Here is a 57,671-nt window from a genome sequence, read left to right as displayed (position 1 = left end):
TCTCGCCGGCGATGATCTCGTACATCCGTGCGAGCCGGTCGCTGCGCACCCCGTTGACCAGCGCCCAGTGGAAGTCGATGTCGTGCTGGACCTGGCCGCGGAAGTCGCCGCGCTCCGCGGCGTGGCTCATCGCCGACTGGGCGGTGGTGAGCTCCTCGGTGAGGTCCTTCTCCCGCGCGAGGTGCGCGGCGGCCGCGGATTCGAAGGTCTCGCGGCTGAAGAACAGGTCGTCGATCTCGGCGGCATCCAGCAGCGGCACCGAGGCCGAGCGGTGCGCGGTGCGGCGCAGCAGGCCGAGGGAGGTGAGCCGCTCGAGGCAGGCCTTCGCCGTCGGCCGGGCCACCCCGTACTCATCCGCCACCCGCTGCTCGGTGACCTTCTCGCCGGGGGAGATGTCGCCGTTGATGATGCGCTCGCGCAGCGAGGCGAACAGCGCCTCCGTCAGCGAGGCGGGTCCGAGCTTGTACTGGCCTGTCGCGGTCGCCACGGCGGCTCCTTCCGTTCACGCCGCCACCCCTGGCGACACTGTCAGCGGGGGTACATGTCCAACATGTAGCCCGGACTTACATCATGCCAGCGCGTCGGCGCCCTTCGCGTGCGAAAGCCATCCCAGCGTGCTCCGCGTCTCCCCGGTGGGCTTGTACTCCGCGGCGACCGTGCCGCGATATCCCGCGGCGATCAGGGCCTCCCCGATCGCGTCGAGGGCAGTCGCGCCGGTGCCGGGCTCTCCGCGCCCAGGGGCGTCGGCGAGCTGCACGTGACCGATCCGCTCGGCACCGCCCCCGATCAGGGCGAGGAGGTCCACTCCGTTGCTGGCCAGGTGGAACGTGTCCAGCAGGAGAGCGAGGTGCGCAGCTCCCACCTCCTCGATCAGGGCGAGGGCGTCCCTCGCGGTCTCGAGGGGGTAGTCGCCGTTCAGTCCGCGGGCCAGCGGCTCGACGAGCACGGTGCCGGGGGAGCCCGGAAGGTCTCCGAGCACCTCTGCGGCGCGGCGGTAGGCCTGCACGGCCGCCGGGCGCGCCGTGTCCTGCGCCCCGTGGGGCACCTGGCCGTGCAGCAGGTTGAAGCCCCGGCAGCCGGTGCGCTCGGCGATCCATCGCAGCGCCGCCAGCGAGGTCTCGAGCTCTGCGGCCCGCTCCGGCAGGCAGGCGATGCCGCGCTCACCGGCCGCCATGTCCCCGGCGAACACATTCATCCCGGTGAGGGCGAGCCCGGACTCCTCGATCGCGCCCGCCAGCTCCTCGAGCTCCGCCCGTGAGGGGTCCGCCGTCGGGAACGGCCACCACGTCTCGACCGCGGTGAACCCTGCCGCCGCGGCGGCGGCGAAGCGCTCGAGGTAGGGCACCTCGGTGAACAGGAGCGAGACGTTCGCGCTCACTCGGTATCCGTGCCAGGTGAATCCATGAGAGTCCATGCCGACATCTTGCCACGAGACGCTAGACATGTCAGCATGTATGACAATTCATCTCTGGGAGGAGATCAGTGACGATCGACGACACCCTGCTGGCCCCGGCCGCCGGCGCCCGCAGCCCCGAATGGTTCCTCAGCGCCACCCGCTGGACCCAGCTCACCTTCACCGAGGACGATCCGCCCGCCCTCGACGTCGACTTCTGGGTGGACGTCATGAAGCGCACGCGCTCGAACGCGCTGTGCCTCAGCGCGGGCGGCTACATGGCCTTCTACCCCACGCAGATCCCCTTCCACCACCGCAGCGACCAGCTGGGGGACAGGGACTCCTTCGGCGAGCTCGTCGAGCAGGCGCGGCGCCTGGGCATGCATGTCATGGCTCGTGTGGACCCGCACGCCGTCCACGCCGACGCCGCCCACGCCCACCCCGAATGGCTCGACCACGGCCCCGACGGCACGCCCGTGGAGCACGAGTCGATGCCGGGGCTGTGGTGGACCGATCCCATGAGCCCCTCCCACTGGGACTTCACCACCCGCATCGCCGAGGAGATCGTGCGCGAGTACGACGTCGACGCCGTCTTCGCCAACCGGTGGGAAGGGCGCCGGCGCGTCAGCTACAACCCCGGCACCCGCGCGGCCTTCCAGGCCGACACCGGCCAGGACCTGCCGGACGAGACCGACCCGCACGACCCCGCCTGGCCCGCCTTCACCGCCTGGCGGCGGCGACGGCTCAGCGAGCTGGTGGTGCACTGGGACGACGCCGTCCGCGCGATCAAGCCCCACGTCCGCTTCCTCCCCAACCGCGGCGCGGCCCTGACCCGTGACCTCGATCGTGACCTGGTCGAGGACCGCTACCCGATGTTCTTCGTGGACAAGCAGGGTCGCTCCGGCATCGAACCCTCCTGGACCTCTGGACGGATCGGCAAGCGCGCCCGCGGCCTGTACCCGGACCGCCCCGTCGCCCTGATCACCTCCGTCGGTCCCGAGGACCACGAGCTGCGCTGGAAGGACTCCGTCGCCGATCCCCACGAGACCCGGGGCCTCGTGGTGGACGGCTTCGCTCAGGGCGCCCTGCCCTGGTTCACCAAGTTCAAGGCGGAGAACTTCGATGACCGCTGGGTCGCGCCGATGGCCGAGGCGTTCCAGCTCCACGCCCGGGTCGAGGAGGCGACCGGACACCTCCGCCACACGGCCGACGTCGCCCTGCTGGACTGCGTGGACCGCACCGCCTCCACCCCCTTCGGCCACGGCCACGGGGGAGGGGCGCACGAGGACGGCGTCTACCAGGCGCTCATCGAGGCCCGCATCCCCTTCGAGTACATCGCCGAGGAGGCACTCGCTCCGGAGCGCCTCGACGGCGTGGCGGTGCTGGTCATCCCCACCGGCGCGGACCTCGACCCCGCGACCGTCACCACGATCGAGGCCTACGTGGCGCGCGGCGGCGGGCTCGTCACCGCCTTCGACGCCGGTCTCACCACCGGGCCGGGCGCGCCGTCCCTCGCCCTCGGAGATCTGCAGGGCGTGAAGCTCGCCGGCGGACTGCGCGGACCGCTGAAGAACAAGTACATGACGCTGGCGCGACCCCATCCGCTGACCGCCGGCTACGACGGCGCCCAGCGCATCATCGCCGGCGCGCACGTGCTCGACATCGAGGCGCTCCCCGGTACCGACATCGCCTTCTGCTTCGTGCCCGACTATCCCGACCTCCCGATGGAGGAGGTCTACCCCCGCCCCGGCGAGGCCCTGCCCGCGGTCGTCACGCGCGAGCATCCCGGCGGCGGCCGCACCGCCTACCTCGCCTTCGACATCGGCGACGTCTACTGGCGCTCCCTGCAGTCCGACCACGGCCGCCTGATCGCCGCCGCCGTCACCTGGGCCCGCGGCGAGGGGCCCTCCCGCGTGGAGGTCCGGGGGCAGGGTCTCGTCGACCTCGCCGTGCGCGAGGCCGACGGCGAGATCGCCGTGACCGTCGTGAACCTCACCGACCCGATGGCCATGCGCGGCCAGCGCCACGACGCTCTGCCACTGCACGGCCAGGAGGTCGTGCTCACCGTCCCCGACGGCAGCGAGCTGGGCAGCGCCGACCTCGTCGTCGCTGGCACCCCGGCGCGCACCGAGCTGCGTGGCCGGCAGCTCCACATCCCCCTGGACCGGATCGACGACCTCGAGGTCGTCCACGTGACCTGGACCCCCACCACCGCCCCCGCGGCGCACCACGGAGGAGAAGCATGAGAATCGGATTCATCGGACTCGGCGTCATGGGCGCCCCCATGGCGAAGAATCTGCTGGACGCCGGCCACGAGCTGCGGATCCACCGAGAGAACGCCCGCTCGCAGGGCCTCGTCGACGCCGGAGCGACGCTCGCCCCCACCCCGTCGGCCGCCGCCGAGGGCGCCGAGGTGGTGCTGCTCATGCTGCCCGACACCCCGGACGTGGAGGCGGTGCTGCAGGGGCCGGACGGCGTGCTCTCCGCGCTCGCCGACGGCACGCTCGTGATCGACATGAGCTCGATCTCCCCGGTCGTGACCGAGCGGCTCGCCGCCGAGGTCGCCGACGCGGGCGGCCAGTACGTCGACGCCCCCGTCTCCGGAGGGGAGGTCGGTGCGCAGGAAGGCACCCTCACGATCTTCGTCGGCGGGCAGGAGGCTGCCGTCGAGCGTGCCCGCCCGCTGCTGGGGATCCTCGGGGGGCGCATCACCCACCTCGGCCCGGCCGGCGCCGGACAGGCGGCGAAGGTCGTCAACCAGATCATCGTGGGCCTGACGATCGAGGCCGTCGCCGAGGGGCTCGCCCTGGCCGAGGCCTCGGGCCTGGACCCGGAGCAGGTGCGCTCCGCCCTCGATGGCGGCTTCGCCACCTCCCGCATCCTCGAGATCCATGGCAGGCGGATGGCCGATCGCACCTTCGAGCCCGGATTCCGGGTGCGGCTGCATCGCAAGGACCTGCGCCTCGCCCAGGACGCCGCCGCGCACCGCGGCCTCGCCCTGCCGGGCCTCGAGACGGTCGCCGGACAGATGGACGAGGCCCTCTCCCGCCAGTGGGAGGACCTCGACCACTCCGCCCTGTTCCGCCTGCTGGTGGAGGAGGGCTGATGAGCACGCAGAGCACGCAGGCCCCCGCCCGCGCCGACGAGACGGCGACCACGCCCTGGTGGCATTCCCCGTTCCGCACCTTCCAGACCAATCTGCGCGAGATCGACGCCGGTCTCGACGTCGAGGCGGTGCTCGACGCGATCGAGGACCACGGCGCGGACACCTGGCTGCTGAGCGTCGGCGGCATCATCGCCAACCACCCCAGCCGGCTCGCCTCCCAGACCGTGAACCCGTACCTGGCCGAGCGCCCCTCCGGTGATCTGGTCGGCGATGCCACCCGCGCGGCGACGGCCCGCGGCCTCCGGGTGCTGGCCCGGATGGACTTCTCCAAGATCGACGCCGCCCGCGCGGAGCGGCATCCCGAGTGGTGCTTCGTCTCCCCCCAGGGTGAGCCGCAGCTCTACAACGGCTACCGCAGCGTGTGCCCGAGCGGCGAGTACTACCAGCGCGAGATGTTCGCGATCGTCGCCGAGGTGCTGGAGAAGTACCCGGTCGCCGGGTTCTTCTTCAACTGGATGTCCTTCAACGAGGTCGACTACAGCCGCCGCTACCAGGGCGTCTGCCACTGCGAGGCCTGCCGGCGCGGCTTCGCGGCCGCCGCCCCGGGCACGCCCCTGCCCGCGGGTCCCGACGACCCGGGCTACCCGCGCTGGAAGCAGTACTCCGACGGAGTGCTGGAGGACCTTCACGAACGGATGCGGGAGCATGTGCGACACCTCGCCCCGCAGTCCGCGCTCATCCAGGGCGACCGCGCGGACATCACCTTCCACGAAGCGAACAACGCCGTCGGCCGCCCCCTGTGGCACCAGGCCACCGCCGACGCCGTCGACGCCGCTCGGTCGGCGGACCCGTCCCGGCCCGTCTTCGTCAATGCCGTCGCCTTCGTGGACATGCCCTACCGCTGGGCCGGCGAGGACCCCCGCCACCTCGAGCAGTACGCCGTGCAGTCCCTCGCCCACGGCGCCCAGCCCTCCACCTACATTATGGGCACCCCGGCCGACAGCCCCTTCCCGGGCCTCGCCGCGAGCGCGCGGATCAGCCGCTTCCACCGTGATCACCAGGAGCACTACACCGGTCTCGTCTCGACCGCGCGCACCGCGCTGGTGCGGCCGGCGGGCAGCGCTCGTGCTCGCACCGAGTTCGAGGGGTGGCACACCGCTCTCTCGGAGGCGCACATCCCGGCCTCCGTGCTCCGCGCAGCGGCGCTCGCCGACCTCGACCGCGGCCGCTTCGATCTCGTGATCCTGCCCGACGTCGGCGCGCTGCCGGAAGTGGCCCTTGCCGCCGTGCGTGCCTTCGCGGAGATGGGCGGCGCCGTGATCACCACCGGCAGCACCGCTTGGGCCGACGGCACCCACCAACTCGACCTCGACCGGTCGCACCTGCATCAGATGGCCGTGTTCGACACCGAGGAGTCCCTGCGCTCGCTGCACCTGGACCTCGCCGCCGACCTCGGCGGAGCAGGGAGCCCGGTGCACGTGCCTGCGCTGGGAGAGTTCCGTGCCCTGGGCGCCAAGGGCGGAGTCGGTCAGGGCGCTGCCGGGAGGGGCGGCTGGCCGGTGCTCGGTCGCGCCCTGTACGGCCCGCCAGAGAAGTGTCACGGCAACGAGGTCACCGGCCATCCCGGCCGGGTGGGCTGGCGGCTCGAAGCCGGCGGCACGGTCACCGTGATCCCGTGGCTGCCCGGCCTCGTGCTGCGCGAGGTGGGTGCCTCCGTCGTGGGCCGCGCCCTCGCCGCGCTGGTCGCGGAGGTGGGCGGTGCCCACCTGCGATGGGGTACGACACTGCCCGACCACGTGCGCATCGTCCCCGGTCGCGGAGCGCGCGGACCGATGATCCACCTCCTCAACCGCAGCGGCGAACGGCCCCAGCGGTTCGTGGATCCCGCCCCGACCGCCCCGGCCGACCTCGAGATCACCTGTCCCGAGGAGCCACGCGGAGTGCGTGCGCTCGTCACCGGCGATGAGCTCGACTGGACCTGGTCCGAAGGCGTGCTCCGACTGTGCACGCCAGGGATCGACGTCTTTGAGGTCATCTGCGTCAACCCGTGAGATTCGGGCCCCGAGCCTGAGACCTGGCGCGGGCCGGGTCGGGGGCGGCGCGTTTCGCGTCCGGACGACTACCGCGCACTCCGATGTAACAAATAGGCATGTGTTCTTGACAGACAATCTTACAGTGGCGAAGATTGTTCCATGCGGGGCCACGGGGCCTCCGCACCTTCCAACGACGGGAGTACAGCAATGCGCCACCTGAGTCGACGCGGTCTCTCGAAGAGTGTCGGAGCAGCGGGCGGGGCCTGTGATTCGGCCGCCAGCAGTGGTGTGACCGGAGGTGGCGGTGATGCTGCCTGTGGCCTCCATTGACCTTTCGGGGCAACAACTTCCGGCAAGGGTGAGGGCTTTCAGTGAAGCCACCCCCGCAAACGACGGCACGTAGCGCTGTAGGCGGGCGCGTGCGGAGCCCCGGAAGATCTACAGATGATGACCTGCAGTTTCTATCTCTTGGAGGACGACATGACTAAAGCACCGAATGCAACCGAATTGACTCTTGGGCGACGGAACTTCTTCGTTCTGGCTTCAGGGCTGGCCGCTACGAGTGTCCTCGCTGGCTGCGGTGGAGGCGCTTCGTCGGGATCCGCGGCGGGGACCGAATTCACCGGCTCCATCCAAGAGCTCCTCCCGAACCTCATTCCGCACGACGTCGCGATGCCGGATATCGAGGGCGTCGACGGATCCGTTCCCGGGTTCACCTCGATCCCGGAGGAGTTTGTGCCGTCAGTGGCGGAGACTCCGGGCCGCGGAAGCTCCTTCACGGCCATGACGCCTTTGTGGTCGAATGTTCCGCCCGGGAAAGACAGCAATGAGTACATGCAGGAAGTCGATGCGGCGATCGGGGCTGACTTCCAGTTCAACATCACGGACGGCAACACCTACAACGAGAAGCTCCAGGCGGTGCTGGCGTCGCCACAGAACATCCCCGACTTTGTGACGGTGCAGTCCGGCGGCATGCCCAATCGATTCGAAGAGGCGCTCGAGGCGAACTTCGAGGACCTCACGCCCCACCTGGCCGGTGACGCGGTCGCGAAGTACCCGAACCTTGCGGCGCTGCCCACCGAGATGTGGAGCTGCTGCGTGTTCGGTGGACGCCTCTATGGCCTGCCATATGCGAGCGACATCATCGGCAACACCGTCTACTACCGCAGTGACATCGCTGATGAGCTGGGGGTCTCCATGGAGTTCTCGGACGCGGCGGAGTTTCTGGAGGTGCTCAAAGAGGTCACGGACCCCGGGGCGAACAGGTGGGCAGTCAACGATCTCGCCAATGGAGCAGCAGTGCACACGATCTTCGGAACGCCCCCGGATTGGGTGAAGCGGGACGGGGCTCTGGTGCATCGCTATGAGACTGAGGAGTATCGAGCGGCCCTGGACTTCCAGTCGCAGGTTTTCGCTGCCGGCGTCGTCCACCCCGACTCTGTTGCGGGAAACAGCCAGCAAGGACGGCAGCGGTTCATCTCCGGTCAGGTTCTCATCACGGGAGACGGAGTGGGGGGATGGTTGTCGACTTTGCGTCAGGCACGGCCGGAGAACCCGGAGTTCGAGATGGCTCCGATTCCCGCCTTCAACGGCGCGGGAGGAGACCCGGTGTACTGGAAGAGTGCGCCGTCGAACCTCTTCACCTTCGTGAAGAAGTCAGATGATCCGAGTCGGATCGAGGAGCAGCTGGCGCTGGCCGACTACTTCGCCGCTCCTTTCGGCTCCAGTGAGTTCGCACTGCTGGAGTACGGGGTGGAAGGGGTGCACCATACCCGCGATGAGGACGGCGTCTTCCACTTGACCGAGCAGGGGCAGCGTGAAGTCGTCAGAACATACACCTGGATCTCGCGCTCGATCCGCGTCGCCACGGAAGCGCAGTTCGACGGATACGTCGACGGCATGACGAGCTGGATGGCGTCGATCATGCCGTTCGCGGAAGAGCCGCTCGGTTTCGGCCGAACCATCATGGAGCCGTCAGAGTTTGCTTCCCTGAGCACCCCGTTCGACGATCTCGAGTCAGATATCGCGCGAGGACGACGCCCGCTCTCGGACCTGGATGCGGCGTTGGAGAACTGGCGCACGTCCGGCGGTGACCGCATGAGGGACCACTACGCGGAGATCTTCGATTCCCTCGAGGATGCCGAGTGACCGCGACCAGGCCACCAGTCGCCGAGACGGCTCCGGTGGACGCCCCCTCCACGGGCCCGGTGGTCACCAGGACTCGTAAGCCGCTGAGAGTGCGACTGCGCAACGACTGGCCATTGCTGATCATGGCGGTACCCATGGTCGGTCTCCTCGTCGTCTTCCAGTACGTGCCGATGTTGGGCAATGTGATGGCGTGGAAGGACTACTCGCCCTACGTCGGCATCATCAACAGCGCGAACGTGGGGTGGCAGAACTTCGAGCGTGTGCTGGGCGACCCGGCTTTCTGGCAGGCAACACGGAATACAGTGGCCATCACTTCGGTTCAGCTCGTGCTGTATTTTCCGATCCCGATCATCCTGGCGTTGCTCCTGAACACGATTCTGTCCAAGCGGATCAAGATGGCGATCCAGGCCATCACCTATATGCCGCACTTCTTCTCCTGGGTGATCGTCGTCGCGATCTTCCAGCAGATGTTCGGCGGCGCGGGTCTGCTCAACCGATTCCTGCGGTCCAACGGCTTCGAGCCGATGGACATCATGACGAACCCCGACACGTTCATCCTGCTGCTCACATCGCAGTCGGTCTGGCGTGATGCCGGGTGGGGAATGATCGTGTTCTTAGCCGCACTCAGCACCGTGGACATCTCCCAATATGAAGCGGCCGCAGTCGACGGGGCCAGTTCATTGCGGCGCATGTGGCACATCACTCTGCCAGCCTTGAAGCCCGTGATCATCCTGCTGCTGATCCTCCGGCTAGGCGACTCTCTTTCGGTCGGATTCGAGCAACTGATTCTTCAGCGGGAAGCGGTGGGTGCAGGGGCAGCGGAAGTCCTGGACACATTCGTGTACTACACAGGAGTTGTCAACGGAGATTGGAGCTACGGCGCGGCGGCTGGTCTCATCAAAGGGGTCGTGGGAATGCTCCTCGTGATCGGCGCCAACAAGGTTGCACACGCGTTCGGAGAAGCTGGGGTGTATCACAAATGAAGGTGACGAGCGAAAGTCTCGACTCCATTGGAGGAAGAAGTCGTAGTTCGCGGGTCCGTCGAGACTGGAACGGGCGGCGACGCCATCCGGAGCGTCCCGTCTGGGATGAAGAACCGAATGTCGCCACGAAGACCACCAAGAACGTCGTCCTGGTCCTCGTCGTGCTGGCAGTCCTGTTCCCGCTGTGGACCGTGGTCATCACAAGCTTCTCCACGCAGGGTGCGATCACGAATGCCGGAGGACTCGTGGTAGTTCCCACGGATCTGACGGTGAACGCATACCAGCAGATTCTCTCCGGCGGCGTCGTGACACGATCTATCGGAGTCTCCGTCATTGTGACAGCGGGAGGCACGGCGCTGAGCCTCTTCGTGTCCATCCTTGGCGCCTACGCACTGTCTCGTCCCGGGACTCTGCTGCACCGTCCCATCCTGTTCCTCGTGCTGATCACGATGTTCTTCGGAGCAGGCATGATCCCCACGTACCTCCTCGTCTCGAGTCTGGGACTGATCGATACGCTGTGGGCATTGATCCTTCCGACGTCTGTCTCCGCGTTCAACGTCATGATCATGCGGAATTTCTTCATCAACGTGGATCGCTCGATGATCGACTGTGCACGGATCGACGGGGCCAGTGAGTGGCGCATTCTGTGGCAGATCGTGCTGCCCGTCTCCAAGGCGGTGGTCGCGGTGATCGGCCTGTTCTACGGGGTCGCCTATTGGAATGCATTCTTCAATGCGATGCTCTATATCAACGACTCCACGCTTTGGCCCTTGCAGCTCGTGCTGCGTTCGTATGTGTTGCAGGGGCAGGCGATTCCCGGTGCATCCGCTGCAGAGTTGGGAATGGATCAAGGCGGGACGCCGGCCGGACTGGCGATCCAGATGGCCGTGGTGGTCCTGGCCATGGTGCCGATTCTCGTCGTCTACCCGTTCGTCCAGCGTCACTTCGCCACCGGTGTGATGATCGGGGCGGTGAAGGGATGAGCGTGTCCAGGAGTGACGTGCGCAGTCCAGACGTTTCCTTACGACCGGACTCCCCGCGCCGCGTGGCGGTTGTCGGGGCAGGAAACATGGGTCAGAAGTGGCTCAAGTTGGCGGCAGAGTCGCCCCGGACAGACGTCGTAGCGGTTGTCGATGTCGATCCCATGAGAGCCGGTGGAGCAGTGGCAGCCCACGGCCTGAATGATGTCCGCGTGGAGGAAGACCTGACGAAATGCACCTTCGAGATCGACTTGGTAGTCAACGCGACGATCCCGGCAGCGCACCATGAGGTCAGCAGATTGGCCATGGTGCACGGGAGGGACGTCGTCAGCGAGAAACCCGCGGCGGCGGACCTCGCCGATGGGCTGCGACTGGCGGCAGTGGCAGACCTGACGGGAAGGATGCTCAGCATCAGTCAATCTCGGAGCCTGCTTCGCAGTGTGCGGCAGCTCGCGACGTCGTCGTTGGCCGGAGGGACGATCGGCCAGGTGCGATGCGATTTCGCGCGGCACGCCCGCTTCGGTGGCTTCCGTGAGCAGATGTCCCACCCCCTGCTGCTTGATATGGCCATCCACGCCTTCGATACGGCTCGTGTTGTCACAGGTGCCGATGCGCGTGCCGTGACGTGTCAGGAGAACAATCCGGCATGGAGCTGGTTCGACGGCGACGCCGAGGCCACGGCCGTGTTCTCCATGAGCAACGGAAGCACATTCGTCTACGCGGGTTCGTGGTGCACGCTGGGCGCCGAGACCTCCTGGAACGGGACGTGGCGTGTAGAGACTGGAACAGGCACGCTGCACTGGGACGGAGAGGAACCTCCGAGACGAGTCATCGGAGACTCACATCTCGAACTGCCCTCTGAGCCGTACGGGCGTGAAGGCATCGCAGCGGCATTCGACGAGATGATCGATGCGCAGTTCGGCGGCCCGCAGCCGTCGGGCGCGATCTTGCGGAACCTGGGAAGTCTGGCCATGGTCGAGGGGGCGGTGGCATCCTCACAGAACTCTCGCTCCCTTGCGTTCGAAGAGATCTATGACCGTGCCGTCTCGGAAGCGAGCCGCCGTGAGCAGGACTCCGAGGTGCGAGCCCGGCTCGATCACGTGGTGCAGCAGCTGCTGACCTCCATCGAAGGAACTGCCGGATGAAGCGCGCCACCGTGGGAACTGCGATGCGATGGGGCCAGCTCACGATGGCCGAGAACGATCCGGATCCCGGCAGCGGTTTCGACGTCGACTTCTGGCTCGACTACCTGCGCCGGTGCAAAGTCGATGGTGTGTGCATCAGCGCTGGTGGTTACGTGGCGTACTACCCCACGGACGTTCCTTTCCACCACCGAAGCCGATGGCTCCAGGGCCGTGATGTGTTCGGTGAACTGGTCGACGGCGCGCGACGCGCGGGGATGGCGGTGCTGGCACGGGTGGATCCCCACGTCGTGCGCGCTGACGTTGCCGTGCAGCACCCGGAATGGATCGCACGCGACCCAGAAGGGGAGCTGCGGCATCACTGGGTGGTGCCGGATCTCTATCTCACGTGCCCGTTCGGGGGGTACTCCACCGAGGTCGTCCCCCAGATCATGCACGAGATCGTGGGCACGTATGACGTCGACGGAATCTTTGCCAACAGGTGGACGGGACACGGAGTCTCCTACTCGACGGCCGCTCAAGCGCTCTTTCGGGAGGCGTCGGGCCGTGACCTTCCCGTCGACGGTGACGGCATCGAGCACTGGCGACAGTACGAGCGGTGGCGCGGCAGTGCCCTTCTCGATCTTGCGGAGAACTGGGATGCGTCCCTTCGCCGCAGCAACGCGGCGACTCGGTTCTACCCGAACTCGGGAGGCGGCCCGCTGTCCGATCTGGATATGGAGCGCATGGTCTCTGACCTGCCAGGATTCTTCATGGATCGTCAGGCACGTGAGGGTGCGACCCCGATCTGGATGAATGGGCAGCATGCGAAGGAGTTTCGGGCCGCTCTGGGAGATCGTGCGCTCGGAGCGATCTTCAGCATCGGGTTCGAAGCCCCGTATCGGTGGAAGGATTCCGTCCAGTCACCGGCGGAGCTTCAGCTGTGGATCGCGGCCGCTATCGCCAACGGAGCGCGGCCGTGGTTCACAAAATTCGGAGGCACGATCAGGGACGGGCGTTGGCTCGACGTGGTCGAGGAGATGTATCGATGGCATGCCGAGGCAGAGCCCTATCTCCAGGACGCGACGAGCATCGCCCGGGTCGCGGTGGTCTCCTCCGAGCGGACGAAGCACGTCGTCGATGCTGGTGAAGCTCACCAGCGAGCACAATCTCCCGTACTCGGCTGGGCTCAGGCGTTGGTCGAGGCGCGCATACCTTTCGATATGGTCCATGCCGATCAGATCAATCAGGCCATGCTCGAGAGATACCAGGTTCTGATCATGCCGAACGTCCCCGTCGTCACCGCCCGAGTGGCGACAGACATCGAGGCGTGGGTCCGCCAGGGTGGCGGACTGGTGGCAACGCAGGAAACAGGTCTTCGCGATGAGTCGGGGCAGCTCCTGGACGAAGCGCGATTCGAGGAGATCCTCGGGACCGTGCGGCTCGGGGAGTTCACCGACATTGTGCGCAACTCTTATCTGGCGCTGGAGGCCGATCATGAGGTTCGCGGCCGGGTGAGAGATACAGACCGGATCATCAACGGGGTGCGGTGGCTGCCGATCGCTGTCCGTCCAGATTCCGGAGGACGTTGCACGAGCGTGGTCGCCCGCCTTCTTCCGCCCTTCCCGGACTTGCCGATGGAGGATATGTTCCCGCGAGACGAACAGCCTGGTGCACCTCAGATTCTCGCTTCCCACGTGGGGGAGGGGCGAACCGTCTACATCGCTGGTGATATCGACAGGATCTTCGACGAGGTCGCGAATCCTGACCTCGGCGGGATGATGGTGGGGAGTCTCGAATGGGTCGCGGACGAGTGGCCCTCACCCGTGATCGTCGATGCGCCGGGTCTGCTCGAAGTCACGGTGTGGAGCCATGGCAATGGTTTTGCGGTCCACCTCGTCAATCACAGCAACCCGATGGCAATGCGCGGACCTGCCCGAGAGCTCATGCCGCACCCCGGGGCGACGGTGACGATGGACTGTCCCGCCCGTCCCGCGGCCGTCCAGCTGCTGCGTCCCCGGCGTGAGCCGACGTGGTCCTGGGACAGCGGAAGCCTTGTCGTCCACGTCGACGCGATCGGCGATATCGACATCATCGCAGTTGACCTATCCCTCTCGGCGGATGGGGACGAAGACATGCTGGTGGAAGCTGCGCCGTTGTGACCAGACCCGAGGCCGCCGGCAAACCTGCCGCGGCAATTCCCCCCGCTTCCATCGAAAGGCACGGATCATGAAGACATCAGCAGCCCCTCTGCGTGTGACAGTTTGGGGGGAGAACCGTCACGAACAGCGCGGTGACGAGCGCGTGCGTCGTCACTACCCGGACGGTATGCACACGGCAATCCGCGACGGCATCGTCGAACTCCTCGGCGACAGCGTGACCACGCGGATCTCTCTTCTCGATGATCCGGAGCACGGACTCACCGAAGAGATCCTCTCTCAGACGGACGTGCTGACCTGGTGGGGCCATATGGCACACCGCGACGTGTCTGACGAGGTCGCTGAGCGCGTCCAGAATCATGTCCTGGCCGGAATGGGGCTGATCGTCCTCCACTCAGGCCACTGGTCCAAACCGTTCACTCGTCTGATGGGCACGACCTGCACTCTGAGGTGGCGCAACGAGGCCGATCGGGAGCTGGTCTGGACCGTCCTGCCATCCCATCCGATCGCTGAAGGGGTGCCGCACCCACTGATCATTCCGGAGCAAGAGATGTACGGCGAGCACTTCGATATCCCGGTGCCCGATGAGCTGGTGTTCGTCTCGTCTTTCAGCGGTGGCGAGATCTTCCGTTCAGGCTGCACCTTTCGGCGTGGCAAGGGGAAGATCTTCTACTTCAGCCCTGGCGATCAGGATTACCCGGTGTACCACCATCCAGATGTTCGCCGGGTCATCGCCAACAGCGTCGAGTGGGCCCGTCCCGCTGAAGCCGATCGCCAGAAGCCGTTCCTGGACCGCTATGAAACGGACTGGTTCCTCTCCGGTGCGCCGGGGCAAGGAGTGGGCGATGCCGACGCTGCGGGAAAGTGAGCAAGATAAGGGCGTCGCGGCGACCTTCGCAACGATGCCGCCTATCGTCCGCATCCTTCGGACTGAGGAAGATGCGGCGTATGGCATGCCTCCTCGACGACAGCGCCGCATCCTGCCGCTCATGAAGCCGGCCCTCATCACCACCGCGATCTTCACCTTCATCTGGACCTGGAACGACTTCTTCGGCCAGCTGATCTACCTCACCGACTCCTCGGTATTCACGGTGCCGATCGCGCTGAACGCCCTGGTCGACTCCGAGTCGAACCAGGGGACCGGCACCCTGATGGCGATGTCCGTGCTGTCCCTGATCCCGCTGCTGCTGTTCTTCGCCTTCGCGCAGAAGCACCTGATCCGCGGCATCGTGACGACGGGGCTGAAGTGAGCGGCGCCGGTCCCGGGCCCGGGGCGGCGGCCGCGGACGGCGCCGGGCTGATCGGCGTCGCGGGCGGCGCGCGAGCGGACCTCGAGGCGATCCAGGAGATCACCGGGCCCGGCGCCGCCGTGGCGCTCGAGGAGCGCACCGACACCTCGCGCATCACCGCGCTCGTGGGAGCCGCGCCGTCCGAGGACCTCACCCGCTTCCCCTCCCTGCGATGGGTGCACAGCACCGCCGCCGGGGTCGACGGCTGGCTGCGGCCCGGCGTGCTGCCCGCGCAGGTGATGCTGACCTCCGCCGCCGGCAACGGCGCGATCCCGCTCGCCGAGCACGCCCTCATGCTGATGCTCATGCTGAGCCGCGACGCCCCGCGCTGGGCCCGTGCGCAGCAGCGCCACGACTGGGAGCGCCGCACCCACGGCGAGCTCGCCGGCGCCCGGCTCGGGATCATCGGCTACGGCAACAGCGGCAAGGACCTCGCCCGCAAGGCGCTCGCCTGCCACATGCAGGTCGCCGCGCTGCGCCGGCGCGGAAGCGCCGGGCACGACGGCGAGGTGACCCTGCACCACGGCGACGAGGGTCTGCGCGAGCTGCTGCGCACGAGCGACATGCTCGTCGTCACCGCCCCGCTCACCGCGGGCACCGCCGGCATGATCGGCGCCGAGCAGATCGCGCTCATGCCGCAGGGCGCTTGCCTCGTGGTCATCTCGCGCGGCGGGATCGTCGACGAGACCGCGCTCGTGGATGCCCTGCGCTCCGGGCACCTCGGCGGCGCCGGGATCGACGCGCATGCCCAGGAGCCGCTGCCGGCGAGCAGCCCGCTGTGGGATGCGCCCGGTGCCATCGTCACCCCGCACAACGCGGCGACGACCCCCGGCACCGCCGAGCGCGGCCGCGCGATCCTGCTCGAGAACGTGGACAGATGGCGACGTGGCGCGCCCCTGTGGAACGAGGTGGATCGGGCAGCGGGGTACTGACCTCCACGGTGCGGCGGGACGAGCCGATCTGCGCCGACGGCGGCCCGTCCCGAGCCCGCTCACCCCGCCCGCACGACTCTTTCGCTGATCCGCAGCGCGTTCGCGAGGATCGTCAGCACGGGGTTCACCCCGCCGTTGGTGACGTGCGTGGACGCGTCGGCGACCACGATGTTCTCGTGCCCCCACACCCGCCCACCCGGATCCACCACCGAGCTGCGCGGATCGGTGCCCATCCGACAGGTCCCGGCCTGATGCTGGCCGGCGCTCGGTGGTGATCCCGGGCCGATCGGACTCATCGGTCGCACCGTCGCGGCGCCGGCCTCGCGCAGCCAGTCGGCCGCTCTCGCGGTGAGCATCTCGCGACCGCGCAGGTCCTCCGGATGCAGGCTCCCCGAGAGGTGCACCCGTGAGCGTCCCAGGCGGTCACGGGCGCCGCGGTCGATCCGCACGCGGGAGTCCGCGGAGGTGACCTCCTGGATCGGGCCCATGATGCGCGCGAAGCGGAGCATCGCACTCTCCACCTCGGCCGCACCGAGGCGCGCTGACGGCGGGACGAGCCCGGTCTCGCGCAGATACTGATGCGTGCTCGCCGGGGTGGGGACGAACTCGTCGGCGAGGATCCCGCCGCCGATGATGCCCTCGTTCCCGTGCCGGAAATCCGCGGTGGAGATGCTGGGGCCGGGGCCACGCAGATCCACCACCTCCTCGGCGAAGAGCGCGGACGCCCCGCCGTAGGCATGGCCCTGGAGATGACGCCCCACCCGGTCGTGGGCATTGCCGAGCCCGACCGGGAACTCCTCGCAGGCGCTGTCGAGCAGCAGCCGGGCGCTCTCTATCGCGCCCGCGGCGAGCACCACCGTCCCGGCGCCGACGGTGCGACGCCAGATCCTCCCGTCCTGCTCTCCCACGAGCTCGAGGGAGCGGGCACGACCGGTGGCATCCACCAGGATCCGCGCCGCCTGCGCGCCGGGGAGCAGCGTCGCGCTGCCGCTGGCCAGAGCGCGGGGGAGGGTGGTGTTGTGGCTGCCGGCTCGCGCCCCGACGGGGCAGTCGAAGCCCACGCACTGCGCACAGCGCACGCATGCGGCCCGTCCCTGGTAGGGGCGGCTGTTGACCAGCAGCGGCACCGGCTGGGTCCCGACCCCGAGCCGTGCCGCGGCGCTCGCCAGCAGTGAGGTCAGCGGCGAGGCCCCCAGCGGCTCCATCGGCAGCGGAGCGCTGCGCGGCCCCTCCCACGGGTCCGAGCCGGTTCTCCCGGAGACGCCGAGCATCGTCTCCACCCGCGAGTAGAACGGCTCGAGCTCCGCGTAGGTGATCGGCCAGTCCGCGAGCGCACTGCCGGCCGGCACCCCGTAGGTGCTGGCCATCGCGAAGTCCTCGGGCGCGAAGCGCCAGGCCTGCGCGCCGTAGACCCGGGTGCCGCCGCCGATCGTCATCGCGTTGTTGTTCCACAGCCCGTGCTCGGCGGTGACCTCCTCGTGGCGGGAGCCGACCTCCACGCGCCGGCTCTCCGAACCAGCGCCGGGCCCGACGTTCGTGAACAGTCCGAGCCCGGCCCGCGGGGTGCGCAGCGGCTCGGTGAGCAAGGAGGCACGCTCCGGCAGGGTCCCGCGGTCGAGGATCAGCGTGCGCCACCCCGCCTCGGCCAAGGTCTGCGCGGCCATCCCGCCGCCCGCCCCGGAACCGATCACGATGACGTCGTAGGAGTCCTCGATCGACTCGGGGGAGGCGAGATCGGCGGCGGTGAGGTCCAGCGGCTGCCAGGCCGAGACCGGCGCCGGGGACCAGGCGGTCAGGTGCGGGGCGAGCGTCGGGCCGACGCGATCCTCGGCGAGCCCGCGCTCGTAGAGCAGGTGCCCGGTGACCGTGCGCGCCCTCTGCAAGGCGGAGTCGTCGGCTGTGCCGTCGGCGCTCCCGTCGGCCGGCCCGTCGGCCGCGAGGAGATCCCTCGCCCACGTGACCCCGTCGGAGGCCTCGAGCGCGCGCAGTCGCGCCACCAGCGCGCTCGCGAGCTGCGGACTCGCGATCTCCGGATCCAGCGAATCCAGGAGCACACGGCGCAGGGGATCCTCGGGGTCATGGGTGGGCACGGGGTCCTCCGGTCCGGGGAGTGGTGGGTCGCCCCTCCTGGCTGTGCACAGTCCGGAGGGACGGGACCACGAGGGGGGAGCGCAGGGGACTCCATGCTCCCCGATGGCCCGATCATCTCAGGGGAGATGATGCCCTTCCACCACTGAGCGCCGACCTCTCAGGGGCAGGACCCCACCCAGATCCGCGAGGAACGGCGGCTGCGCCCCATGCCTGCCCACCGTGATCGCGGCGCTGCGCAGCGCGGTGGCCGCCCACGCCTCCGCGATGTCCTGGAGGACGGCGCCGTCGCGGAGCGCCGGGTCTGCGTCGGCGGTGAGGATCGCGTAGAGCAGGCCGGACATGAAGGCGTCGCCGGCCCCGATGGTGTCGGCGACGGTGACCGGCAGCGCCGGGATCTCGGAGGTCCACCGGGCAGTGCTGAACGCGCAGCCGCGGGCGCCGCGGGTCACCAGGAACAGAGCCACCCCGGCATCGTGCATCCGGGCCGCGACATCGCTGACGGGCTGCTCGGGATACAGCCACTCGAGGTCCTCATCGCTCATCTTCACCACATGCGCCAGGCCCGCGATGCGCTCGACCCGGCCGCGCACATCGTCCCGCGGCAGGCCGAGCGACGGCCGCACGTTCGGGTCGAAGGAGATCAGCGTGCCCGGGTGGGCAGCGCCGAGTGCCGATTCCACGGCCGCAGCGCCCGGCTCGATCGCCGTCGCCAGGGAGCCGGTGTGGACCAGGCGCACGGGGTCGAGCTGGATCTGCCCGGGGTTCCAGTCGATGTCGAAGCGGTAGGTCGCCGCCCCGTCCGGGCCGATCCGTGCCTCGGCGGTCGACGTCCGCGCCGGGGCAGCAGCACTGCCCTCGCGCAGTGTCACCCCTGACGCCTCGAGATGCTCGCGCAGCGCGTCGCCGTTCGCGTCGGGGCCCAGGCAGCTGAGCAGCTCGGTGGGGAGTCCGAGCCGGGCGAGGCCGACGGCGACGTTCGCGGGGCTGCCCCCGGGCCGGGAGTGCACGGTGCCGTTCGCCTCGCGGACGACGTCGGTCAGCGCCTCCCCGATGACGACCGCGGCAGCCGTGCTCATGCCGCGGGGTCGGTGAGGACGGTGACCGTCCGGGCGCCGTGGAAGATCTGCTGGGAGATCAGGGCACGGCCGCCGTCGAGTTCGAGGTCCACGCAGGAGCGGTCGACGACGAGGTCGAAGGAGAGCGTGGCACCGGCCTGCGCGGGGGCGTAGGGCAGGGAGTGCGTGTGCTCCGGGGCGAACGGCTCCTGATGCGCGCTGCTCCGGTCCAGGACGACGCGCCCGTCGGAGTCGACGGCGAGGACGAGGTCACCTTCCCGCTCGCCGTCGCCGAAACGCAGCACCAGCCGGTGCGACGACCCGGTAGGAAGCTCGCCGCGCAGCCTGAACGGTGCCTCCGCATCGAGCACGGCCAGGACCGCGGAGGCGTCCTGCACCTCGAGATCGAGAGTCCGGATCTCCTCGGGGATCACGAGGTGCTGGACCACCTGGAGGGTGCCGTCGGCCGCATGCTCCAGGTGGAGCGTGCGGGGGAGGGTCATCGAGGAGCGCCAGGGATCCGTCGGGGTCAGCTCCGCGTAGGCCCAGTTGTTCATCCAGCCCATCAGCACGGGATCCCCCTCGACGCCGGAGAAAGAGACCGCCGCATAGCAGTCCGGCCCGAGGTCCACCGGCTGCGGGGAGGCGTCGGCCGCGAAGCGGCGGCCGTCGAAGCGGCCGACCAGAGAGTAGGTGCCGGAACCGCCGGCCGGGCCGCCGGGATTCGTGCTCAGCACCAGGACCCATGAGTCGTCGCCCCCTCCGGGGGTCGGCACCCGCAGCAGGTCGGGGCACTCCCAGATGCCGCCGTCCAGTCCCGGATGGGTGAACACGGAGGCAGGCTCCCACGCCAGCAGATCATCGGAGACATGGAAGTGGACGCTGTGGTCGAGGGCTTCGACGGTGACCATGACCCAGCGGCTGCTCTCCCGGTGGAAGAACACCTTCGGGTCGCGGAAGTTCTCCGAGTCGCGCGTGAGAACCGGGTTGTCGGCATGGAAGGTCCAGGTCGTGCCACCGTCCTGGGAGAAGGCGATCGACTGGGCCTGGATGCCGGGAGTCGTGGGATGGGACGGCGTGAATGCGCTCGTGTAGACCGCGACCAGCGGTCCGTCTCCGCCCGGTGTGCCGAGGCCGGAGGTGTTCTCGGCGTCGTGGACGATGCTTCCGGAGAAGATCATCTCCGTCTCGGAGAAGGGCAGGGCGACGGGCAGATTGGTCCAGGTCGCCAGGTCGTGCGAGACCGCATGACCCCAGGACATGTTGCCCCAGGTGCTGCCGAGCGGATTGTTCTGGAAGAACGCATGCCACATGCCCTCGTGCCGGATGAGGCCGTTGGGGTCGTTCATCCAGGTGTCCTCGGCCGTCAGATGGAACCGGGGGCGGTGCACGTCGGTGAGCGCAACGGGTGGTGACGTCGAATTCATGATCTCTCTCGATGCTGTGGAGCGGTCGGTGGCGAACGGGCGCCGACGGTCAGGCGTTCGCGGTGAAGCGGTCGTAGGCGGTCTGGTAGACCTCGATGACCTCGGGCAGGCCCATGGTCTCCAGCTGGGTGACATAGGCGTCCCACTCCTGCTCGATCCCGCCCCGCACGATCCAGGTGGCGATCTTCTCGGTGACCAGGGTGTTGACGTCGGTCTCGATGGTGCTGATCCGGTTCAGCTCATCGACCGAGAGCATGACCGGCGGGTACTTCTCGTTGGCGCGATGGGGCTCGTAGTGCTCGGCGATCTGGGCCTGCCGCTCCGCGGCGCGGGGCTCGGCCAGCACGACCGTCTCGAAATCCTGCGCGGTGATGATCTTCGGGCCGCCGGGGGCGACCTTCACCCGGCGCTCCTGCTCGGTCTCGCCCTCGCCGACGGGGATCTGCTCGAGCAGGCCGTCCTCGTTGAGCTGCTGGGAGGCCCCGATCGGGCCCCAGTTCGCCTGCGCGCTCATGACCGGGTCGAACAGCATGTCCGCCCAGCGCAGCGTGGCGGCGGCGTACTGGTTGGTGCGGCTGATCGCGAAGGCGCCGCGATTGATCTCCTGGTTGTTGGCGACGCACGCACGATGGACGCCGTCCGGGCCGGGGAGGATCGGCACGATCGCGTACTGGTCTGCACGCTCGGGCCCGACCACCTCGGGGCCCTCCCAGAAGGAGAACGATCCCAGGGTCTGCGGCTCCGCCTTGCCCTTGGAGACGAACTTGACGTAGTCCTGGGAGAAGGACTCCTGGTCGATCAGCCCTTCGCCGTACCAGGTGTGCAGCTCGGCGATCGCGTCGCGGAAACCCTCGGTGTTCGCCGTGAAGAGGACCTTCCCGTCCTGCACGATGCGGTGGTCGGGGTTGTCGGCCTGGCCGCCGATCGCCGCGATCAGATCGGCGATGTTGCCGGCGCCGGGGAAGGACAGCGGCAAGGTGCCCTCGGGCCCGTTCTCCTTGAACGTCAGCAGCGCCTGGTGGTACTCCTCGACCGTCGTGGGCATCTCCAGGTCGTGCTCCGCGAGCCAGTCCGTGTTGATGAACAGCATGCTGGGGAACTCGACCAGCCCCATCTCCTCCACGGAGGGCAGGGTGTAGATGTGACCGTCCGACGCCGTGATCGCGGCCTTGATATCCGGGCGCTGTGCGAGGATTCCCGCCAGGGTGGGGGCGTTCTCCTCGATCAGGTCCTCGAGGGCGATCAGGGTGCCGTTGGCGCCGTACTTGGCGACCTCGGCATCGGACAGCCCGGTGTTGAACAGGGCGTCGGGGAGTTCCCCGCTGGCAAGCAGCAGGTTCTTCTTCTCGCCCCAGACCTCGTCGGGCTCGTTGTTCCAGGTGATCTCGATCCCGGAATCGGCCTTCCAGGTCTTGACCAGCTCCATCGCCTCGTAGTCCGGCGCCAGCGGAGACTTCGCGCCGCCGAAGGTGAGGGTCAGCTCCTCGGTCACGATCGGCAGGCCCGAGTCGGTCAGGCCGACCTCGGAGGAGAGGTCCTCGGTGGTGCGCTCCGAGGGACGGGAGCAGCCGGCAGCGCCCAGCATCGTGAGGCCGAGGGCGGTCGCGGAGAGGGTAAAGCGACGGCGAGAAAGCATGGCGGTACTCCTTCGTATCGGTGTTGCAGCGGGGGTGGGGTGAGGTCAGCTCTTCAGGGCGCCGAGAGTGGCGCCCTTGATGAAGTGGCGCTGGAGGAAGGGGAAGGCGATCAGGAGGGGGATCGTGGAGACGACGATCATCGAGTACTTGAGCAGCTCGCCCATCTTCTGCGCGGCGGCGGTGCTGTCCATCGAGGCCATGTCCATCCCGGAGGACGAGGCCTGCGACTGGATGAGGACGTTCCGCAGGATGAGCTGCAGCGGATACTTCGACTCGTCGTTCAGATAGATCATCGCGTCGAAGAACGCATTCCAGTTCGCGACCAGATGGATCATCACCATCAGGACGATGAGCGGCTTGGACAGCGGAATCGCGATCCCGAAGAAGAAGCGGAAGTCCGAGGCCCCGTCCAGCTGCGCTGCTTCGCGCAGCTCCGGGGAGAGGTTCTGCTGGAGGAAGGTGCGGGCGATGATCAGGTTCCAGACCCCGACCGCTCCCGGCAGCACCACGGCCCACATGGTGTTGAGCATGCCCAGCTCCTTGACCACGAGGTAACGGGCGATCATGCCGCCGTCGAAGAACATCGTGATGACGAACAGGATCATGAAGAGGTTTCGCCCGGGCATGTCCTTCCTGCTCAGCGCGTAGGCGCCGGTGAGGATCATGGTCACGCTGAGCGCGGTGCCCACCACCGTGTAGAGCACGGAGTTCGCGAAGCCGCGCACGATCGTCGAGGTGCCGAAGATCGTCAGGTAGCCGTCGAAGGTGATCCCTCGAGGGAAGAGGATGACCTTGCCCTGCTGCACGAGGTTCGGGTCCGAGATCGAGGCGATCACGATGAAGTACAGCGGATAGACGATCAGGACGATCGCCACGGCGATCAGACCGTAGGTGATGAGCCCGAACAGGGGATCGGCCAGGCGGCGGTGGAGGGGCTCGGGGCGCAGCGACGTCTTGGCGGGGGACGTCTTCGCGGGGGACAGAATGCTCGACATGTTCATCACCACAGGCTCGATTGGTTGGCCTTCTTCGCGACCCAGTTGAAGGTCAGGAGAAGAATCAGGTTGAGGACGGAGTTGAAGAGCCCGATCGCCGCGGAATAGCTGAACTGGGCGTTCTGCAGGCCGGCCTTGTACACGTAGGTGTTGATGACCTCGGAGGTGGGGAGGTTGAGGTCCGTCTGCATCAGATAGACCTTCTCGAACCCGAGATTGAAGATGTTCCCCACCGCGAGGATGAACAGGATCGTGATCACCGGCAGGATGCCGGGGATGTCGATGTGCCGGATCCTCTGGAAGCGGTTCGCCCCGTCCATCCGGGCGGCCTCGTGCAGCGACGGATCGATGGCCGTCAGCGCCGCGAGGTAGATGATCATCGAGAAGCCGGCGTTCTGCCAGATGTCCGAGCCGATGTAGAGGGGGCGGAACCATTCGGGAGTGCCCATGAAGAAGATCGGGTCGCCGCCCAGCAGCGAGATCCCGTGGTTGACCATGCCGGTGCTGGGGGAGAACAGCAGATGGATCATGCCCACGATGACCACGACCGAGATGAACGAGGGGGCATAGAGGATCGTCTGCGTGAGCCGTTTGAACCGCTCGCTGGGCAGCTGGTTCACGATCAGCGCGAGGATGATGGGGACGGGGAACGCCACCAGCAGCCCGACGGTGTTGATCGTCAGGGTGTTCGCGACGAGACGCTCGAACTGGAACGAGGTCACGAAGGCGACGAAGTGATCCAGGCCCACCCAGGGGCTCCAGAAGAAGCCGTCGACGGGGTTGTAGTCGCGGAAGGCGATCTGGGCCCCGTACATCGGCCAGTACTTGAAGACGACGAGGTAGATCAGCGCCGGAGCGAGTAATACGTATAACTGCCAGGCATGGAGAATACGGGTGACCAGGCGCCGTCTCGCGCGCGGGGGAGGGGGCTCGGGCGTCGGTGCAGCTGTCGTGGCGCTGTGGTCGGCATCGACCGGGCGCACGGCTCCTGCGTCGGTGGCGGGGGGCGAAGGCGACATCATCGTCCTTTCGGCGGGGCAACGGACTGGCGGTGGATGACGGGGCAGTGGACCAGGTGGACCTCTGCCGGGGCGTCGGAGTCGAGCACGAGAGCGGCCGCGCGGTCGCCCATCTCGGCGAAGGGCAGGCGCACGGTGGTCAACGGCGGATGGAAGAAGTCGCGCAGCAGGTCCTGGTCGTCGAAGCCCACGATCGAGACGTCGTCGGGAACTCGGAGGCCGAGCTCGCCCAGGGCCTGATAGGCACCGAGAGCGCTGCGATCGTTGCCGCAGAAGATCGCCGTCGGCGGCGCATCGAGGCTCATCAGGTGCCGCACGGCCTCGAATCCGGAGCGCTGGATGCCTTCGCCCCGGAAGACGAGCGCCGGATCGAGCTCGATGCCCGCCTCGGACAGCGCCCGCTCGTATCCTTCGCGTCGTCCGCGGGCCGCAGGCAGCACGTCGTGGATGTTGATCATCGCGATCCGGGTGTGCCCGGCATCGAGCAGCACCTTCGTCGCGTCGTATCCACCGGTGACCTCGTCCGGAGTGACGCTGGGGACCCGGTTCTCGAGCTCTCGGGCGTTCAGGCAGACCGCGCGGGTGGTGAGCGCGGCTGCCGGAACCTCCACCTCGCGGTGGTACATGGCGGTGTAGATGACTCCGCGGACCCGGTGCGAGAGCATCGTCTCGATCGCTGCGCGTTCGAGAGCGTCGTCGCCTCCGGTGTCGATGGCCATCAGCATGTGGCGGTCCTGCCAGGCGCGGTCCTGGGCGCCCTTGATCAGCATTCCGGAGAACGGGGCGGTGGCGACCTCGTCGCCCACCAGCCCGATGATCTCTGCGACCCCCGTCTTCAGGCTCTTCGCCTGCAGATTGGGGCGATAGTCGAGCTCCGAGGCGGCGTCCCGCACCCGCTGGGCGGTGGTCTCCGAGGCGCGTCCCGCGTAGGACCCGCTGAGGACGATGGACACCACGGCCTGGGAGACGCCGGCGGCTGCGGCGACGTCGTGCATGGTCGGGCGCTGCGCCATCTCTCGTGCCTCCGGGTCTCGTGGGTTCGCCGTCCCGGGTCGGTGAGATCAGCGCTGACGTTATTCGTATGACGAAGATCGTGAACCACGTGGTCCCCGTCTGTCAAGCGGCGCACGGAGAACGGCTGCACGGCCGCCCCGTAGAGCACTGCGTCCCCGTGGTCACCACCCCAGATGCTCCAGAACTGCAGTGCGGGGCGAGAGCGGTGCCCATGGGGAGAAGCCCCGGTCACCTCGGAGATCCCACCCACTCCAGGAACTCCTGCGCCGTCACCACCGGCTTCCCCCATCGCGCCGCGTTCTTCGCCTTGGTCGACTGGGAGCCGGCCTCGGCCACGACCAGCACGTCGGTGCGGACCTTCGTGAGGGTCGGGACGGCCACGAGTCCGCGCGCCTCGGCCATGGCATGCAGCTGGTCCTTCTCCAGCCAGCCATGCCGCGGCGAGTGGACGGTGCCGGAGAAGCACACCTTCGCGCCCGGCACCAGCACGTCCGCCGCGGCCACGGGCCCGTCGGCCTCGAAGCCGTCCGGCAGCACCTCCACCGCGAAGTGCTGTTCGACCGCGCGCAGACGCTCCACCACCGCGGCGTCGGGGGAGAGCACCCGCTGCCAGGTCTGCTCGAGCAGACGCGCGAGCACCCCGGCGGAATCGTCCTCCGCGCCCAGGTTGCCGCCCACCACGAACGCCGTCGGCGCCGTCGTGCCGAAGGGCCCGGACGTGCGCGCGAGCAGATACCCGTGCCCGGTCGCGACGTGCCGGAACGCCATGCCGCTGCCCGGCAGCTCGCCGCCGTCCGCCCGGAGCCGCGTCACGGCGTCGCGGATCGCGCGGGCCCGCTCGAGCGCCGTCGGCGCCGCCAGCCGCCGACGCTCCTCGGTGGTCAGCAGGCGCTCCGGCACCTCCACCCCGAGCGGCACCGGCTCCACGATGCCGTTGCGCTTGAGCTCGAAGTCCACGTGCGCGAGCTGCCGGTCCACCCCGACCCCCACCGGCACGCGCCCAGCCAGCAGCGCCGAGAGCGCCGGCCACGCCTCCGCCAGCAGCGGCGCGAGCTGGACGTCCCTCGTGGTGATGCCGAACTCGTCCCGCGCGGAGAACAGATCCGAGGTGGGGTTGAGGACGGTGGAGATCTCGTCACCGTCGTCGGTCACCACCGCGATCTCCACCGGGCGCGGCCGCCACCGATCCCCGACGGTGCCCACCGTGAGCACCGACAGATACGCCTCCCCGAGGGTCTCCGTGGCGGCGGCGCCGGTCGCGAGATAGCGCCGCACCCGCTGATCCGTCTTCAGGTCCCGGGGCAGCACGTCCCGCTTCAGCACCAGCCCCTCCAGGCTCGTGCAGCGCGACAGCGCCACATACAGCTGACCATTGGCGAAGGTGCCGCCGGTGAGGTCCACGACCACGCGATCCAGGGTCTGGCCCTGGGACTTGTGGATCGTGATCGCCCAGGCGAGCTTCATCGGCAGCTGGGTGAAGGTTCCCACCACCTGGTGGACCAGCGATCCGCCCTCGACGCTGGGCCGCGTGATCTCCCAGGTGTGCTCGTGCACCTGCTCGGTACGGCCATCGCGCAGCAGCACGGTGACCACCGGGCCGTCCCCGTCGGCGCCGATCGCGGTGATGCGGCCCAGGGTGCCGTTGACCCAGCGGTTCGAGGGATCGTTGGTCAGCAGCATGATCTGCGCGCCCACCGCGAGGTGCAGGGTCGCCTCGGTGGGGTGCTCGAAGCCGTCGGTCTCCCCGGAGATCGATGCGGTGAAGGCCTGCGCGGGATCCGGGAGGCGCTCCAGCAGCTGCCGGTTCCGGGCGCCGACGATCCGGTTGGTGGTCGCCAGCGTCAGCCAGAACTCGTCCAGATCCGGCTCGAACTCGGGATCGGTGCGGCGGTTCAGCTCCGCCCGAGCATCCTCCAGCAGCGTCCCCTCCCGCACCGCGTTCAGCAGCTCCACGAGTGCGTCATCGCCCTGCTGCCGGAACACCGTGGACAGCTCCACCACCGGGAACGTCGCGGTGTCGAAGGAGCGGGCGGAGAAGAAGAACGGGGTGCCGAAGCGCTCCTCGATCCAGGCGGCCTCACGATCGGTGACCACCGGCGGCAGCTGGTACAGGTCCCCGACCAGCACCAGCTGCACCCCGCCGAAGGGGGTGCCGGGCCGCGGGCCGTACAGCTCGAGCGCGGCGGTGAGCGCGTCGAACAGGTCCGCCCGCACCATCGAGGCCTCGTCGATGATGAGGGTGTCCAGCTCCTTCAGCGCTCGCGCGAAGCGCCCCGGGTAGCAGCCGCCGCCGCGCACCGTCTCCTCGGTCACCCCGAGCGGGAAGGAGAACAGACGATGGATCGTGTACCCGTCCACGTTCAGCGCCGCGATCCCCGTCGGCGCGACCGTGATCGTGGAGCGCTCGGTGTGCTCGAGGTAGTGGCGGATCAGCGTGGATTTGCCGGTGCCCGCCTTGCCGGTGAGGAACAGATGATGGCCGGCGTGGAGATGCTCCAGCGCGGCCTGGAACTCCTCGGTGATCGTGAGCGGGCTCGCGGCCGACGGCGGAGGCGCCGGTGCTGTGGGCCGCGGGGCAGTCGGCCGCGGGGCTGCCTGCCGCGCCGAGGCGGCGAACGCGGGCGAGTGCTCGGCGCCGGACATCGCAGGGGAGCCCGACGGCGACGAGGGCGTCGGCGCGGCCCCGTCGGCGCTCATCGCCTGCCGGTACTGCGCGACGAGCTCGGCCTTCAGCCGCCCCCGGTCGCCGACGGGGATGCCCTGCGCGCGGGCCCAGGCGCGGATCGCGGTGGGGGAGGGGCCGACGGTGCGCGGCTCCTCCGTGGTGCCCGGGACCGGCGCGGCCGGTGCTGCGCCGTGCAGTGCCCGGGTCGCGGCGAGCGGGGCGTCATGGCCCGTGCGCGCATCCAGCGCCAGGTACTGCGCGAGCAGGCCCGCGGCGGCGCAGGCGTCCCCGAGCGCGGAATGCGCGCCCTGATGCGGCACCCCGAGCGCGGCGCAGCACTCCCCGAGCGTGCGCCGGCGCAGCCGGGGGAGGTACAGCGTGCTGGCCTGCAGCGTGCAGTAGCTGGCGACGTGCGGCATCGGCATCCCGGCGCGCGTGAACTCGGAGCGCAGGAACGCGAGGTCGAAGTCGGCGTGGTGCGCCACGACCACCAGGTCCTGCAGCGCGGTCCCGATCGTGATCGCGAGGTCCGCGAAGCGCGGAGCTCCGGCCACATCGGCGTCGGTGATGCCGTGCACGTGGGTGGCCCGCATCGGCACGCCGGGCTGGAGGCGCGTGGTCCAGTGGTCGATCGGCCGCCCGTGCTCGTCGGCCCGCACGATCGCGATCTCGACGATCCGCTCGCGCGCAGGGTCGAGCCCTGTGGTCTCCACGTCGATCACCGCGAAGCGGGGACGGCGGGGCGGCGCCGAGGGAGTCGGGGAGGGCGCCTCGGCCGAGGTGGCCGACGGGTCTCCCCGGAGGCGATCGAACAGTCCCACGGAGGTCCTTTCAGCGGTCGCAGATGATGGCGCGATCATCTCAGAAGGATCTGACGGGCCGGGAGGGGGTGCGGGTGCCCGCCTCGCGCAGTCCGGTCGCCTGGAGCGCGGCACGTCGGTGAGCGGGTCCGTGCCGCCCTCCACCGTCGCTTGGGAATATCCCAAGAAGGACGTATCGTCGAAGCATGACGACGATCGGCGGCCGTGTCCGCGCCGCGATGCGCGGTGCCGGAATGCAGCAGAAGGAGCTCGCGGAGCGTGTGGGGATGACTCCCGATGCGCTCTCCCGCGCGCTCAGCGATCAGCGCGGATTCGCCGCCGTCGAGCTCGCCTCCATCGCGATCGCGATCGGTGCCGATGTGCACGAGCTGATCACGGGTGACCCTGATCCGCATCGGCTGATCCTCTCGGCCCGGCACGCCGTCGAGCACGACACCGGTGCCCGTCGCGTCGATGGCCTCGAAGAGGACGCCGCGCTCCTGACGGACGTCCGTCGTGCCTATGCACAGGCCGGGACGGTACCGGAGTCCGAGCCGCTGCCCGCAGACGTCGAACACGTTCAACGGCTCCTGCCCGAAGGCTTCGTGCGAGGGTTCATCGACCACCTCGCGCTGCTAGGGGTCGATGTCGTGTGCATCGAGAACCTGAGCACCGCCTGCTCGGCGATCATCGAAGCACGGCCCGTCATCCTGGTGCCTGCGACCGGGAACTGGTTCTCCCAGAACTGGTCCCTCGCGCAGGAGCTCGGGCACCTGGTGCTCGGCCATGAAGGAGTCGTCCCCGGTGCGCACGGCTCCGAGGCGCGGGAGCGTGAGGCGCACCGTTTCGCTGCCGATCTGCTCCTGCCCGCCGAGCAGCTGCGGGAGACGGACTGGCTCCGGGCAGAGGCGCCGGCCGTCGCCGAACTCGTGTGGGTATCGGGGGTCTCGACCGAGGCGCTGCGTCGGCGACTGGGCGCGCTCGGGCTCGAGCCATCCTCGGCGACCGCGGAGGCGCTGACCTGGACCACGCAGAAGCTCCTGCGCCGAACGTGGGCGGGGGCGACGGTCGGCGATCCGATCTCTGAACGCATGGACGACGCGGGGCGGCGCCGTTTCCCCGGATGGCTGCGGGAGGCGCACCTCGAACGCATCGCCGAGGGCGCGGTCGGCAAGGGCACGCTGGCCTGGATGCTCGGGGTCCCGGCGGAGTCTCTTGAGGTCGATGAGCCGGAGCGAGGCGCTGAGCTGTCCGACGACGACACCGCCCACACCACCCCGACCACCACCCCGACCGCCGAGGCGTCCTGACGGGCCTAGCCCGCAGTGCCCGACGACCTCTCCGAAAGGAGCCGCGGCCATGACCGCGACCGCCACCTCACCGCACCCCGCCTCACCCGGGACCACCACCCGCACGGGCACCACCACGCTCAGCCGGCTCGGCCACCGGGCGATGAACAACGGCGCCCTCGTGGGCCTGATCCTGCTGTGCCTGGGACTGTGCATCGCGACCCCGAGCGTCCTCGCGGTCCCGAACCTCATCGACATCGGCATCCGGGCCTCCGTCGTCGCGATCCTCGCCGCCGGCATGACCTTCGTGATCGTCGCCGAGGACAACGCAGGCGAGTTCGAGTGAGCCCGGCCGGTGTGATCGCGGTGGTCGGCTCGATCAACGTCGACCTGATCGCCCAGGTGGCGAGGCACCCGAAGCCGGGGGAGACCCTCCACGGCCGCGGCGGCCGGATGCTGCCCGGCGGCAAGGGCGCCAACCAGGCCGTCGCCGCCGCTCGCAGGGGCGGCACCGTCGAGATGATCGGCGCCGTCGGCACCGACGCCCAGGCCGAGGTGGGGCTGTCCGGCCTGCGCGCGGCCGGCGTGGGCCTGACCGGGGTGCGCGAGGTCGAGGGACCGACGGGCCTGGCGGTCGTGACTGTTGCCGAGGACGGCGAGAACACCATCGTGGTGATCGCCGGCGCCAACGGCAGCGTCGATGCCGCGCAGGTGAGAGCGTCCCGCGAGCTGCTCGAGCGCGCCGCGATCGTGGTGTGCCAGGGCGAGATCCCGCGCGCCGGGATCGAAGCGCTGCCGGAGCTGGTGCGGGGACGTCTCCTCCACAACCCGGCGCCGGTCATGGAGCTGGACCCGGCGGTGCTGCGGGCCTCGGACCCGCTGGTGGTCAACGAGCACGAGGCCGCCCTGGTCCTCGCCCAGCTGGCCCCCGGCACGGACGCGCCGGAGCAGCCGGCGCAGATGGTCGACGCCCTGCGCGACGCCGGCATCACCTCGGTGGTCCTCACCATGGGGGCGCGGGGTTCGCTGGTGGCCGACGCCGACGGGCAGCGCCGCATCCCCGCCGCACCCGTCACCGCCGTGGACACCACCGGCGCCGGGGATGCGTTCATCGGCGCGCTCGCCGTGGGCCTCGCCGGCGGGGACAGCCTCCCGGACGCCGCCCGTCTCGCCTCCCGCGTCGGGGCCTTCGCCGCGACCGGGCAGGGAGCCCAGCCCAGCTACCCGGGCCCGGAGGATGCGCTGCCACCGCTCGCGAGGGGAGAGGCATGAGGCGCTGGACCCGGACCATGGCAGCACCCCGCTCGCCTCGCGGCGGCGGGGTGACCTGCCTCAGTCCGTGACCATCCCCTCGACCTCGGCGATCGTCGCCTCCGCGGCCTCCTGCGGAGTGGTCGTCCCGAAGCGGACGTCCGTCAGCAGACGGGTGAACGTGTTCTGCGAGTCCGCGGTGCCCATGGGCTGGACGGCAGGAGCGCCGGCGAGCTCGGGAGTGATCGCGGTGAGGAAGTCCACGACGTCATGATCCGTGTCCGTCAACTCCTCGCCCATCGCCTCGATCGCCTCGGCGCTGGAGGGCACGCCGCGGTTCAGCAGCTGGATCGCCTGCGCCGACGGGTCGTTGACCAGGAAGTTCACCAGCCTCGCGGCCTGCGCGGCGTTCTGGGACGACGCAGCGATGGACCAGTACATCGTCGCCTTCTTGAACAGGCCGTTCTGCGCCGCGGCTCCGGCGAGCGAGGGCGGGCGCAGCATCACGACGTCCTGAGAACCCACCGCATCGCGGAGCGACTGCAGCTGATTGGTCCACGTCCAGCTCATCGCCGACCGGCCCGTCGAGACCGCCTGCTGCTCGAGAGTCGCCGAGCTGTCTTCGACGGCGGCATCCGCCGGGAGGGTCGCGCCGGAGTCCTGCAGATCCAGGTAGAGCTGGAACCATTCGGTCGTCGTCGGTCTGAGGAACTGCCTGGTGTGGACCGGAGCATAGGACTGGCGGGATAGCGCTGTCCAGAGCGGAGGGGCTTTCCGTCGTTCCTTTCCCGAGCTGCACAAGTTGCAGGTCGCAGCGCTCTGCTGCCCCGGCGTCACGGTCCCTCAGTGCCCGTGCCCCGCCATCGCCTCGACTCCCACCAGGTGCTCCTGCCCCGGCTCGATGACCACGAACTGGCCCATCATCCCCTCGTCCTCGTGCAGCAGCATGTGGCAGTGGTACATGTACGGCACGGCCGGATCGGCGTAGTCCTCGAAGCGCACCAGCAGTCGGTACTCGACGTGGGGCAGCAGGTAGATGGTGTCCTTCGGCCCCGCCAGCTCCGGAGGAGGGGCGGCGCCGTCGACCGTGAGGATCCGGAACTGCACGTCGTGGATGTGGAAGCTGTGCGGGATCGGCTGGGTGCTGATCACCTCCCAGATCTCCGTGCTCCCGAGGTGGACCACCTCGTCGATGCGGGACATGTCCATCTCCAGCCCGTTGATCTCCCGATCGTTCAGCGTGAAGGACCGCGTGTGCGTCGAGTCCTCCTCGTGGAGCGCGTCGGCCTGCGCCTCCGGTGCGGGGGACCATTCGGGCTCCGGGCAGGGCGCGAGAGTCTCGGCGGCGCGCAGCTCGAGCACGTCGAACTCGTCGTTCGCGCCGGTGGTGGCGGCCGCGGCGATCGCTCCCAGATCCGATCTCACCGACCGCAGGCGCACCGTCTCCCCGGGGGAGAAGGAGACCACCACTTCGGCGCGCTCCCCGGGTGCGAGGCGCAGCGTCTCGAGCTCGAGCGGCTCCTCGAGGAATCCGCCGTCGCTCGCGATCATCGTCATCGGCCGATCGGGCAGGGCGAAGGTGAAGGTGCGGGCCGTCGCGCCGTTCAGCAGCCGCAGCCGCACCCGCTCCGTGCTCACCTCGTGCACCGCGCCCACGGTCCCGTTGACCATGACGGTCGAGCCCAGCTGCCCGGGCTCGGCGCCGTCGTGGTGCAGCTCCAGCTGCGAGTCCCGGTCGAAGGACTTGTCCTGCACGATCAGCGGCAGATCATCCACCCCGTACTCGCTGGGCAGCGCCGCGGCGAGGCTCGCCTCGTCCTCGAGCAGGAACAGCCCGGCCAGCCCCCGGTACACGTGCTCCTCGGTCGCACCGTGCGGATGCGGGTGGTACCAGAGCGTCGCCGCCGGCTGGTCGATCCGCCAGTGCGGATGCCACGTCCCACCCGGCGCGATCATCTGGTGGGGGCCGCCGTCCATCGCTGCCGGCAGATGCATGCCGTGCCAGTGCACGCTGGTCTCCGCCGCGAGCTGGTTGTCGATCTCGAGCTCGACCTGTTCGCCGCGCGCGGCCCGCAGCGTCGGCCCCAGGAAGGCGCCGTTGAAGCCCCAGGTGGTGCTCTCCTCGGAGAACCCGGTGAACTGCGTGGTCCCCTCCTGCACGGTGAGGCGGAAGGTGCGCACTCCGCCGTCGAGGGTCGATTCCGCCAGCGGCGGGATCGCGAGGGTGGAGGTGAACTCCTGATCGTCGACGGAGGTGGTGGACAGGCCCTGACAGCCTGCGAGCAGCGTGGCCGGTAGCAGGCTCGCCGGCAGCAGGGATGCGGCCGTGAGGGCGGTGCGCCGGGAGCAGCGCATCAGGACTCCTCCCGATCGCGCTCGACGACGGACCGGGGCCCGAGCGCCTTCCGCCCGCCGAGCGCCTTCTGCATCCCGAGCGCCGCCAGGCCGAGCAGGGCCCCGATCCCGGCATCCCGCACCAGCACGGGCAGCAGGATCCACAGCCGCGCAGGATCCGGGGCGGGGCCGCTCCCGGCCACGAACACCCCCAGCAGCACGGTGAGGATCCCGTGCAGGATCGCAGTGAGCGTCAGCGTGAGCACGGGGCGGGGCACCCTGCCGAGGCCCACCACCCCGATCCAGACGGCGCCGGTGAGCGCGAGCAGGGTCAGCGCCCGTGCCGGCCCCTCGGCGAGACCCCACAGGGAGGTGAGCGGCCAGAGCAGTGCGAGAGAGGCGAGGCCGATGATCAGCAGCCAGGGCAGGGGCCGACGGCCCGGAGGGTGGGAACCAGAGGTCGTGGCAGCAGTGGAGGCGGGGTTCGTCATCATGTCCCCTACGCTCCCGGAACGCCCCTCACCGGCACATCGGCCCGGGAGCGTCCGCTGCCCTCCGCTCCCGGCGACACCGCTGTCGCCCAGGAGCGACACCGCACCCCGACCGGGGACGACTGCGCCGGGGCGCACGGCTTCGTACTCTGGAGCCATGGCCGAGCCCCCGCCCCCGCCCCCGCCTGCCGGTGGCGCGCGCCTGGAGGCCCGGCTCGCGGATGCGGCACTCGCCGTCTCCGTGACCCTCGTGATCGCGCTGGTCATCTCCATCGACCCGGCGGCCGGATCGCCGTGGTTGGGACTCGCCTGCGCGGCGGTGTTCGGGACGCTGCTGCTCGCCCGGCGCCGGTTCCCGGTGAGCGTGCTGGTCGTGACGATCCTGGCCGTCTTCGTCTACTACGCCGCCGGGTTCCCGCCGATCGGGATGGTGCTGCCGGCGGTGGGGGCGCTGTACTCCGCCGCCGAGCTGCGACGCACGCCCTGGGCGATCGGCTGCGCCGCGGTGCTCATCGCGGTCTCCCTGTACTTCCGGCTGGACGAGACGGATCCGCAGGCGGCGCTGAACGGCTTCACCGTCGTCACCGAGCTCGCCCTGGCCGCGGCCGCCCTCGCGCTCGGAGTGGCGGTGCGCCAGGGACGGGAGGCCCGTGAGCGCTCGGCCCGCATCGCGGAGCTGACCGCCGCCGAGGAGGCGCTCGCCGCCGAGGCCCGGATGCAGGCCGAACGGGTGCGGATCGCCCGCGACCTGCACGACACCATCGGCCACACCCTCTCGGTCGCCTCCCTGCACGCCGCTGTCGCCGGAGAGGCGACGGAGGAGGCCTCCCAGCGCGCCGCCCTCACCGAGGTGCGGACCGCCACCTCGGACGCCCTGCGCGAGCTGCGCCGCACCGTGAAGGTGCTGCGCGACGAGCCGCCCGTCGGCCCCGAGCCCGCGCTGGGCCTCGCCTCGCTGGACCGGGTGTTCGAGGCCGCGCGCGCCGCCGGTCTGCAGGTCCAGGACGAGATCGCAGTGGAGACCGATGCACTGCCCCGCGCAGTCGACGCCGCCGCCTTCCGGATCGTCCAGGAGTCGGTGACCAACGTGCTGCGACACGCGGACGCCTCGACGGTGCGCGTCCGCGCCGCGCTCCGCGAGGATGTGCTGACGCTCCGGATCAGCGACGACGGCCGCGGCACGGACGGGCACGCGCCGCCGGTGACCCGCAGTGGAGCGGGCCTGCGCGGCATGCAGGAGCGCGCCGCACTGCAGGGCGGCACCCTCACCGCCGGGCCCCTGACCACCGGGCCCGGGCGAGAGGGGTTCCTCGTCGAGGCACGACTGCCGGCCCATCTGGAGGAGGACTCATGAGCGACCCGCTCCGGCTGGTGATCGTCGACGACCAGCAGCTGGTGCGTGCGGGCCTGCGCCCGCTCGCCGAGCGCGACGGCGACATCGTGGTGGTCGGGGAGGCGGCCGACGGGCGCTCCGGCCTCGCCCGGGTGCAGGAGCTGCGCCCTGACCTGGTGCTCATGGACCTGCGGATGCCGGTCATGGACGGGCTGGAGGCCACTCGTGCGATCGTCGCCGACGAGCGGCTGGACGGGGTGCGGGTGCTCGTGCTCACCACCTTCGACGAGGATGAGCATGTCCACGAGGCGATCCGCGCCGGAGCCTCCGGCTACCTCCTCAAGGACATCGCCCCGGATGCCCTCCGCGCTGCGATCCGCACCGTCGCCGCCGGGGACGCCCTGCTCTCGCCCGCGATCACCGCGACCGTCATGCGGGCGGTCGCCGAGGGTGCCGCGCCCGTGGATCCTCGTCCTCTCGACGGTCTGACCGAGCGGGAGAGGGAGGTGCTGACCCTCATCGGCCGCGGCCTCACCAACGATGAGATCGCCGGCGAGCTGTTCCTCAGCCCCGCCACCTCCCGCACCTACGTGAGCCGCCTGCTGAGCAGGCTCGGGGCCCGCGACCGCGCGGCGCTGGTGATCCTCGCCTACGAGACCGGGCTGGTGCGACCGGGCCGGTGAGCGTGAGCCCTCTGAGCTCCGCGACTCCGAGTCCTGCGACTCCACGTCCCGCGACCCTGACTTCCGCGCCGGGACGGACGCTGCGCATACCCTGGCCCTCATGCCCGGCCTCCTCTCCCTCGACCTCGGCACCACCTCCGCGAAGGCGGCGCTGATCAGCCTCGACGGGCGCACGATCGCCACCGGGAGTGCCGAGTACCCCACCTCCCGCACCCCGGACGGCGGCGCCGAGCAGGACCCCGCCGACTGGCTCCGCGCCGCCCGCACCGCGATCACCGGCACCCTTCCGCCCGGCGCCCTTCCGCCCGACACCGAGATCGCGGCCCTGTGCCTCACCGGCCAGATGCAGGATCTCGTCCTCGAGGGCGAGCACGGCGCGGTCCGTCCCGCCGTCCTCTACACCGACCAGCGTGCCGGCGCCGAGGCGCACGAGATCCGCACCGCTCTCGCACAGGCGGGCGAGGACTGGGACGCGCTCGCCGGCAACCAGCAGGACGCCGCCAGCTGCGCGGCGATGCTCCGTCGCCTCGTCCCTCTCGAGCCCGACGCGGTGCGCACGGCCCGCGGGATCGTCTTCGGTCCCGCCGGACACCTCGCCCACGCGCTCGGTGCGGGCCTGCACTGCGACCTCACCACCGCGTCCACCACCGGGCTGCTCGATGCCCGCACCCGCACCTGGTCACCAGCCGTCGCACGCGCCGCCGGGATCGACCAGGCGCAGCTGCCGCGCCTCACCGCGAACCACGGCGAGATCGTCGGCCGTACCGGCGCGAGTGCTCATGACCTGCTCGGACTGCCCTCAGGCATCCCGATCGTGCTCGCCCCTGGCGATGCCGGAGCCGCGGCTCTCGGCATCACCGGCCCTGCTCCCGGCCAGGACCACGCCTCCCTCGGCACCAGCGGCTGGATCGCCAGCATCCGCCCCGTCTCGTCGCCCACCGCGGTCGATGACGCCGCGCACCGACTCGCCCTCGCCGACGCCACAGAACTGCACATCGCCGCACTCCTCGCCGCCGGGGCCGCGGCGGCCTGGGCACGGAGCGCCTACCTCGGCGGCATGGACGCCGCCGGCGCCGACCGCCTCCTCGCACAGCGCAACTGCGAGCACGGGCGGGGCCCGACGGGACTGCTCGCCCTACCCTCGCTCGGCGGGGAACGCTTCCCCGTCCGCGACGAGCACCTGCGCGGCGCGGTGCTCGGCCTCGACGCCTCCACCACCGCCGCGGATCTCTACACCGGGACCCTGGAAGGCGTCGCCCTCGCCCTGTCCCATGCTCTCGACCCGCACGATGCAGGGCGCGTGCTGCCCGTCGTCGGCGGGGGAGCGGCCTCGCTGCCCTGGCGACAGCTCCTCGCCGACGTCACCGGCCGCCCGGTGCTGCGGGCCGACGACACCGACGCGACCCTGCTCGGCGCCGCTCTCGCCGGGGCCGAGGCGCTGGGGCTGGAGCACGGCCTCATCCCGCTTGCCGGCCAGGGTGGGGAGGTCACCGCACCGGACCCATCCGCCGCCGCGGCCTATGCCGAGCTGCGGCCCATGCATCGGAGGCTGTACGAGACGGTCGCTGCGCTGGCTCGGTAGGACGACGTTCCCGCGCGGTGCCCGCCGACCGGCCGCACCCTGCACCGCTCGCCTCACCCCGTCCCGTTCGCCGGACCGTCCGTCCCTGACGTCGGCGCGCCTCGACCGGGTCGACGAAGTCCAGGCCCGCGACGTCCTCGTACTCGCGCAGCTCGGGCTTCATCGAGGTCACGCCCACGATCCCCACCTTCACGCCCGCGAAGTTCGCGGTGGTGTGCGGCGTCGCGAACGACAGGAGCTTCCCGGTCTCCTCGACCACCACGTCGCCCAGCAGGATCGGGAAGTTCCCGGAGGTCCGGGCACCGGCCGGCGGCTCTGCAGGGAGACCGAGCGGTCGGAGTTCGGGCCGGGCACTTCTCGTCGGTCATGGCTCTGCGTAGGTTGGGGCACGACGCAGGACCCGCCAGCTCATCGCGCCGCACGCGCACCACCCATGAGGGAGTGATCCATGAGAGTCGTCGTCGTCGGGGCCACCGGGAACGTCGGGACTGCCGTGCTCTCGGCTCTCCAGCATCGGCCGGAGGTGTCGTCGGTCGTCGGGATCGCGCGACGACGTCCCGCGGAGTCCGCAGAGCCCTATGCGCACGCGGAGTGGGTCTCGATCGACATCGCGGCGGCCATCGACCCGGACGATGCGGTCGCCCAGCTCACCGAGGCCTTCCACGGCGCCGACGCCGTGATCCACCTGGCCTGGCTGATCCAGCCGAACACCCACCGGGACCTCCTGCGTCGGGCCAACGTCGAGGGCACGCGACATGTCTCCCAGGCTGCCGCGGCCGCTGGGGTCCGCACCCTGGTGGTGGCGTCGTCGGTCGGCGCCTATGCGCCCTCTCCGGGTCGGGAGGTGCGCGATGAGACCTGGCCGACGGGCGGGGTCCGCACGTCCCACTACAGCGTCGACAAGGTGGCTCAGGAAGGAGTGCTCGACGCGTTCGAATCCTCCCATCCGGAGGTCACCGTCACCCGGCTGCGGCCGGCGCTGATCTTCCAGGGCGATGCGGGCTCGGAGATCCACCGGTACTTCCTGGGTCGAGTGCTGCCGGTGCAGCTGCTGGGCACGGCACGGCCGCCGGTGCTCCCCGTCCCGCGGGGGCTTCGACTCCAGGCCGTCCATGCACAGGATGTGGCTGCCGCCTACGCGGCGGCGGCGGTCCTGGGACGGCCTGGAGCCTTCAACATCTGCGCCGACGACGTTCTCGGCGTCCAGGAGCTGGCGGACATCGTCGACCATGGGCGCTTCCTCGAACTCCCGGTGCCGATGGTGCGGGCGGCCGTCGCGGCCGGTCATCGTGCCGGACTGGTCGCAGCGGATGCCGGCTGGCTCGACATGGGCATGAACGCGCCCGTGATGGACAGCTCCCGCGCGACGGCGGAGCTCGACTGGCGACCACGCCACAGCGCCGCGGACTCGGTCCGCGAGCTCCTGGACGGGATGATCGCCGGCGAGGGCGCGAGATCGGTGCCCCTGCGTCCCCGCGACAGCCATCATGCTCATCTCCCCATCGAACGACCGGCGGACCGCGCCGGGACGTCCTCCGGCGAGGGGACGGAGGTCTCGGGGCGCATCGATCGGCAGCTGCTGGCCCTGTACCTCTGCGACCATCTCACCGGAGCATCCGCCGGTTCCGCCCGCATCGGCAGGATGGTGGCGGACTTCGTGGACACCCCGGTGTTCGCCGCCCTGTCGTCGATCGACGAGGAGATCCGTGCTGAGCGGAGCTTCCTGCAACAGCTCATCCACGACCTCGGCTTGCGGCAGCTGCGGCATCGGCAGGCGGCTGCCATGGTGGGGGAGCGCCTCGGTCGTCTGATGAACAACGGTCGGGTGTTCTCGCGCTCCCCGATGACGCTGGTGCTCGAGGTCGAACTCCTGCGCAGCGCAGTGCTCGGCAAGCGCGGAGTCTGGCAGACGCTCGCGGACAACGCGGAGCTCCTGGGGCTCGATCCCGAGATGTTCCGCGAGCTCGCCGAGGCGGCTCGGCGGCAGTACGACGCGCTCGACGAGATCCATGCCTACGCCCGCCGCCGCGCGTTCCGCGAGGATCGCGAGACGTTCACTCCCACGCCCTGACGCTGGAGGACGCGGTGGTGCTGCAGATCCTCGATCGCGGTGGCGAGCCCTCTCTCGAGGATTCTGTCTCACCGCGGAGGCCTTCGATGTGGGCACCACCCCTCGCGAGGAGGTCGCGGCGGCCTACGCCGACCTGGGAGAGGACGTGCCTGTTGCGATGCGCTCCAGACCGACTCCGGACCCGAATCTGTCGCCGCAACCGTGACCGATCGGTCGCTTCCCGCAGAAGCTCTCGTGCCCCGCGCCGCCACCCGGTACCGTCGTGACCGGCGACACAACGCCGAGAACCGAGGTTCGAGGAGGACAGCATGAGCATCAAGGACGAGGACATCAGCACCACCGGTCCGTCGGGCGGAGAAGGTCCGGCCGACGGCGGCGCGAACCCCCAGGGCCATGACGGTGGTGCGGACGGCACCGCAGGTGGCGAAGGCCCAGCCGACGGCGGGGCGAACCCCGACGGTCACGATGGCGGCGCGGACGGCACCGCGGGTGGCGAGGGTCCGGCCGACGGCGGGGCGAACCCGCACGGCCATGACGGTGGTGCGGACGGCACCGCATGAGCGACAGTGCGTCGCAGCCGGAGCGCGGGGCGGAGGATCGCCCCGCGCTCCGGCGTCTGACCGGCATGTCCGGGGAGCAGTTCGCCCGGGAGCACTGGGGCGAACGACCGCTGCTGACCCACAGCCCGAGCGGCTTCGAGGACCTCTTCAGCGCCGAGGCGGCCGACGAGCTGATCGCCCAGCGTGCCCTGCGCACCCCCTTCGTGCGCATGGCCTCCGAGGGCGCCGTGCTCAGCCCCTCCCGGTTCACCTCCTCCGGCGGGACCGGCGCCGAGGTGGGCGACCAGCTGGACTCCGCGAAGGTGCTGCAGGAGTTCGCCGCCGGCGCGACCCTGGTGCTGCAGGGCCTGCATCGCACCTGGGGCCCGATCGGGGACTTCACCCGCGACCTGGTCCGCGACCTGGGCCATCCCGCGCAGGTCAACGCCTACATCACCCCCGCCTCCTCGCGCGGCTTCGACCCTCACTACGACACCCACGATGTGTTCGTCCTCCAGATCGCCGGCACCAAGCGCTGGAGCATCCACGAACCGGTCCACCGCCATCCGCTCGCGGACCAGCCCTGGACCGACCACCGCGACGCCGTCGCCGAGGCCGCTCGCAGGCCGCCGCACATCGACCAGGTCTTCGAGCCGGGGGATGTGCTCTACCTGCCGCGCGGCTGGCTGCACTCGGCCGTCGCCGAGGGCGGCACCTCCATCCATCTCACGATCGGTCTACGTGCCACCACCCGCCAGGACCTGTTGCACACGCTCCTCGCGAGCGCCGGCGAGGATCCCGAGCTGCGCCGCTCCCTCGCACTGGGCGTGGACTACAGCGACCCCGCCTCTTTCGCCGAGGACGTCCGCGCCACGATCGCCGCCGCGCACGCCCTGCTGGACCGGGCACCGATCGACGACCTCGCCCGCTCGCTGCAACGCGCCCACGCGGAGGCGACCCGGCCCGAACCGGTGCGACCGCTGGCCACGATCGACGCGATGGCGGAGCTGACCGCGGACGTGCTCCTGAGCTGGCGAGATGCGCTCGCCGAACGAATTGAGGAGGACGAGCGCGCGATCCGGATCGTGACGCGCACCAGCACGGTCACCCTGCCCGCAGAGGCGGCGCCGGCAATCCGCGCTCTGCGTGCAGCCCCTCAGGGCGCCGGCGACCTGCCAGGCCTGGACGCAGAGTCCTCCCTGGTGGTCTCCCGGCGTCTGCTGCGCGAGGGCATCGTGGTGCCCCAGTGAGGAACTCTCCCCGATGACGCATTCTGCTCTCGGCGCCGCCGCTGGCGGCGGGGCGGGCGCCGACGGGGCGCCCCCGGACTGGGCGCCCTGCAGCGACCGCTCCCGCGAGCGCGGCGATGCCCTCGGCGCCACCGGCGGGCTGGGCAGGCGCTGGCTGCTGGTCGAGATCGACGGACCCTGGGGCCCTCACGCCTTCTTGGACTCCGCCCTCGACAGGGAGCTCGGCCGCGCGATCGCGCTGCGCGCCGAGGGAGCCGGTCTGCGCCCGGTGGCGATCCGCCGCTACGGCCTTCGCGCGGACCAGCGGCGCGAGCGCACCTCCCTGCGCTGGGCGATCGCCGAGACCCGACCCGGCCGCGAACAGATCCGCTGGGGCACCGTCAGCGATCCGGCGGAGCTGCTGGAGCTGCCGCTGGACGGCTCGGCCGGCGAGCCGTCCGAGCATCCTGCCTATCTGGTGTGCACCCACGCCCGGCACGACCGCTGCTGCGCGGTGCGTGGCCGGCCCGTTGCCGCCTCGCTTGCCGCCGCCTACTCCGAGGAGACCTGGGAGTGCTCCCATCTGGGCGGAGACCGGTTCGCGGCCACCATGATCCTGCTCCCTCACGGCCTGTACTACGGCCGGGTCCCGGCGGAGAGCGCTCCGGACATCGCCTCCGCCTATCAGCGCGGGCTGCTCGTGCCCGAGCACTTCCGCGGCCGCAGCGCGATGAGTCTCGCCGCCCAGGCGGCGGAGAACCACGCCCGCGCCCGGCTCGGGGAGCACCGCCTCGACGCCATCACGCTGCGGGCGGAGGAACCCGGCACGGGCGACGAGCCCACCACGGTGCACCTGCTCCACGGCACCGACGAGATCGTGGTGACGCTGCGGGAGAGGTGGACCGAGCCGCTGCTGAGCACCTGCGGTGCCCGCGTGCCCTTCCCGGTGCGCCGCTACGAGGCGGTCTCGATGCGGGCCGATACCGCCCCCGCTGACCGTGACCACCCTTCATCCTGAGGCGCTCCGCGTCTTTTCCCGAGTGGCCGCTGCGCAGGGTCCACCACCATGGCTCTCCGGGAGCGACCACCACCCACCGGGTGAGCAGCCCTGTGGACATCGTCCCGATCACGAGGCGGCGGCCCGCCAGCGGTGACCACGGTGCGCGGGCGGACTGTCCCGCCCCCTGCGGCACCGGTCCGCGCCGCGGTCTCAGTCCGGCCGGAGCATGTCGAACTTCTGGGCCACCTCGATCCCGAAATAGGCGCTGGGCCCACCGGCGCGCAGCACCGGCTGCGCCGCGGCGGTGTCGAAGGTCCCCTCTACCAGAAGCGAGTCCTCGATATGGACGCCGACGACCTCGCCGACCACGAACCAGGAGCCGGACGCCTCACCGGAGGCTGTCCGGAGATCGATGATCTGCGTGACCCGGCATTCGAAGTTCACCGGAGAAGCGGCGACCCGAGGCGCGGCGATCTCGCTCGACTCGCCCACCTCCAGCCCCGCGACGTCGAACTCGTCGACCTCGGCGGTCGTCGCTGAGGCGTTCATCTGCTCGGCCAGCGTGCGCGTGACCAGGTTCCAGGTGAACTCGCCCGTCGCCTGGCAGTTGGCGACCGTGTCCTTCCATGCGTTGCTGGAGAACCCGACCAGGGGCGGAAGGTAGTTCAGCGCATTGAAGAAGGAGTACGGCGCGAGATTGCGGCGGCCCTCGACATCCAGCGTCCCGATCCAGCCGATCGGGCGAGGCCCGACGATCGCATTGAACGGGTCATGGGGCAGGCGGTGCCCCTCGGCGGGCCGATAGAAGTGGGTCATCGGCTCATTGTGTCTCACGACCGCACCCTGCAGAGGGGAGACGCCGTCGCGGCTGTGACGCTCCACCGGGGGCATCGCTGCAGGCCACGAGGACCGGAAGCCATGAGACCGATCCAAGCACCGGGCCCGAGGGTGCTGTGCGAGAGTGATCGGCAGTGCGGACCAGGTAACGTCGGCATCACCAGTGGTGGTGCTCTTTCCTGCGGAGCCCGCCGCCCCCCTGCACTCCTCGGCGATCCCGAGATCCAGACCCTTCCCACCGACCCTCCCCAAGGAGCTCCATGAGCATCCCCCGCCTGCTCGACCACATCGTCATCGCCGGACCCGACCTCGCCGAGACCGTGGAGTGGTTCCGCGAGCTGACCGGCATCACCGCCGCGCCCGGCGGCTCGCACCCCGCTGGCACCGCGAACGCGCTGGTGGCCCTCACCGTGAACGGCCAGCCCCGTCCGCACTACCTCGAGCTGATCGGCCCCGATCCCGAGCGTGAGGGGGAGGAGCTGCCCAAGACCTTCTCCATCAACCGGTTGAAGAAGCCCACCCTGATCACCTACGCCGTGCACCCCGAGGGCATCGACCAGGTCGTCGAGCGGGCCCGTGCCGAGGGCTTCGACCCCGGCGACGTGCACGACCTCTCCCGCCGCACCCCCGACGGCACCGAGCTCACCTGGCGGCTGACCCAGGCGCAGGCACCGCGCAACTACGCCGTCCCCTTCCTCATCGACTGGGGCACTACGGAGCAGCCCGGCCTCACCGAGCTGCCCGCGATCGAGCTGCTCTCCTTCGAGCGTGTCGAGGTCAACCCCGCACCGCAGCAGAAGGCCGTCGACGCGCTCGGTCTCGGCGACGGGGTCGCGCAGATCCGCGAGAGCCGCGGCTCCCGCTTCGTGCTGAGCCTGCGCACAGAGGACGGGCGCGAGATCGAGATCTGAGCCGACGGGCCCTGGCGGCGCAGAACGGTGCCGCATGGGGACCTCTCCCCATCGCCAGATCCTGCCGACGTCTCTAGCATCGTTCTGAGACTTGACTCAGCGCGCCATCGTGCCCGCGGCAGACGGAGAGGGGAATGGCGATGAACGCCTTCTGGGGAGCGAACACCGACCAGCAGGAGCAGCACGCGACGGCGATGCAGAACGCCTCGCAGCGGCTCATCGAGCTGCAGGAGCAGCTGGCCGGGCTGGTCATGAACGAGGAGATCTGGCGCGGAAGCGACGCCGAGACGTTCCGCGCGCGCTGGCAGGCCGAGGCCCGCCAGGCCAGCGAGCGAGTCGCCGGCGACATCCAGAACATGTCCTCCGACCTCCAGGGCCACGCCGCCGAGCAGGAGAGCGTCTCGGGCGGCGGCGAGGGCGTCGGCGGCATGATCGGCGCGGCCGCCGGTGCGGTCGGCGGCGGCATCGGGGGTGCCGTGGGGACGGCCGCCGGGGCGATCGGTGGCGCCGTCGGCGCCGCCGCAGGAGTGGGTGGCGCGCTCGGCGGTGTCGGCGGGCTTCTCGGCGGTGCGGCCGGTGGTCTTCTGGGTGGCGCTGCAGGCGGTGTCGGCGGACTTCTCGGTGGTGCGGCTGGTGGCCTTCTGGGCGGTGCCGCGGGCAACGCGGGCGGGCTTCTGGGCGGTGCGGCCGGTGGACTCCTCGGCGGCGCTGCAGGCAGTGCCGGCGGGCTCCTCGGCGGCGCGCTCGGGTCCTCCGGAGGGATCGGCGACCTCGTCGAGTTCGCGACCGATCCGATGAACGGCATCGCGGGCGGGAACGGCGGCGGCATCGGTGACGCGATCGGATTCTCGCATGACGCCATCCTCGAGGGGATCGAGTTCGCGATGGATCCGATGAACGGCATCGCCGGCGGATACCAGGGCCGCCCCTGAGACCTCGCAGGCGACGGCGGGGCTGATCGCACCACCTCCGGGCCCGGGCCCACGCGGCACCCGCTCCCTACCGTCATCATGGAGGCATGTCGACGACGCACGAACCGGAACCCGAGCACGACGTCCCTGATCTCCGAGCGCCCGAGGACGGTGCGCACGGAGGCGGCCCCGCCAGTGGCGCCGTCCTCTTCTCCAGCGCCCCTGCGGCGAAGGCCGAGGACTCGTCGGCCACGCACGGCACCGGCGAGGAGCGGCGGGGCGGGAGATGGTTCCTGCCGCAGGTCGAGCCGGCCCGGTCGCCCTTCGACGACCTCGTCGACATCGAGCAGGATCCGGCCGGAGCGGCCGAGGTCTACGCCCGTCTCCCGCTGGTCCACCGGGCGGTGACCCTGCTCGCTCACGTGGGGGAGGGCCGCGAGGTCACCTCCACCGGAGGGCTGGCGCTGGAGGACGTGCAGGCGCTGCTCGAGTCCTGGGAGCTCGACCTCGGCGACCAGGAGATCACCTCCATGTGGCAAGTCGCAGAGATCGTCGGCCCCTGGAAAGCCCTGGTCAGCGGCGGGTGGCTGGAGGTGAGCGGCGTGAGCGCGACGCCCGGGGCCGGACCGGCACCGGCGGTCGGGCAGCACGAGGACCCCGTGGCCTTCGTCCGCTTCTGCCGGGCGATGATCCTGCTGATGGTCCTCGACGCCTTGAAGCAGGATCCCGAGGGCGGCGGAGTGTTCGGCGGCCCCGACACCTTCGCCGCCCTGATGCACACCGTCTCGCCCGACGGGCTGACGCTCCCGGCCACACTCCGGGGCGCGATCGGCCGCGGTCTGGTCCCCTCGGACCTCGGCGGGGACCCCGACATGGACGAGGTCCAACGGTACTGGCGCACCGAGAGGGACCTGACCACCCTGACCACCTACGGACTGCTGCGGCGGGAGACCACACCGGACGGGCAGGACACCCGCTTCCGCGGCACTCCCGAGGTGATCGTCGACGCCTTCGGTGCGTTGGAAGCGTTCGCCGAGGTCGGGGCGGTCACCGCACCGGATGAGCCGGCCTGACCCGCGGCAGCATCGTGCCCGGCAGCTCGCACCGCCCGCTCAGCTGCGCAGGTGCGAGGCGCCGTTGAGGTCCAGGATCGTGCCGGACGCCCACTGCGCCCCGGGGGAGGTGAGATACAGGATCGCGTCGGCGATCTCCTCGGCCGTGCCCACGCGCCCGAAGGGGCTCTGCGCACGCAGCGCGTCCCCGTCGGCGCCCGTGAGCTTCTCCTGCTGCCGCTCGGTCGCGACGAATCCGGGGGCGACCGAGGCGACGGCGATCCCGTGCGGGGCCAGCGCGACGGCCATCGACTGGCCGAGGGCGTGCAGGCCGGCCTTCGCCGCCGCATAGGCAGGAGCCCCCGGCTCACCGCGGAACGCACCGCGGGAGCCGACGTTGACGATCACGCCGGGGGCGTCCCGCGCGATCAGGGAGCGGGCGACCAGGTAGCTCAGGTTCGCCGGCGCCGTGAGATCCACCGCGAGCATCCGCGCGACGCGCTGCTGCCAGGTCGCGTAGTCGACCTCGTCCACGCGGTGGTCGGTGGCGGGCCCGGGGGCGATCCCGGCATTGTTCACCAGCACGTTCACCTGGCCGAGCCCTGCCTCGGCCTCCTCGACGATGCGCCGGGCCGCCTCCGGATCGGAGAGGTCACCGCCCACCAGCACGTGCCCCTCGCCGTGCAGCAGCGAGAGGGTCCGCTCTGCCTCCTCGCGGGCTCTGCCGTAGTGGACGGCCACCCTCTCGCCCCGCCCGCTCAGCGCGATCGCCGCAGCCCGGCCGATCCCGCGAGATGCCCCGGTGACCAGTGCGCCTCTCATGGCGGCTCCTCTCCTCGCTCCCGGCCCCGTGGCCGGCTGGAGCCATCATCCTCCAGAGAGCCCCGTCCGCGCCGCGAGGAACCGGCCACGAATCGACGACCAGGAAGGACATCTCGCACCGGGACGCGATGGTGGGTACGGTCGACTACGGAGCCGGGAGCGGTCCCGGCCCATGGCATGCCCTCGGTCGTGCAGCGGTCGTGGGCGTGCCCGCACCGAGACCGATCGAGAGAGGACACCATGACCACGGCGACCATGACCGATGATCTCTACCCCACCCGTCTCGCCGGGACGGCCGACCCCATCGCCCGCGAGCACCCCACCGTCTGGGGCGGTGCGGCCGACGGCCCCTTCGGCGCCGAAGAGCTGCGCGCCCATGCGGAGCGCGGATTCACGATCCTGCCGGACACCCTCTCCGGTGGCGAGATCGAGACGTACAGTCGCGAGCTGACCCGTCTGACCGCCGCGGAGTCGCTGCGCGGGGACGAGCGCGTGATCACCGAGAAGGCCTCCGGCGAGGTGCGCTCCATCTTCGCCGTCCAGCAGCTCAGCGAGCTGATCGACGACCTCTCCCGCGACCCGCGCCTGCTGGAACGGGCCCGGCAGCTGCTCGGTTCGGACGTCTACCTCCACCAGACCCGCATCAATTACATGCCCGGGTTCAAGGGTGCCGGCTTCTACTGGCACTCCGACTTCGAGACCTGGCATGCGGAGGACGGCATGCCCGCGCCCCGGGCGGTCAGCTGCTCCCTCGCGCTGACCCCGAACTATCCCTACAACGGCGGGCTCATGGTCATGCCGGGCTCGCACCGCACCTTCGTGGCCAGCCTCGGCGAGACCCCGGAGGACAACCACCGCTCCTCGCTGAAGGAGCAGAAGGCGGGCGTGCCCTCCGAGGAGGCGGTCACCCAGATGGCCCACCGCCACGGGATCGAGCAGTTCACCGGCCCGGCCGGCTCCGCGCTCTGGTTCGACGCGAACATCATGCACGGCTCCGGCAACAACATCACCCCGTTCCCGCGATCGAACATCTTCATGGTGTTCAACAGCGTCGAGAACACGCTCCAGGAGCCCTACGCCGCCACCGCGCAGCGCCCGGACCACATCGCCCATCGGGACGCGCGGCCGCTGCGCTGACCGCGGAGCCCTCCCCGTCTCCGGGGGCTCGCCCGACGGCATCGAGCCCCCGGAGCGCTGGGCCCGCCCGATGCCGTCGTCGCCGTCTCCGCGTCCAGCGGCCAGGGGCACCTGGAAGGATGGCGGCATCGTCCCGCCGACAAGGGAGAGCCATGACCACGTCCCGCCGCGATCTGCTGCGCGCCGCCCCGCTCGCGGCGGTCGGAGCGCTCAGCGCCTGCAGCGGATCGCCCCGCAGGGATCCGTCGGTCAGCCCGGAGCCAGGGGACCCGCCGACCACCGACGAGACGCTCACCTCCGGGCTGCAGGCCCCCTGGGCGATCGCGTTCCACGACGGGACCGCGCTGCTCAGCGAGCGCGACACCGCCCGCATCCTCGAGCTCACCGACGACGGCACCACCCGTGAGGTCGGCGTGATCGACGCGGTCACGCCCGGCGGCGAGGGCGGGCTGCTGGGCCTGGCGGTGCACGAGGGGACGCTCTTCTCCTACGCCACCACCTCCGGCGGCAACCGCATCGAGCGCCGCGAGCTCGGGGGCGAGCCCGGGCAGCTCACCCTCGGCCCGCCCGAGGTGCTGCTCGACGGCATCCCGTCCGCCGCGACCCACAACGGCGGGCGGCTGAAGATCGGCCCCGACGGCATGCTCTACGCGACCACGGGCGACGCCGGGGACCGTTCCAGCGCCCAGGACCTCGACTCCCTCGCCGGCAAGATCCTGCGCATCGCCCCCGACGGCACGGTGCCGGGTGACAACCCCTTCCCCGGCTCACCCGTGTACAGCACCGGCCACCGCAACCCGCAGGGTCTCGCCTGGACCGACGACGGGCAGCTGGTGGCCAGCGAGTTCGGACAGAACACCTGGGACGAGCTGAACCTCATCGACCCCGGCGGCAACTACGGCTGGCCCGAGGTCGAGGGGATCGGCGAGCAGGAGGGGCTCGTCGACCCGATCCTGCAGTGGTCGCCCTCCGAGGCGAGCCCCAGCGGCATCGCGATCGCGGGCGGGACCGTCTACATCGCCTGCCTGCGCGGGCGGCGGCTGCGCGCGGTGCCGCTCGCGGACCCGCCGGCGCAGACCGAGCTGCTGGTGGGGGAGGCAGGGCGTCTGCGCGACGCCGTGATCGCGCCCGACGGGTCGCTGTGGGTGCTCACCAACACCACCGACGGCCGGGGCGACCCCGCACCGGACGGGGACCGGGTGCTGCGCCTCGAGGTGCCCGCCAGGTGACCCTCCGCCTGTCGGTGCCGCTCTGCGACGGCCGGCTCAGCGCCGCCAGAAGAAGCAGTGCTCGACGCCGCTCGGTGCGGAGATCCGCTCGAGGTGGAAGCGGTCCTCGAGCTCCTCGGGCCGCTCCCAGAGCGTCAGCCCGGTCCCGTACTCGATCGGCGCGATCGCCACGTGCATCTCGTCGACGAGGTCCGCCTCGAGGAACTGGCGCACCGTGCTGACCCCGCCGCCGATGCGCACGTCCTTCCCGTCGGCCGCCGCCTTCGCCTGTGCGAGCGCCTCAGCCGGGGAGGCGTCGAGGAAGTGGAAGGTGGTCTCCCCGACGGTCAACGGCGGCCGCTCATGGTGGGTGAGCACGAACACCGGGGTGCGGAACGGCGGCTCCTCGCCTCACCAGCCGATCCAGCCGTCATCCGGCCAGGGGCCGCGCTGCGGGCCGAACTTGTGCCGACCCATGATCTCGGCGCCGATGCCCCGGGCGAAGTCGCGGGTGAAGTAGTCCTCCAGCCCGCGGCTGCCGCCGCCGTCCCCGCGGCCGGGGAAATGCGCGGTGCCGAAGGCCCAGGCCATCAGCTCGCCGGGGTCGACATGGCCGAAGGGTCGCTCGACGGTCTGGTCCTCGCCGGCACCGATGCCGTCGCGGGAGACGCCGAAGTTCTGGACACGCACGCGTTGCGTCATGGGAGGGTCCTCTCGGGGGATGGCGGAGGACCAGCATGCGCCCCGCAGGCGCCGATGTCACCCGGTCGCGGTCACCTCCCCGTGCCGTGCCACCGGAGTCTCGAGGTGCACGAGGGTGGAGCGCCTGTACAGCGCCCCACCCTCACGGGGAGCAGTGATCCGGTGGCCAGCCCCTGGCCCGACCCCCGGTCCAGCCCATGCCTGGCCGCCGGCGGAGGCCGCGCCGGATCAGTCCCGCTTGTCCTTGCCGAAGATGCCGTCGACCGCGCCCTTCACGGTGTCCCGGGCGTCCTGGAGCTTGTCCTTGATCTCGGCCTTGCCCTGCTGGGTCTGACCCTCGGACTCGGTCTCCTTGTCGCCGGTGACCTTGCCGAAGCCTTCCTTGGCCTGGCCGCCCAGCTTGTCCTTCGCGTTCTCGAACTTCTCATCGGTGCTCATCGCGTGCCTCCTGAGGTTGAGTCGCCGCACGGTTCCGGTGCGGTACGGCGAGTCTAGGGCGGTGGCGACCGCTCGCCCAGACCTTCCGGTCGGAGCCCGGGCTCAATGCTCCGATCCTGCGATCGGAGGAGTGCAGGGCCGCAGAGGGGCGCGGTCACGTGATGCCGCGCAGGGGTGGGCCGCCGGCCGTCTCCGCCGGGCCGCTCTGACCTCCTGCGCCGTCAGCGGGATCCGGCCCCCGGCGAGCACCATGTCCACCTGTCGCTCGGAGAGCCGGTGCCGCAGCGCGACCTCGCGCCCGCCGATCGTCGCACTCAGCGAGCGGCCGCCGCGCAGCGCCGCGTGCACGCCCTCGAGCACCACCTCCTCGCCATCGGAGACCGCCGCGAGGTCCGCAGGATCCTCGAACTCCAGCGGCACGATCCCGAAGTTCGCGAGGTTCTGCCAGTGGATCCGGGCGAAGCTCACCGCGATCACCGCCTGCAGTCCGAGATGCCGCGGGGCGATCACCGCGTGCTCGCGCGAGGAGCCCTGCCCGTAGTTCCTCCCGGCCACCACCACGTGCCCGCCCTCGGCGGCCCGGGCACGGTCGGGGTACTCCGGGTCGATCCGGGTGAAGGCGAAGTCGGCGATCCGCGGGATGTTGGAGCGGAAGGGCAGCACCTGGGAGCCGGCCGGCAGGATCTCGTCGGTCGAGACGTTATCGCCCATCACCAGCAGCACCGGGAGCGCCAGGCGGTCCTCGACCGGGGTGAAGTCCGGCAGGGAGGAGATGTTCGGCCCCTTGACCAGCTCCACCGCCCGCGCCTCCGCCTCGGGCAGCGGCGGGATCAGCATGTCTGCGATCTGCGCGTACCGCTCCGGCAGCGTGGGCCGCGGGCAGGGGAGGTCGTGGCTGGCCTCGAGGATGCGCGGATCGGTGATCCTCCCGGTCAGCGCCGCGGCCGCCGCGGTCTCGGGGGAGCACAGCCACACGGCGTCCTCCTCGGTGCCGGAGCGGCCGGGGAAGTTCCGCGGCATGGTGCGCAGCGAATTGCGGCCGCTGGCGGGGGCCTGCCCCATCCCGATGCAGCCCATGCAGCCGGACTGGTGGATGCGGGCGCCCGCGCTGACGAGCGAAGCCAGCCAGCCGCCCGTGATGAGGTCCGCCAGCACCTCCCGCGAGGTGGGATTGATGTCCACGGAGACCCGCGCATCGGCCTGGTGGCCGTCGAGGATCTCGGCGACCACGGCGAAGTCCCGCAGCCCCGGATTCGCCGAGGAGCCGACGACCACCTGGCTCACCTCCTCACCGGCCACGGACGCGACGGTCACCACGTTGCCGGGGGAGGAGGGGCGGGCGATCAGCGGCTCGAGCTCGGAGAGCTCGATGCGCTCGGTGCGGTCGTACGCCGCGCCCTCGTCGGCCTCCCAGCGCTCGAACTCGGCGGCGCGGCCGACGGACTCGAGGTAGGAGCGAGCGGCGTCGTCGGCAGGGAAGACGGTCGCGGTCGCCCCCAGCTCGGCGCCCATGTTCGCGATGACGTGGCGGTCCATCGCATCGAGCTGCGCGAGGCCCTCCCCGTGGTACTCGATGATGCGGCCCACGCCGCCGCTGACCCCGTGGCGGCGCAGCATCTCCAGCACCACGTCCTTGGCGCTCACCCAGGCCGGCAGCGCGCCGGTCAGCTCGACGCCCCAGATCTCGGGCATGCTCACGTACAGCGGCTGGCCGGCCATCGCCATCGCGATCTCGAGCCCGCCCACGCCGATCGCCAGCATGCCCAGGGCGCCGGCGGCGCAGGTGTGGGAGTCCGAGCCGATCAGCAGCGCGCCGGGGCGGCCGAAGTGGGCCTGGTGGACGGGATGGGAGACGCCGTTGCCGGCCTTGGAGAACCACAGCCCGAAGCGCTCGGCGGCGGACTGCAGGAACAGGTGGTCGTCGGGGTTCTTCTCGTCGGTCTGCAGCAGGTTGTGGTCGACGTACTGGACCGACAGCTCGGTGCGGATCCGGTCCAGCCCCATCGCCTCCAGCTCCAGCATCACCATGGTGCCGGTGGCGTCCTGGGTGAGGGTCTGGTCGACGCGAAGTCCGATCTCCGCGCCGGGCTCGAGCGCCCCCTCGACGAGATGAGCGGCGATCAGCTTCTGGGCGACATTGCGCGACATGGAACCGTCCTCCTCACAGAGCGGCCGCCGGCGAGGCCCGTCGGCGGACCTCCTCCTACCGTAGGCCGGGACCTCCCGACATGCCATGGGTCGGCCGTCCGGCGCGGGCATCCTTCCGGCGGCGCCGCCGACCATCGCCGCCCACCCGACGGGACGGGACTTGCACCCCACGGGAATCCCTGTACTCTCGCCGCATGCAGAACCGTTGGTTTACCTATGCGATGTCGGCTCCGGAGGGGCCGGCGGCCGTATAGCGTCCCCAACCTCTCCAGAGCCGACAAGGGCAGAGCACATGCTCTGCCCTTCGCCATTCCCCGGCGGGCTCTGCGCAGGTCGAGCATCGGGTCCGCCCTTCGAAAGGACAGGACCCATGACCGTTCTCGCCACTGCCCCCGCCCCCGCGGCGTCCCCTGAGCGCCACATCGCGAGCTACACCCCGCTGCCCGCACCGGGCGAGCTGCTCGCCGAGCTGCCGCTCGCCCCGCAGGACACCGCGCAGGTCGCCGCCTCCCGGGACGCCGTGCGCTCGACCCTCCGGGGCGCCGATGACCGGCTGCTGGTCGTCGTCGGCCCCTGCTCGATCCACGACCCCGAGGCCGGGATCGAGTACGCCCGCCGCCTCGCGTCGATCCAGGACGAGCTCTCCGACCGGCTGCTGCTGGTGATGCGCACCTACTTCGAGAAGCCGCGCACCACCGTCGGCTGGAAGGGCCTGATCAACGACCCGCACCTGGACGGCTCCCACGACATCGCCACCGGTCTGCGGCGTGCGCGCGCCTTCCTGCGCGAGGTCACCTCGCTCGGCCTGCCCACCGCGACCGAGTTCCTCGAGCCGATCAGCCCGCAGTACATCGCGGACCTCATCAGCTGGGGCGCGATCGGGGCCCGCACCACCGAATCCCAGATCCACCGCCAGCTCGCCTCGGGCCTGTCCATGCCGATCGGCTTCAAGAACGGCACCGACGGCGGGATCCAGGTGGCGCTCGATGCGATCGCCGCGGCCTCGGCCCCGCAGTCCTTCCTCGGCATCGGCGCCGACGGGCGGGCGAACCTGGTCACCACCACCGGCAACCCCGACTCACACCTCATCCTGCGAGGCGGCGCCGACGGTCCGAACTGGGGCCCGGGACCGGTGCGCACCGCTGCCGAACGGCTGCGCGCCGCGGGCCTGCCCGCCCGCCTCGTCATCGATGCGAGCCACGGCAACTCGGGCAAGGACCATGTGCGACAGCGGGAGGTCGCGACCATGCTCGCGGACCAGGTCGCGGTCGACGGCAGCGCAGGGACCACCGGGGCGATCGCCGGGGTGATGCTCGAGAGCAACCTGGTCGCCGGCGCGCAGAACCTCGACGTCGAGAAGGGGCCGGCAGGTCTGGTGCACGGCCAGTCCGTGACCGACAAGTGCATGGACTGGGCCACGACGGAGCAGGTGCTGCGCGGGCTCGCCGCCGGGGTGCGTCGGCGCGCTGCGGCGTGAGGACGGGTGTCGTTCAGCCGGCGCGGCGCAGCATCTGCGACTCGAGGCCCACGCTCTGCCCGCTCGCCCTCCCACAGGACGTTGAAGTGCTGGTGGTCGCCGTGGGAGAGCACCGCCTGGGCAGGGTCCAGAGGCCGTGCAGTGCTGTCCTGGACAGTCCGTGCGAGCTCTTGTGCGGTCCGGGCGAGGCCCGGATCGATCGGTTCGAGCCATACGGTGTTCTGCGGAGTCCATAGGACGACGGGTGCCGGGCGGGGATCCAGGCGGCCGACGGCGACAGCGTGGATCCTCGCCAGCGTGACCGCCAGCTCGCGCACCCACGAGCGCAGGTCGCGAGGTGCCAGCCGCACCGCGCCGGGGACGAAGGTGGTCACGGTGACCGGGGAACCTGTTCGGGTGCAGTCCGGGTCGGTGGCGAGCATGCGCGGAATCGGCAGACCGCTTCCCTCGAGAGCCCGCAGACCCTCGGGTTCGCGATGCACCCGATCGGTGCCGTACTCGAACTCGTGGGGCCAACGCCGCACCACGACGTCTCCTGCGCCCCTGATGCGGTACCGGGTCCCTCATGCTTCTAGGAGCTCACGCAGCCTCGCGGCACGGCGCTCCGCGGCGAGGCGCTGAGTCCGCTGCACTTCGCGGACATCCCCTGTCCGCACTCCCCTTGAGCATGGACCGTGCACCGTCCCCTCTCAGGAAGCAGCACACCATGCCCACCACCCTGTCCGTCTTCACCCTGTACCGCGATCCCGCCGCGGCCGCCTCCTGGCTCGTCGAGGCCTTCGGCTTCGAGGTGGTCAACAGCTTCGGCACCGAGGAGGGCACGGTCGACCACGCCGAGCTCCGGCTCGGGGACGCTGTGGTGATGGTCCAGGAAGCGGCCGACGGCCAGGGCGCCTCACCCGTGATCGACGGCTCCATGAATCGTGCGCCGGTGCTGTCCCTCGAGGACGAGCCCGCGATCGATGCTCTCCATGCGCGCGCCACCGCAGCCGGGGCGAGGACGGTCCACGCCCCGGGCCTCACCCCGTGGGGCAACTACCGCTTCGAGGTGCTCGACCCCGAGGGGCACCAGTGGTCCGTGGGCACCTATCGACCCGGACAGTCCTGGTGAGTGTCGCGGGGCACGGGCCCTGGGCTCATCACGCGCAGCGCCGCGGTCTCCGGGAACAGAGCCACGGCATCCGGGAATAGACCGGTGCCGAACAGGGTTGAGCCCTGACCCGTGCGGAGCCTCCCGTACGCCCCACCCCAGGAGCGACCATCTCGCAGCCCTCTGCCGCCCTGCCCACCGACGCCGCCTCGACGAATGGTCCCCTGCGATCCAGCACCGCGCTTCCCCCGCTCGAGGATCAGGCGAGGCGCCTGATCGACCTCGCCCTCCACGCTCTCGCCGGCCTCACCGCCCAGCAGCTGCACGACGCTGCGGCGCAGTGGGGGAGCGAGCGCACCGATGCCCTGCTCGTGATCGACCCGGCGCTCGCGCCGCCGTCGGACCTGATCCCGCTGCTGCGCCGCGGTGAGAAGCCCGGCTTCGTGGTCGAGGACATGACCGACGTCGACGCCTTCGCGCCCACCGGCGTCGAGCTGCCCACCGGTCCGCTCTACCTCGTCGAGGGCCTCGACCGCGGGGACGAGTTCGAGAACGCCTCCCCGGCGGAGGCGCTCGCCGCGCTCACCGCCGCAGGCCGCACGCCGCTGCTGCTCACCGAAGGGATCCACTGGGCGCTGCAGCATCCAGACATCATCGAGCGGAACCACTGCTTCATGACCATCGGCTCGCGCCAGAGGAAGCCGAACGGAGCCCTCGACTCCCGCACCCCTGCGCTGTGGATCTCCAATGGCACCGGCCGAGACGGAACGCATCGCAAGGACGCGCCGAAGCTCGGATGGTGCTGGTGGAACAACCGCCACACCTGGCTCGGCATCGCCTCGGCCGCAAGGCGCAGCGCCGGCTGAGCAGGTGCTCGGGCCCGTATTCTGCTCGCCGGCCCGCGCCGGCCCCGGATACTGTCCGGTCATGGACACCCCCCACGCCCCCACCTGGTGGGAGGACGAGCACGCCTCGCTGTGCGAGATGGCCGCGGACCCTTCCGGGCAGTGGACCGACGCCGACCCGCCGTTCTCCGACGCCCTCCTGGAGCTGCTGGCCGAGGTGGAGGCCGCCTTCGCCGTGACCGGCACGGACACCCCGCCCTGGCCGGACCCGCATCTCGGGCCCGACGGGGAGGGGCGTGACAGCCTCGAGGAGGAGTACAGCCGCTGCCTCGATCCCGGCAAGTACCGGATCCTGTGGTCCCGGGCCGAGGCCTGGGCCCAGGTGCTCACCGCCCGCGGCTGGGCCACGCGAGTCGAGAGCGAGGGCGCGGATCTCCGCTCGGGCATCCGCTGGGCCACCCCGCTGCGCCTTCCGCTCCATCGCGCCACTGTGCTGCGCCCCCGTCGGCCGGGAGCGCAGGCGCTGGTCCTCGCCCGCACCGCGTCCGAGGACGCCGTCGGCAGCTCCGATCTGGCGGGCGCCGACGCGCAGATCCTCGGTCTCGAGATCGGGATGGGGGAGCCCGCGGTCCCGGTGAGCACGGTGCCCGACTGCGGCTGCGACGCCTGCGACTCCGGCTCCCGTGACCTGCTCGAGACTCTCGACCGCACGCTGCTGTCGATCGTGGACGGCTCCTTCGAGGTGGAGCTCGCGCCGGGCTGGACCAGCCACCGGAGCTCCTTCGGCGCCGGAGGGGGCGGCGGCGAGGAGGGGGCGGATCTCTCCCTGACACTCACCGCCCGCCCCTGGGCCGAGACCTGGACGCCGCGCCCGCTCAGCCCGGCGATCGACCCTCACGATCCGGCGTGGGCCGAGGAGATGCTGGCCGAAGGGCGGGCGACGCTGCTGCTCGACACAGTTCTCGATACCCTCCCGCCCTTTCTCGCTGCGAGGCTCCACCGCCTCCGGCCAGGACGATCAGGGGCCGCGGCCAAGTACGTCTCCCTCCCCCTGGTCGAGGAGCCGGTCACGGCGCCGCTCGACGCCCTCGACCATCCGCCCGCCGGGTACCGCCGGGAACACCGCAGCACCGTGGTCACCGGCAAGGATTTCGACGGCGCCGCCTCGGCGCTGCGCAGCTGGGCGGTGCATCGGCGAGCCGGACTGCAGGTCAGAGCCAGCCATATCCCTCTGCGCGAGGGCACCGAGGTGCACCTGCGTCCCGGCCTGGGTCCGCTGCGACTCACCGCACCCTGCCGCGTGCTGTGGCTGGTCGACGAGCCGGACCGCCAGGGCTTCGCCTACGGCACCCTGCCCGGACACCCCGAGTCCGGGATCGAGCAGTTCACCGTGACCCGCACCGCGACGGGCCTGGTGCGCTTCCACCTCGATGTCGTCTCCCGG

General features: G+C 70.6%; 48 protein-coding genes and 2 pseudogenes (1 of these 50 running past the window's edge). 30 read left to right on the top strand and 20 right to left on the bottom strand.

From position 1 onward, the window contains the following. Positions 1-487 carry the 5' portion of a GntR family transcriptional regulator gene (locus VF289_RS03320; protein ID WP_330881058.1) on the bottom strand. The gene continues 182 nt to the left of window position 1, outside the view, so 487 of the gene's 669 nt are visible here — the first part of the coding sequence; the start codon lies at positions 485-487; its stop codon lies off the left edge, out of view. A gap of 81 nt (positions 488-568) precedes the next feature. Continuing rightward, positions 569-1,414 (bottom strand): hydroxypyruvate isomerase family protein, encoded by an 846-nt coding sequence (locus VF289_RS03315; protein ID WP_330881056.1) that lies wholly within the window; start codon positions 1,412-1,414, stop codon positions 569-571. 68 nt (positions 1,415-1,482) lie between these two features. Here VF289_RS03315 and VF289_RS03310 point away from each other — a divergent pair, with 68 nt between their 5' ends. From VF289_RS03310 to VF289_RS03260, 11 genes and pseudogenes are all read left to right on the top strand, one after another. After that, positions 1,483-3,639 carry an alpha-amylase family protein gene (locus tag VF289_RS03310; protein ID WP_330881054.1) on the top strand — a complete coding sequence of 719 codons (2,157 nt, stop codon included), beginning with the start codon at positions 1,483-1,485 and terminating at the stop codon, positions 3,637-3,639. Further along, positions 3,636-4,499, top strand: coding sequence for an NAD(P)-dependent oxidoreductase (locus VF289_RS03305; protein WP_330881053.1), 864 nt, complete (start codon positions 3,636-3,638; stop codon positions 4,497-4,499). The genes VF289_RS03310 and VF289_RS03305 overlap by 4 nt, the downstream gene beginning before the upstream one ends. Further along, positions 4,499-6,550 (top strand): alpha-amylase family protein, encoded by a 2,052-nt coding sequence (locus VF289_RS03300; RefSeq protein WP_330881049.1) that lies wholly within the window; start codon positions 4,499-4,501, stop codon positions 6,548-6,550. Before VF289_RS03305 ends, VF289_RS03300 begins: the two co-directional genes overlap by 1 nt. A gap of 462 nt (positions 6,551-7,012) precedes the next feature. Further along, complete coding sequence (locus tag VF289_RS03295) at positions 7,013-8,680, top strand: sugar ABC transporter substrate-binding protein (protein ID WP_330881048.1); 1,668 nt, start codon at positions 7,013-7,015, stop codon at positions 8,678-8,680. Next, a complete protein-coding gene (locus VF289_RS03290; RefSeq protein ID WP_414644433.1) occupies positions 8,677-9,663 on the top strand; it encodes an ABC transporter permease in 987 nt (328 codons plus the stop codon). The genes VF289_RS03295 and VF289_RS03290 overlap by 4 nt, the downstream gene beginning before the upstream one ends. Continuing rightward, positions 9,660-10,646 carry a carbohydrate ABC transporter permease gene (locus tag VF289_RS03285; protein ID WP_330881046.1) on the top strand — a complete coding sequence of 329 codons (987 nt, stop codon included), beginning with the start codon at positions 9,660-9,662 and terminating at the stop codon, positions 10,644-10,646. Before VF289_RS03290 ends, VF289_RS03285 begins: the two co-directional genes overlap by 4 nt. Then, positions 10,643-11,788: a Gfo/Idh/MocA family oxidoreductase gene (locus VF289_RS03280; RefSeq protein WP_330881044.1), complete on the top strand. Its 1,146-nt coding sequence runs from the start codon at positions 10,643-10,645 to the stop codon at positions 11,786-11,788. Before VF289_RS03285 ends, VF289_RS03280 begins: the two co-directional genes overlap by 4 nt. Continuing rightward, positions 11,785-13,926, top strand: coding sequence for an alpha-amylase family protein (locus VF289_RS03275; RefSeq protein WP_330881042.1), 2,142 nt, complete (start codon positions 11,785-11,787; stop codon positions 13,924-13,926). The genes VF289_RS03280 and VF289_RS03275 overlap by 4 nt, the downstream gene beginning before the upstream one ends. A 67-nt stretch (positions 13,927-13,993) precedes the next feature. Then, positions 13,994-14,791, top strand: coding sequence for a ThuA domain-containing protein (locus VF289_RS03270; protein ID WP_330881040.1), 798 nt, complete (start codon positions 13,994-13,996; stop codon positions 14,789-14,791). Between the two features lie 103 nt (positions 14,792-14,894). Further along, a pseudogene (locus tag VF289_RS03265) lies at positions 14,895-15,173 on the top strand (ABC transporter permease subunit); the annotation flags it as partial. Next, entirely contained in the window at positions 15,170-16,144 is a 975-nt protein-coding gene (locus VF289_RS03260) for a D-2-hydroxyacid dehydrogenase (protein ID WP_330881039.1), read from the top strand. The pseudogene VF289_RS03265 and the gene VF289_RS03260, both read left to right, overlap by 4 nt. Before the next feature lie 59 nt (positions 16,145-16,203). Here the strand turns inward: VF289_RS03260 and VF289_RS03255 are convergent, their stop codons facing one another. The 8 genes from VF289_RS03255 to VF289_RS03220 form a co-directional block, all read right to left on the bottom strand. Beyond that, on the bottom strand, positions 16,204-18,234 hold the full coding sequence (locus VF289_RS03255) for a GMC family oxidoreductase (RefSeq protein ID WP_330881037.1): 2,031 nt from the start codon (positions 18,232-18,234) through the stop codon (positions 16,204-16,206). A 117-nt stretch (positions 18,235-18,351) separates the two neighbouring features. Then, a complete protein-coding gene (locus VF289_RS03250; RefSeq protein WP_330881035.1) occupies positions 18,352-19,311 on the bottom strand; it encodes a carbohydrate kinase in 960 nt (319 codons plus the stop codon). Beyond that, positions 19,308-20,717 (bottom strand): glycoside hydrolase family 32 protein, encoded by a 1,410-nt coding sequence (locus VF289_RS03245; RefSeq protein ID WP_330881033.1) that lies wholly within the window; start codon positions 20,715-20,717, stop codon positions 19,308-19,310. Before VF289_RS03245 ends, VF289_RS03250 begins: the two co-directional genes overlap by 4 nt. Before the next feature lie 49 nt (positions 20,718-20,766). After that, the gene (locus tag VF289_RS03240) at positions 20,767-22,353 is read right to left on the bottom strand and encodes an extracellular solute-binding protein (RefSeq protein ID WP_330881031.1); all 1,587 of its coding nucleotides are present in this window, start codon (positions 22,351-22,353) and stop codon (positions 20,767-20,769) included. A gap of 45 nt (positions 22,354-22,398) precedes the next feature. Continuing rightward, positions 22,399-23,349 (bottom strand): carbohydrate ABC transporter permease, encoded by a 951-nt coding sequence (locus VF289_RS03235; protein ID WP_330881029.1) that lies wholly within the window; start codon positions 23,347-23,349, stop codon positions 22,399-22,401. Positions 23,350-23,354: 5 nt separating this feature from the next. After that, positions 23,355-24,368 carry an ABC transporter permease gene (locus VF289_RS03230; protein ID WP_330881027.1) on the bottom strand — a complete coding sequence of 338 codons (1,014 nt, stop codon included), beginning with the start codon at positions 24,366-24,368 and terminating at the stop codon, positions 23,355-23,357. Further along, on the bottom strand, positions 24,368-25,381 hold the full coding sequence (locus VF289_RS03225; RefSeq protein ID WP_330881025.1) for a LacI family DNA-binding transcriptional regulator: 1,014 nt from the start codon (positions 25,379-25,381) through the stop codon (positions 24,368-24,370). The genes VF289_RS03230 and VF289_RS03225 overlap by 1 nt, the downstream gene beginning before the upstream one ends. A gap of 229 nt (positions 25,382-25,610) precedes the next feature. Then, a complete protein-coding gene (locus VF289_RS03220) occupies positions 25,611-28,868 on the bottom strand; it encodes an exonuclease domain-containing protein (RefSeq protein ID WP_330881023.1) in 3,258 nt (1,085 codons plus the stop codon). 185 nt (positions 28,869-29,053) lie between these two features. On the opposite strand from VF289_RS03220, the gene VF289_RS03215 reads away from it, so the two are divergent. The 3 genes from VF289_RS03215 to VF289_RS03205 are packed head-to-tail and all read left to right on the top strand — an operon-like array spanning position 29,054 to position 31,408. Next, on the top strand, positions 29,054-30,157 hold the full coding sequence (locus tag VF289_RS03215; protein ID WP_330881021.1) for an XRE family transcriptional regulator: 1,104 nt from the start codon (positions 29,054-29,056) through the stop codon (positions 30,155-30,157). A 49-nt stretch (positions 30,158-30,206) separates the two neighbouring features. Beyond that, positions 30,207-30,482, top strand: coding sequence for a hypothetical protein (locus VF289_RS03210; protein ID WP_330881019.1), 276 nt, complete (start codon positions 30,207-30,209; stop codon positions 30,480-30,482). Beyond that, positions 30,479-31,408: a ribokinase gene (locus VF289_RS03205; RefSeq protein ID WP_330881017.1), complete on the top strand. Its 930-nt coding sequence runs from the start codon at positions 30,479-30,481 to the stop codon at positions 31,406-31,408. The genes VF289_RS03210 and VF289_RS03205 overlap by 4 nt, the downstream gene beginning before the upstream one ends. Positions 31,409-31,468: 60 nt before the next feature. Here VF289_RS03205 and VF289_RS03200 read toward each other — a convergent pair whose 3' ends face one another. Genes VF289_RS03200 through VF289_RS03190 form a run of 3 tightly spaced genes read right to left on the bottom strand, consistent with a single transcriptional unit; the run spans position 31,469 to position 34,215 of the window. Beyond that, positions 31,469-32,224: an extracellular solute-binding protein gene (locus tag VF289_RS03200; protein WP_330881015.1), complete on the bottom strand. Its 756-nt coding sequence runs from the start codon at positions 32,222-32,224 to the stop codon at positions 31,469-31,471. A gap of 6 nt (positions 32,225-32,230) precedes the next feature. Continuing rightward, entirely contained in the window at positions 32,231-33,742 is a 1,512-nt protein-coding gene (locus tag VF289_RS03195) for a multicopper oxidase family protein (RefSeq protein WP_330881013.1), read from the bottom strand. Beyond that, positions 33,742-34,215 carry a hypothetical protein gene (locus tag VF289_RS03190; RefSeq protein ID WP_330881012.1) on the bottom strand — a complete coding sequence of 158 codons (474 nt, stop codon included), beginning with the start codon at positions 34,213-34,215 and terminating at the stop codon, positions 33,742-33,744. Before VF289_RS03190 ends, VF289_RS03195 begins: the two co-directional genes overlap by 1 nt. 154 nt (positions 34,216-34,369) lie before the next feature. On the opposite strand from VF289_RS03190, the gene VF289_RS03185 reads away from it, so the two are divergent. From VF289_RS03185 to VF289_RS03155, 7 genes are all read left to right on the top strand, one after another. Beyond that, positions 34,370-35,566, top strand: a complete 1,197-nt coding sequence (locus tag VF289_RS03185) for a sensor histidine kinase (RefSeq protein WP_330881010.1) — start codon at positions 34,370-34,372, stop codon at positions 35,564-35,566. After that, positions 35,563-36,228 carry a response regulator transcription factor gene (locus VF289_RS03180; RefSeq protein WP_330881008.1) on the top strand — a complete coding sequence of 222 codons (666 nt, stop codon included), beginning with the start codon at positions 35,563-35,565 and terminating at the stop codon, positions 36,226-36,228. The genes VF289_RS03185 and VF289_RS03180 overlap by 4 nt, the downstream gene beginning before the upstream one ends. Positions 36,229-36,328: 100 nt before the next feature. Then, the gene (locus VF289_RS03175; protein ID WP_330881005.1) at positions 36,329-37,810 is read left to right on the top strand and encodes an FGGY family carbohydrate kinase; all 1,482 of its coding nucleotides are present in this window, start codon (positions 36,329-36,331) and stop codon (positions 37,808-37,810) included. Between the two features lie 448 nt (positions 37,811-38,258). Continuing rightward, complete coding sequence (locus tag VF289_RS03170; protein ID WP_330881003.1) at positions 38,259-39,881, top strand: NAD-dependent epimerase/dehydratase family protein; 1,623 nt, start codon at positions 38,259-38,261, stop codon at positions 39,879-39,881. A gap of 308 nt (positions 39,882-40,189) precedes the next feature. Further along, positions 40,190-40,441, top strand: a complete 252-nt coding sequence (locus VF289_RS03165) for a BatC protein (RefSeq protein ID WP_330881001.1) — start codon at positions 40,190-40,192, stop codon at positions 40,439-40,441. Further along, positions 40,438-41,670 carry a cupin domain-containing protein gene (locus VF289_RS03160; protein ID WP_330880999.1) on the top strand — a complete coding sequence of 411 codons (1,233 nt, stop codon included), beginning with the start codon at positions 40,438-40,440 and terminating at the stop codon, positions 41,668-41,670. Before VF289_RS03165 ends, VF289_RS03160 begins: the two co-directional genes overlap by 4 nt. Before the next feature lie 13 nt (positions 41,671-41,683). Further along, positions 41,684-42,667, top strand: a complete 984-nt coding sequence (locus tag VF289_RS03155) for a sucrase ferredoxin (protein WP_330880997.1) — start codon at positions 41,684-41,686, stop codon at positions 42,665-42,667. A gap of 192 nt (positions 42,668-42,859) precedes the next feature. Here VF289_RS03155 and VF289_RS03150 read toward each other — a convergent pair whose 3' ends face one another. Further along, positions 42,860-43,465, bottom strand: a complete 606-nt coding sequence (locus VF289_RS03150) for a flavin reductase family protein (protein WP_330880995.1) — start codon at positions 43,463-43,465, stop codon at positions 42,860-42,862. Between the two features lie 281 nt (positions 43,466-43,746). On the opposite strand from VF289_RS03150, the gene VF289_RS03145 reads away from it, so the two are divergent. The 3 genes from VF289_RS03145 to VF289_RS03135 all read left to right on the top strand — a co-directional run bounded on the left by VF289_RS03145 (position 43,747) and on the right by VF289_RS03135 (position 46,381). Next, positions 43,747-44,397, top strand: a complete 651-nt coding sequence (locus VF289_RS03145) for a VOC family protein (RefSeq protein WP_330880993.1) — start codon at positions 43,747-43,749, stop codon at positions 44,395-44,397. A gap of 134 nt (positions 44,398-44,531) precedes the next feature. Next, positions 44,532-45,329, top strand: a complete 798-nt coding sequence (locus VF289_RS03140; RefSeq protein WP_330880991.1) for a hypothetical protein — start codon at positions 44,532-44,534, stop codon at positions 45,327-45,329. Between the two features lie 86 nt (positions 45,330-45,415). Then, positions 45,416-46,381: a hypothetical protein gene (locus VF289_RS03135; RefSeq protein WP_330880989.1), complete on the top strand. Its 966-nt coding sequence runs from the start codon at positions 45,416-45,418 to the stop codon at positions 46,379-46,381. Positions 46,382-46,420: 39 nt separating this feature from the next. Here the strand turns inward: VF289_RS03135 and VF289_RS03130 are convergent, their stop codons facing one another. After that, positions 46,421-47,182, bottom strand: coding sequence for an SDR family oxidoreductase (locus VF289_RS03130; protein WP_330880987.1), 762 nt, complete (start codon positions 47,180-47,182; stop codon positions 46,421-46,423). A gap of 240 nt (positions 47,183-47,422) precedes the next feature. Between VF289_RS03130 and thpD the strand changes: the two genes are divergently transcribed. Both thpD and VF289_RS03120 read left to right on the top strand, forming a co-directional pair. Beyond that, a complete protein-coding gene (gene thpD / locus VF289_RS03125) occupies positions 47,423-48,319 on the top strand; it encodes an ectoine hydroxylase (protein WP_330880985.1) in 897 nt (298 codons plus the stop codon). A gap of 152 nt (positions 48,320-48,471) precedes the next feature. Beyond that, entirely contained in the window at positions 48,472-49,548 is a 1,077-nt protein-coding gene (locus VF289_RS03120; protein ID WP_330880984.1) for a PQQ-dependent sugar dehydrogenase, read from the top strand. Between the two features lie 36 nt (positions 49,549-49,584). Here the strand turns inward: VF289_RS03120 and VF289_RS03115 are convergent, their stop codons facing one another. The 4 genes from VF289_RS03115 to VF289_RS03100 form a co-directional block, all read right to left on the bottom strand. Next, a complete protein-coding gene (locus VF289_RS03115; protein WP_330880982.1) occupies positions 49,585-49,905 on the bottom strand; it encodes a dihydrofolate reductase family protein in 321 nt (106 codons plus the stop codon). 33 nt (positions 49,906-49,938) lie between these two features. Further along, positions 49,939-50,229 carry a hypothetical protein gene (locus tag VF289_RS03110; RefSeq protein WP_330880980.1) on the bottom strand — a complete coding sequence of 97 codons (291 nt, stop codon included), beginning with the start codon at positions 50,227-50,229 and terminating at the stop codon, positions 49,939-49,941. Positions 50,230-50,457: 228 nt separating this feature from the next. Beyond that, entirely contained in the window at positions 50,458-50,667 is a 210-nt protein-coding gene (locus VF289_RS03105; RefSeq protein WP_330880978.1) for a CsbD family protein, read from the bottom strand. A gap of 102 nt (positions 50,668-50,769) precedes the next feature. Next, positions 50,770-52,815, bottom strand: coding sequence for an aconitate hydratase (locus tag VF289_RS03100; protein ID WP_330880977.1), 2,046 nt, complete (start codon positions 52,813-52,815; stop codon positions 50,770-50,772). Positions 52,816-53,185: 370 nt separating this feature from the next. Between VF289_RS03100 and VF289_RS03095 the strand changes: the two genes are divergently transcribed. Next, positions 53,186-54,292: a 3-deoxy-7-phosphoheptulonate synthase gene (locus tag VF289_RS03095; RefSeq protein ID WP_330880975.1), complete on the top strand. Its 1,107-nt coding sequence runs from the start codon at positions 53,186-53,188 to the stop codon at positions 54,290-54,292. A 74-nt stretch (positions 54,293-54,366) separates the two neighbouring features. On the opposite strand, the pseudogene VF289_RS19570 reads toward VF289_RS03095, so the two are convergent. Continuing rightward, a pseudogene (locus VF289_RS19570) lies at positions 54,367-54,840 on the bottom strand (phosphotransferase family protein); the annotation flags it as partial. A gap of 158 nt (positions 54,841-54,998) precedes the next feature. Here VF289_RS19570 and VF289_RS03090 point away from each other — a divergent pair. The 3 genes from VF289_RS03090 to VF289_RS03080 all read left to right on the top strand — a co-directional run. Further along, complete coding sequence (locus VF289_RS03090; protein WP_330880973.1) at positions 54,999-55,403, top strand: VOC family protein; 405 nt, start codon at positions 54,999-55,001, stop codon at positions 55,401-55,403. Positions 55,404-55,606: 203 nt separating this feature from the next. Next, complete coding sequence (locus VF289_RS03085; protein WP_414644435.1) at positions 55,607-56,248, top strand: DUF5701 family protein; 642 nt, start codon at positions 55,607-55,609, stop codon at positions 56,246-56,248. A 61-nt stretch (positions 56,249-56,309) separates the two neighbouring features. Next, positions 56,310-57,671 (top strand): DUF1990 domain-containing protein (locus VF289_RS03080; RefSeq protein ID WP_330880971.1); only part of this gene is annotated, 1,362 nt, incomplete at its 3' end.

Origin of the sequence: Brachybacterium sp. (genome assembly GCF_036379615.1) — a bacterium.
Lineage (GTDB): Bacteria > Actinomycetota > Actinomycetes > Actinomycetales > Dermabacteraceae > Brachybacterium.
The sequence above is the reverse complement of the archived record's forward strand: the minus strand, read 5'-3'. Positions and strand labels throughout refer to the sequence as shown.

Excerpts from the sequence above, each read along its gene's own strand:
- VF289_RS03315 (WP_330881056.1), bottom strand. The coding sequence starts at position 1,414 with ATGGACTCTCATGGATTCACCTGGCACGGATACCGAGTGAGCGCGAAC.
- VF289_RS03305 (WP_330881053.1), top strand. The coding sequence starts at position 3,636 with ATGAGAATCGGATTCATCGGACTCGGCGTCATGGGCGCCCCCATGGCG.
- VF289_RS03300 (WP_330881049.1), top strand. The coding sequence starts at position 4,499 with ATGAGCACGCAGAGCACGCAGGCCCCCGCCCGCGCCGACGAGACGGCG.
- VF289_RS03295 (WP_330881048.1), top strand. The coding sequence starts at position 7,013 with ATGACTAAAGCACCGAATGCAACCGAATTGACTCTTGGGCGACGGAAC.
- VF289_RS03285 (WP_330881046.1), top strand. The coding sequence starts at position 9,660 with ATGAAGGTGACGAGCGAAAGTCTCGACTCCATTGGAGGAAGAAGTCGT.
- VF289_RS03280 (WP_330881044.1), top strand. The coding sequence starts at position 10,643 with ATGAGCGTGTCCAGGAGTGACGTGCGCAGTCCAGACGTTTCCTTACGA.
- VF289_RS03275 (WP_330881042.1), top strand. The coding sequence starts at position 11,785 with ATGAAGCGCGCCACCGTGGGAACTGCGATGCGATGGGGCCAGCTCACG.
- VF289_RS03270 (WP_330881040.1), top strand. The coding sequence starts at position 13,994 with ATGAAGACATCAGCAGCCCCTCTGCGTGTGACAGTTTGGGGGGAGAAC.
- VF289_RS03250 (WP_330881035.1), bottom strand. The coding sequence starts at position 19,311 with ATGAGCACGGCTGCCGCGGTCGTCATCGGGGAGGCGCTGACCGACGTC.
- VF289_RS03245 (WP_330881033.1), bottom strand. The coding sequence starts at position 20,717 with ATGAATTCGACGTCACCACCCGTTGCGCTCACCGACGTGCACCGCCCC.
- VF289_RS03240 (WP_330881031.1), bottom strand. The coding sequence starts at position 22,353 with ATGCTTTCTCGCCGTCGCTTTACCCTCTCCGCGACCGCCCTCGGCCTC.
- VF289_RS03235 (WP_330881029.1), bottom strand. The coding sequence starts at position 23,349 with ATGTCGAGCATTCTGTCCCCCGCGAAGACGTCCCCCGCCAAGACGTCG.
- VF289_RS03230 (WP_330881027.1), bottom strand. The coding sequence starts at position 24,368 with ATGTCGCCTTCGCCCCCCGCCACCGACGCAGGAGCCGTGCGCCCGGTC.
- VF289_RS03225 (WP_330881025.1), bottom strand. The coding sequence starts at position 25,381 with ATGGCGCAGCGCCCGACCATGCACGACGTCGCCGCAGCCGCCGGCGTC.
- VF289_RS03215 (WP_330881021.1), top strand. The coding sequence starts at position 29,054 with ATGACGACGATCGGCGGCCGTGTCCGCGCCGCGATGCGCGGTGCCGGA.
- VF289_RS03210 (WP_330881019.1), top strand. The coding sequence starts at position 30,207 with ATGACCGCGACCGCCACCTCACCGCACCCCGCCTCACCCGGGACCACC.
- VF289_RS03195 (WP_330881013.1), bottom strand. The coding sequence starts at position 33,742 with ATGCGCTGCTCCCGGCGCACCGCCCTCACGGCCGCATCCCTGCTGCCG.
- VF289_RS03190 (WP_330881012.1), bottom strand. The coding sequence starts at position 34,215 with ATGATGACGAACCCCGCCTCCACTGCTGCCACGACCTCTGGTTCCCAC.
- VF289_RS03185 (WP_330881010.1), top strand. The coding sequence starts at position 34,370 with ATGGCCGAGCCCCCGCCCCCGCCCCCGCCTGCCGGTGGCGCGCGCCTG.
- VF289_RS03180 (WP_330881008.1), top strand. The coding sequence starts at position 35,563 with ATGAGCGACCCGCTCCGGCTGGTGATCGTCGACGACCAGCAGCTGGTG.
- VF289_RS03175 (WP_330881005.1), top strand. The coding sequence starts at position 36,329 with ATGCCCGGCCTCCTCTCCCTCGACCTCGGCACCACCTCCGCGAAGGCG.
- VF289_RS03170 (WP_330881003.1), top strand. The coding sequence starts at position 38,259 with ATGAGAGTCGTCGTCGTCGGGGCCACCGGGAACGTCGGGACTGCCGTG.
- VF289_RS03165 (WP_330881001.1), top strand. The coding sequence starts at position 40,190 with ATGAGCATCAAGGACGAGGACATCAGCACCACCGGTCCGTCGGGCGGA.
- VF289_RS03160 (WP_330880999.1), top strand. The coding sequence starts at position 40,438 with ATGAGCGACAGTGCGTCGCAGCCGGAGCGCGGGGCGGAGGATCGCCCC.
- VF289_RS03155 (WP_330880997.1), top strand. The coding sequence starts at position 41,684 with ATGACGCATTCTGCTCTCGGCGCCGCCGCTGGCGGCGGGGCGGGCGCC.
- VF289_RS03150 (WP_330880995.1), bottom strand. The coding sequence starts at position 43,465 with ATGACCCACTTCTATCGGCCCGCCGAGGGGCACCGCCTGCCCCATGAC.
- VF289_RS03145 (WP_330880993.1), top strand. The coding sequence starts at position 43,747 with ATGAGCATCCCCCGCCTGCTCGACCACATCGTCATCGCCGGACCCGAC.
- VF289_RS03140 (WP_330880991.1), top strand. The coding sequence starts at position 44,532 with ATGGCGATGAACGCCTTCTGGGGAGCGAACACCGACCAGCAGGAGCAG.
- VF289_RS03135 (WP_330880989.1), top strand. The coding sequence starts at position 45,416 with ATGTCGACGACGCACGAACCGGAACCCGAGCACGACGTCCCTGATCTC.
- VF289_RS03130 (WP_330880987.1), bottom strand. The coding sequence starts at position 47,182 with ATGAGAGGCGCACTGGTCACCGGGGCATCTCGCGGGATCGGCCGGGCT.
- thpD (WP_330880985.1), top strand. The coding sequence starts at position 47,423 with ATGACCACGGCGACCATGACCGATGATCTCTACCCCACCCGTCTCGCC.
- VF289_RS03120 (WP_330880984.1), top strand. The coding sequence starts at position 48,472 with ATGACCACGTCCCGCCGCGATCTGCTGCGCGCCGCCCCGCTCGCGGCG.
- VF289_RS03110 (WP_330880980.1), bottom strand. The coding sequence starts at position 50,229 with ATGACGCAACGCGTGCGTGTCCAGAACTTCGGCGTCTCCCGCGACGGC.
- VF289_RS03105 (WP_330880978.1), bottom strand. The coding sequence starts at position 50,667 with ATGAGCACCGATGAGAAGTTCGAGAACGCGAAGGACAAGCTGGGCGGC.
- VF289_RS03100 (WP_330880977.1), bottom strand. The coding sequence starts at position 52,815 with ATGTCGCGCAATGTCGCCCAGAAGCTGATCGCCGCTCATCTCGTCGAG.
- VF289_RS03095 (WP_330880975.1), top strand. The coding sequence starts at position 53,186 with ATGACCGTTCTCGCCACTGCCCCCGCCCCCGCGGCGTCCCCTGAGCGC.
- VF289_RS03090 (WP_330880973.1), top strand. The coding sequence starts at position 54,999 with ATGCCCACCACCCTGTCCGTCTTCACCCTGTACCGCGATCCCGCCGCG.